We start from the raw sequence: 43647 nt of genomic DNA on the forward strand, positions 1-43647 counted from the left end.
CAAGGTAATGGAAAATATGAGGTTTCTGATTGGTGGACCACCCAGCTGAATGCAAAGTATGCTGCCGACTATACTCATTTTGAAAACTTCGACTATACGCTTTATCCTACCAATAATAAGTTCAGGCAGAAAGAATTCTATATCGCAACCGCCAATCTCTTTCCGCTTACAAGCTGGTGGGATATGTCTTTATCCTACGATTTTCAATGGAATACGCTGGATGCCGACTTTCAACGTATGGATGATTATGATGTTTTTGCGTATCCAACCCGCTATTCGCATTGGCTTGCTTTGGCCACGGCTGTTGAATTCAATCGTTTGCGTATGCAGGCAAGTCTCTTGGGTACGTTTGTTAATGAAACGGTAAAAAAGTATGAGGCTCCGGAAGATAAACAAGTATTTTCTCCCGCTTTTTTTGCTTCCTATAAACTCTTAAGAGAAGCGGATTTTCGGTTGAATGCGTTCTATAAGAAAGTGTTCAGAATGGCTACATTCAATGAAATGTATTATGTAGAGATGATTAGCTCTGATATTAATCCCGAATATGCCACTCAGTATAATCTGGGGCTGACTTATCAGAAAGAGAATAAACATTCTTTTATCCGGAATCTGAACGTACAGGTGGATGCGTATTATAATAAAGTGGAAGATAAGATTATTTCCACGCCTAAAAGTCCCCTGTTTAAATGGACTACGTATAATCTGGGACTTGTCGAGATTAAGGGAATTGATGCGTCAGTGGGTACTATGTTCGATATGCATAAGGTCTTGTTCAATACAAAAATACAATATACGTATCAGAAAGCGCAAAACTTTACGGACCCGACCGATACCTTTTATGGCGACCAGATTCCGTATATTCCCTGGCATAGTGGAACGTTGATCGCCTCTGCAATGTATAAAAACTGGATTCTGAATTATAGTTTTATCTACACAGGCGAACGTTATAGTCAGTCAGACAATATTATCTACAACCATGTACAACCCTGGTACACACACGATATCTCGTTGGTTAAGACATTCAAAATAAATGAACTGAACTTTAAAGCAACCTTAGAAGTGAATAACCTGCTTAGCCAGGATTATGAAGTGATTTTTAATTATCCGATGCCTAAACGTAATTACAGGCTCTCATTCGTGGTGGAATTATGAGGCATTTGAAACTATATATTACTTGTTTTTTTACTCTCTGCCTGCTGTTTTCGTGTAGAGAAGACGAACATATTGTTATTTCAGAATTTCAGCGGATACCCGATACCGTTGATGCGGATACGGAAATTGCCGGTATGTACCTGGTGAACGAGGGGAATATGGGAAGTAATAAATGTACGTTGGATTATCTGGATTTTACTACTTCCGTTTACCTGCGTAATATATATGCCGAACGTAATCCTACTGTTGTTAAAGAGTTGGGAGACGTGGGAAATGACATTCAGATCTATGGCGGCAAACTTTATGTTGTTGTCAACTGCTCGAATAAGGTCGAAGTTTTGGATGCGCGAACCGGCATACGTTTGACACAGATTGAAATACCTAATTGCCGGTATGTACGTTTCTATCGAGGGTATGCGTATGTAAGTTCTTATGTGTCGGGCGTGCTGATAGATCCGAATGCTCCTTTAGGCGCCGTCTTTAAAGTGGACACAACGACATTGAATATTGTAGATAAAGTAACCGTTGGCTATCAGCCTGAAGAAATGGAAGTGCTTGGCGAATACCTCTATGTGGCCAATTCGGGAGGGTATAGAACTCCCTATTATGATAATACGGTGTCTGTTATAGAGTTGGAGCGATTTAAGCAAGTTAAAAAGATTGTTGTAGAAATAAACCTACACCGGATCAGAAAAGATAAGTATAACAGACTCTGGGTGAGTTCGCGTGGAAATTATAATGATGTGGATTCTCCCTACGGTACGGTATCTTCTAATTTGTTCTTATTGGAAAAGAAGGTCGGCTACAATGACATGGTCGTGACTGATACAATCAATATCCCATGTTCAAATATGGCATTGCACGGAGATTCGCTGTATCTCTACAGTCATGATTATGACAACCAGACGCAAAATAGTAGTCTGACCTATGCTATTGTTGATATTCGAACAAAAGAGGTTGTTAGCAAGAACTTTATTACGGATGGGACGGAAGATGAAATTAAGATGCCTTATGGAATAAATATCCATCCCGAAACAGGTGATATCTACGTGACCGATGCAAAAAATTACGTGTCAACAGGAACCTTATCTTGCTATGATAAAACGGGAAAGCGTAAATGGCGTGTACAAACAGGGGATATCCCTGCTCATATGGTGTTTCTAAAGAAATGAGAATGAAAGAACAACATAGTATATTTCTGATCCTGTTAGGATTTATCGCATCGTTTTGGAGTTGCGAACGAGAAACGCCTATTCTCAGTTTGGGATTAGATGATGAATATTATTTATATCGGATGCAGGGCTATCGGTTTTCGCCCGGGTTTACAGGAGATTCTTATCGGTGGAGTCTGTTGTTACCAGATGGCAGGGACTCATTACTCTCAACCGAACACAGTTATACTTTTGTTCAGAAAGAGGAGGGGAGCTATTCTATTCGCTTTGAGATTCTTGATGCGGAAAAACCATACGTTTTTGATTTTGAGGTGGAAGTCTTACATGAGACTGTAGAGTATAGTCCTTATATCTCTCGTGTGCTTGAATACAAACCGGCTCCCGGACAGTTCGTTAATGAAATGCCTTTATATGAGGAAGGTGATACTGAGGAAACAATGCGAAAAAAAGCGGAAGAGAATATTTCCGGCAAAAACGATGTGATGATTTCTTTAGGTGGTTTCGGAGGCTATGTAACTTTTGGCTTTGATCATACAGTAATGAATGTAAAAGGGGGTAAAGATTTTTCGATACTCGGCAATGCTTTTTATTCTTTGGTGGAAGTTGGAAAATCAGGTGGTAGTTGCGAACCGGGTATTGTAATGGTAGCCTTTGATGAAAATCAAAACGGTCAACCGGACGAGGAGGAATGGTTTGAATTAGCCGGTAGTGAATACTATAAACCGGAAACTTTCAAGAATTATAAAATTACTTATTATAAACCTGAAGCAGATAAGCTACCGTTGCCCGATAATAGCGGTAATCTGACAGATACTACTTATGTCAAATGGATCGATAATCTGGGAATGAGCGGTTACATTCCTAAAAATAAATTTCACAAACAAGATTATTATCCCAAGTGGATCAATGAAACAGAGCTCTCTTTTCAGGGGACACGGTTGGCTGATAATGCGGAGGATGTCAGTGGGTTGGGTACGTATTGGGTATTATACTCGTATGATTGGGGATATGTGGACAATCATCCGAATGACTCTACGTCATTGATTAGTTTTGATATAGACTGGGCAATAGATAAAAATGGTCAGCCGGTTGATCTTCCGGGTGTAGATTTCGTACGCGTCTATACAGGAATAAATCAATCTTGCGGTTGGATAGGTGAAACCTCTACAGAAATAATTCGTGCACAGGATTTACACCTTGAAGCAAAATAATAAATGAATAACAAATAAGAATAAAAAATGAACAGGATCTTTACTTTATTAGTTGCATTATCTGTTTCTTTTTCTGTTTTTAGCCAGGAAGAAACAGAATATACTGAAGGAGTCTTCATTGTTAATGAAGATTGGTACGGACATCAGAATAGTACTATTAATTTTCTTTCTGATGACGGAGAATGGACATATCGGGTTTTCCAGAAAAATAATTCCGGAAAAGAATTAGGTTGTACAAGTCAGTTCGGAGCGATCTATGGAGGAAAATTCTATGTCGTGTCAAAACAAGAACGTGATCCCGGAGCTCAGGTAACCGGTAGTCGTTTTGCTGTTTGTGATGCTAAAACAATGAAATGCCTGAAAGAGTTTCAAACGATTGCAACAGACGATTCGGGTAAATCAATCGCTGACGGTCGTTCGTTTCTTGGTGTAAATGAGAAAAAAGGATATATCGGTACAAGCAACGGTATCTGGCTTTATGATATAGAGAAGATGGAGATCGGAAACCAGATCGAAGGAACCGGAAACCCCAATGGCTCGGGTTATGGGCAATTATATTATGCGCAAATAGGAACAATGATCCGTACAGAAGATTATGTGTTTGCGGTACATCAGAAAAACGGTCTGATTGTTATTGACCCTGAAACGGATAAAGTAATACGCACAATTGCTCCACCTGAATATATAGATGAAGAAGAGGTTAAATCCCGTGGGTTTGGTTCAATAGTACAATCTAAGGACGGTTCCTTATGGATCAGTATGGCATATAACACAGCCGGTGGTGGAGGAACACTGCCTTATCTGATTAAAATGAACCCCTATACCTTTGAAGCAGATACAATTCAGATTCCGAATGAACAAGGCATTGAAGAAATTCCTAACTCTTGGTATGCCTGGACTGCCGATGGTTTTTGTGCAAGTACGCAGGAAAATAAGATTTACTGGAATGGAAACAATGGTAATAGCTGGTTTAAAGGCAGAAGAATATTCTGTTATGACATAGACAACAATACTTTTTCAAAGATTTATGATTTTGAAGAAATGCCGGGCAACTGGATATTGTATGGTGCAGGGTTTAGATTGCATCCAGTGACAGACGATATCTATGCCTCTATATTTCACGAGTTTCAGGATCCGACTTATGAGACAGTGCGTATAAATAATAAAGGAGAATTGCTTCACGAATACCCGATGATTTCAAATTACTGGTTTCCGGCCATGCCTGTATTTCCCGATAATCATGTACCGGTGGTTACTGATATTCCAAATGTTTATTGTAACAGGGCGGATACTTATACGCTTCCTCTAAATACTTATGTCAAAGATGAAGATAATACGTCTGTCTCTATCGTAAAAACAGTTTTAAGTAATAGTGCTCCTGATATTTATGAAGCAACCACGCGTAACGGGGAATTACAGATTAATCCTGTTGGTGACAAGACAGGTAGTGGAACTATTATAGTGCAATTCAATTCGAATGGACAGCTCATTAGCCGGAATATTAACGTAACGATTGGCGATCTGCCTACGGCAACCGAAACTGTTTCTACAGATAACGAACGCATTTATATTGCCAATAATACACTGTATGCTGAAAATTGCAACGCATACCAAATCAGCCTGTTTAATATCAATGGTGTAAAATTGAAAGAAATAAGAATTGGCGGAAATGAGTATTCCGAATCGCTCAATCTACCAAGAGGAATCTATATCCTTCACGCCACGAAAGACGGCTCCGTTATAACGAGAAAAATTGTAATAAAGTAAGTTTGTGTTTTTACGGGATTAAAGTTTATAACCTTTGATCCCGTAAAACATAATATAAATAAAGCATACTAATGGTATGATGAAGCCTATAGCCATTGTCTTTTCACCCATATAACCCATTAACATGGGAGCAAAAGCTCCTCCCGATACTCCCATAATGATGTACGAGGAGGCTCTTTTAGTATAAGACCCCATCCCCGATAATCCCAAGGCAAAAATAGTAGGGAACATAATCGACATAAAAAAGAAACTGGCATACAAGGCATATAACGAGATCGTACCAAGTTGTAAAATCACTAATATCATGGCTATGACACATATTAAGGAATAGGCTGTCAATAGTTTATGCGCTTTGAAGCGTCCCATAATGAAACTGCCCGATAGACGTCCGATCATGAATAATAACATACCACCGAACGCAAGAAAATGAGAGGCCTTAAGAGGAGTGATGGTTGTGTCGAGTTCGGTTACATAGTTAATGAAGAAACTGAATATACCCGTCTGAGCTGCACAATAAAGAAACTGTGCTATAACCGCTAATAAAAAATGTTTATGCTTCCACATAGGACGAGATGGTTCCGACGCAACGATCTGTTCATCTTTCTCTTCTATATTAGGTAAGCGCGTGAAAGCAAACAAGATCGCAATTAACAATGTGCAAATACCCAGTATTATATATGGTTTTGTTAATGCCATAGTGTCTCCCGCTTCTGCTCCTAAGATTAATTGTCCGCCAATAAACGGACCTAATACCCAGCCTAAACCGTTAAAAGACTGAGAGAGATTGATGCGTTGAGCTGCACTTTCCTTCGGTCCTAAAACGGTAGAATAAGGATTTGCTGCCGTTTCTAAAACACATAATCCGCAGGCAACAATAAACAAGGCTATCAGAAAAGGATCTGCTGAGTGTAAATAAGCTGCAGGTATAAAACTTAACGCCCCAAGAGCATAGAGTAATAATCCGAGAATGATGCCTTTCTTATAGCCATAACGTTTCATAAACAATCCCGCCGGTATGCCGATTAAACCATAAGCAATATAGGTCGAAAATTGGACAAGTCCCGATTGCGCTTTACTCATTGTGAATGCAACCTGGAAATGTTTATTTAGTACGTCTAATAATCCATGAGCCATGCCCCACATTAAAAACAAACTCGTAACGAGTATAAAAGGTATCAGATAGGATTTTCCGGTCGGTGATTGAAATAAGGATTGTTTCAATGGCTTTTCTTTCATGGTATATTTTTATTCGTTTAACTGACTCTCGTTTCAAAATTAATGTTTTTTTTTGATTGTGAAAGACGATCTGATGAATCAGAAGCTATGTGGATTAATTTAACTATATTTGGCGAATTATATTGTGGATATGTTTAATCCTATATTTTCAGGCATCTGATGAAATTAATATTGCCCAAAAAACTGAATACACCTACTGTCGGTGTATTGGATACACAGAAGACAAATACCGTGGTTATTATTGGAGCGAATGGTTCCGGGAAAAGTTCGTTTGCTAAAGAACTTGCTAAGTTACATCCCGGTGCGTCGGAAAGAATCTCTGGAGTAAGTTCGTTGTATCTAAGCAGACAGGAGAGTGATATTCCTCAAAATAACCTTGCTTTTTTACAAACTATTCTTTCTGGAAATTCGGTATCGGTACTCTCTGAGTATGAAAAACTGATTATACGGTTGCAAAGTGAAGAATTTGCTGCTGCTCTGAAATATAAGGAGGAAAGTAAACAAAATAAGAATTCGTATCCTCCGTTAACGAAGATAGACCGCATACAGGCCGTATGGGAAAAGATGTTCCCGCATAATCGGTTGATTCGTACTACCGGATTTATTGAACTGGCGTCAGCAAGTAATTTGAGTGATCATTATAGTGCGGAACGAATGAGTGACGGTGAACGAATTGTATTCTATCTGATAGGCGCTATCCTTTGTGCCGGAGAAAATTCGTTGCTGATCATTGAAGAGCCAACCTTATTATTACACGAGTCGATAAAGAATATGCTTTGGGACGAGATTGAGAATCTTCGTCCGGATTGTACGTTTGTTTATTTAACGCACGATATTGAATTTGCTTCTTCAAGGACTTTCGCCAAACGACTATGGATTCGTTCGTACGATGCGGTTGACAGACAGTGGGATTATGAATTTCTCGAAAGTAATGGCGCTTTTCCGGAAGAAGTGTACCTGACGTTGTTGGGAAGCCGTAAACCTATTTTGTTTATCGAAGGCATAGAAGCAAAAAGCATAGATAGTCGTCTGTATCCGCTTGTATTCCCGGATTATATGGTTAAACCTATGGGCGGTTGCCAGAAAGTGATTGAAACGACAAAAGCTTTCAGACAATTGAAAGACTTTCACACCCTTGAGTCTATGGGTATTGTTGATCGTGACAGACGTACGAAAGGAGAGGTAGAGTATCTGAAAGAACAACATGTCATGGTGCCGGATGTCGCAGAGGTAGAAAACCTATTGTTGTTAGAACCCATAATAAAAGTAGTGGCAACTAAACTAATGGTGAATCCGGATGTCGTGTTTAATGAAGTAAAGGAAAATATCATTAAATCGTTCAAAAAAGAGTTGGATGAACAGGTACTCCTGCATGCTAAACATCGGGTTCGGAAAAGATTGGAAACTGCTATTGATCGAAAGATCTCGACTATGGAAGAGCTGTCGAACCATGTTTTTAATCTGCAAGAGACAATCGATGTTGAAGAACTTTTCGACAAATTAAAAAGAAAATTTTCAGTTTATATTGAACACAAAGACTATAAATCTGTTTTACGCGTTTATAATCAAAAGGCAATGATCGGGCAAAGTCAATTATGCTATTTGTTGGGTATAAATAATAAAGGGAGTTATCTCAATCTTGTTATTTCTATTTTAAAGGAAAATAAAGAACCGGCTGAAACAATACGAACAGCTATCAAACAATCATTAGGTTTATAATTTAAGACTATGCGTACACCAAATCTTCAATATTTATATTTACAGAAGCCAGTAACTTTAGTTGTTGTTTTATGTATAATCTCTATTATACCCTGGATTATTTTAGGCGATTTCTCGACGAAGGGTGAGCCTCGTGAAGCGGCTGTTGCAATATCAATGTTGGAGTCCGGTAACTGGGTTCTTCCTTATGTTTATGCGAATGAGTTTGCTTATAAACCTCCGTTAGCTCATTGGTTGATGGCCGTCTTTTCTTACCCACAGGGATATGTGTCTGAGTTTACTTCCCGTTTGCCTTCAGCAATTGCTTTCATCACGTTAATTGCATCGACATTGATGTTTTTTGGCAAGCGTTTGCGATTTCAACAGGCTTTCATTTCTGTTTTGTTTTTATTGACCTGTCTTGAGATACATCGGGCAGGAATGACCACCCGGGTCGATATGTTGTTAAGTACCTTTATTGTACTGGCTTTATACAGACTCTATAAATGGGAAGAATATATGCACCTGAAGGGGTTGCCTGTTTTCATACCCTTTTTCCTTAGTTGTGCTATTCTGACTAAAGGGCCGGTCGGAGCTATTCTGCCGTTATTTATATTCGGTGTTTACTTGTTGGTTTTAAATAAATACAGTTTGCTTACCGTCTTTAAATCCTTGCTTTACATTGGGGTAGCGTCGCTGTTTTTACCAATGATATGGTATATTGCAGCCTGGAAGCAAGGAGGGGATGAATTCCTTAATTTGGTTTTAGCAGAGAATTTTGGACGCTTTTTCAGTATAAGCAACCTTGATATTAATTATAATCTTGGACATGAAAATGGGGTCTGGTATAATTTTCAAACCTTGCTCACCGGCTTTATTCCGTGGACTTTATTATTTGTCTTTTCTCTATTTGGCATAAAAATGACAAAGCCGGATAAACCATTTAAAGAAACCGTAAAGAATATCTGGACACGTTTTCGTTCATCTGACAAGGTGGTTATCTTTAGTGTTGTCGCGTTAGTTTGCGTTGTTTTTTTCTATTCAATTCCATCCAGTAAACGAAGTGTTTACCTGATTCCTGCCTATCCTTTTATCGCTTTATTCTTGGCTCAATATGCACTTTATTTAACGGAATACAGGCGTTTGGTTACTCGCTTTTTTGCAGGATTCCTGGCTTCGCTTGTCTCTTTGATATTGGTCATGTTTGTTCTTATTATGGTTGGCGCCATAAATCCGGTGTCAATAACAGAGGGATTTACTTCCCGTGAAAGTACTTTAGATATGGTTCGCCTGTTTACGCAGGTTTTTGCATCGCCTTCCTGGATAACGATTACTATATTGCTATTAACTCTTCTTTCCGTTATTATTGTCTGGTATCAGATGTTTAAGAAGATCAATATTAAAATATTGTACTCAACAATCGCTCTTGCTTTTGCCGTAAATATGATCGTAGATGGTGTGGTAATGTATAATCAACGAGCAGCAACTTCTTCTCGCCCATTTGCCGAACAGATTATGAAAGATTATCCTTTAAACAAAGAAAATGTATTTGTGACGAATAATCTCTTGGAGTTCCCCAATTTGTACGGAATGAATTTCTATATGGGAAATATGTTTCACGATATAGCTTATGAACAACCGCAAGAAGGCTATTTCCTTGTAACAACAAAAAGTGCAGATAAGGTGATAAAAAAATATGGAGATCAATATGAGTTTACCCATTTGACCTCCACACCCAATCGCATTGCAGACGTACGCGATAAGATTGCCCTGTATAGTATCAGGCGCAAATAATTTTTTAGTTCAGCTCTTTGATCTTGATATTGCGGAATGCAACTTCGTCGCCATGATCTTGTAGTAAAATATGCCCTGCTTTTGCTTCTCCGAACGGACCTGCTTCGTTATAGCTCGGAGCGGCATATTTGCTGTTCTTTACTAATTCTTTAAATTCAGCGCTTCCACGTTCGTATTCCAATACTTTTACTCCATTCAGCCAATGTTCTACATGGTTGTTTGGAAAGACTTTAACAACTGCTGTATTCCATTCGCCAATGCCGTTGAAATTTATATTTTCACTTTTCTTCATATCATAAAGGCTGGCAAGCGTTCTGCTGCCCGGATAAGTCGTGTATAGTTTGGCATCCGGATGTTTTTCGTTGTCAAGAATCTGGAATTCAAGTCCATATGCAGAGCCTTTTTGCTTTTCTTTTTCTGTTACGAAATACTTGATTCCACTGTTTGCTCCTTCTGTTATCTTAAAATCAACGCTTAATTCAAATGCCGAATATTGTCCGTTGCTTACAATATCGCCCCCGTTTGTTGATTCTGCTCCACCGGATTTATGTACAATCAGTTGGCCATCTTTTACAGACCATCCGTGTTCAGGGAAAGCATCTTTATGTGCTCCTCTCCATCCGTTTGTTGTTTTTCCGTCAAAAAGTAAAACCCAGCCATCTGCTTTCTCCTGATCAGTCAATTGATTAACTACTTCTGCTACAGGGGCAGCAGCTTCTACCGGTTTTTCTGTTTTTTGTGAGTTTTTTCCGCCGCAACTGCAAAGAACTGCAGTGCTTAATACGGCCATTGTGAATAGTGCTTTCATTGTTTTTATATCCGTTTTTAATGTTGTGTACGCCCACAAAGATAGGAGAATTTCATGATAATAATAATTTTTTATGGAATAATCGTGTTATATTTGACCTGAAATTCTATAAACGAACAAAACAGAAATGATTAACCCTAAAGTAGCTCTTTTTGATTTTGATGGAGTTGTAGTGGATACAGAACCTATCTATGATGAATACTGGAATCAAGCAAGTGTGAGGTATGAAACTGGTATTGAAAACTTTGCCAAGGTGATTAAAGGAACAACTCTTCCTGCCATAATCGAAAATCATTTTGCTGATCGCTCAGATGATTTTAAACAATTAGTGATACAGGAGTCTATGGAGTATGAAAGAAGAATGCCTCTTCCTCCAATGCCCGGATCGATAGAATTCCTGCATTTGTTGAAAGAGAACGGGGTGAGAATGGGATTAGTCACCAGCTCGGACGATGTTAAAGTAAATAGGGCTTTTAATGAATTATCGCTTCACGGTATGTTTGATAGCGTTGTTACGGCAGACAGGATCAATAAAGGGAAACCTGATCCTTCTTGTTATCTGTTGGCTGCAAAAGATTTTGCTGTTGATCCGCAGGACTGCATTGTATTCGAAGATTCTTTTGCCGGAATACAGGCGGGTACGGATGCCGGAATGAGAGTTATCGGCTTGAGTACGACCAATCCGAAGGAAACACTTGAAGATAAAGTATATCAAGTGATTCCGGATTTTTCTAAGGTGTCGTTTGATGACTATATGAATTGGTGTAAAGACTAAAATATTTGTAGTTTAATACCAAATGCCAGACTTAAATAATCTTTTGGTTTCAGATAGCTATTGTTGATCGCATTTATTAGATACAGATCAGAAGTGCTGAGTTCGTAAAAGAATGAAATGGACTTGGCAAACATATCCTGGCGTTTGAACTTATAGGTGAAACGTTCGCTGACAAAGACATGGATGCGGACTTTAGTAGAGAATGAATAATATCCTTTCGGATATTTCTCCGGATTCTTTACCCAAAAGTCGTCATCAAATAATGTGTTGAGAAATAATCCGCAGCTTAATGGCTCAAAATCGAAACGATTACTAAGAGGAACTTTCCAAGGGATATAATTCTGTTTCAATGTGAAAGTAGCCATCGCATGTCTGTCGGTGTTTTTAGGGATATAACCGAGTAGCATATCCGTCTCCCAATGCCCTTTACCATAATTCCATCCGACACCTGCCGATAACATTCCGATTGAACCGGCGAATTGACCTTTTATATAACGAGGTATTAATTTGTTCCAAAACGTAATACAAGGGAGTTCTTCACTTTCTATGGGAGCACGTTCTATTTTTTGCGCATTACTTTGGAAAGGAAACAGGAGTAATGCAATCAGTAGGATCACGGATTTAGTATTCAATTTCTTCATAGGTATAACCGTCTGGTGTTAGCGTGAATAAATAATAACCACGTTTCTGCATAGTTGTACAACCATAATATAGAACCCCATCATTGAAAATATCTCTTACCTTAAAGTTATGTTCGTGTCCATGAAGGCAGAAGAGGAGTGAAGGAAACATCTTTATAACTGCCTGAAAAACCTCCTTTACATTATTATTGAACTGCTCGTTCCCCGGAGGTGCATGCATGGCGACTATTGTTCGTTTGGATGAAATTGAATCAGCGATTTCTTTATAAAGAAAATTAAAGTCAGGAATAGGATTGCTATAATCATATTCCAAAGCGTTCGTGTTGAGGCAAATGAATTTTACGTCGCCGACTATAAAAGAAAAATTCTCTTCGCCGTACATCTTCTTGAATACTTGTTCTCCGTTACCAATAATATCATGATTACCAATTAGTGAGACATACGGGACCTTTAATTTCGACAGGATTCTATGAGCCCATTCAAATTCTTTTTTTAATCCGAAATCAGCAAAATCTCCACCATGCAGAATAAAATCTACATTATTGATACTACTATTAAACAAATTAACAAAATCCTCTGTTTCATCGTAAGCTCGTTGTGTGTCGCTGATCATAATAAAACGAATCGTATCTTTATCATGACAGATAGATTCTATCTTTTCAATATTTGTTTTGTTAATGCCTGTCTCCGTATCTGATGATAATCGTCCATCATAAGGATGATAATCAATCAGATCACAAGAAATAAATAAGAATAAGAACAAAAAGTAGTAAAGAAATCTGACCATTTTGTGTAAGATAAAGTTTAGGAAAAAGAAGCTTAGGATAAAAGCAGCTTCTCTAATTCTTTGAAATCTGAAATAACAGCATCGGCTGTTTCGTGCCCTTTATATGCTTCCCAGCCAATGTTTTTTATCCATATAGTATGACATCCTATACTTGTTGCAGGAACAATATCTTTATCATAAGAATCTCCGATTACAACAATTTGCTGACTGTCCATTTTTAGTTGTTTAACTCCCAGATCGAATATATCTGGATTGGGTTTTCTTACCCCGACAACAGCTGATTCCACAATGCTCCCGAAATAGCTGTCTAATCCAAAATCCTTAAGCACAGCTTCTATATTTCCATAAAAATTGGAAACTAACACCATAGGATATCTTTGAGCAAGAAGTGCAATGATGGGTTTAGCATTAGCCGTTGTTTGTTTTGCAAATTGATAACACCAATCTGCAATTGCTTCGGCAGTATCTTCTCTGAAGCAATTATCAGAAAGTTTTCCATTTTCTTGTAACCATTGTATCTGAATTTCCGTTTTGATGCGCATCATATCCTTAAATGTATGATTCGGACGTATCAGTGGGTTTCGCGCAAGAGTACGTTCTCCATGAACATAAGCTTCACGAAAAACGTCTTTATCTATTGGAATAAGAAAGGTTTCATATGCCTGCCAGATAACTTCAGCCCAATGCAATCCGTTACTGTCTATCGTGCCTCCGTAATCGAAGATAATCCCTTTTATAGTATCTAAACTACCCATTTACTTGTTTTGTTTCAATAATTCAACGCGAAAGTTTTCACAAAAATGCTCATGTGTTGTAATCATATAAACCAACATAATATTTAGTACCGTCAATTCGAATACAAAATATAACCATGGCATGCCGATAAAGATACTTACGAATAAGGCAATGACACGCGTATTAAACGATAGCATATTGGTGTATTTCATTAATGGAAGACTTTTTTTTCGAAATGCTTGTCGAAATTCTTCGGGAACGTTATCTATATAAACCGAATGAAGAGTTTCCATCATCTTTTGAAATTTAGGAGAACTTTGTTCTTGTCCTTTGGTGTAGTTAAGATAAAAGAAACCGAAAAGCTTATAAATAAAATCTTTCTTCCACGAAAGTTTCTTAAAGTCTGCCTCTAATTTGTCCGACCTTGACAATTCACTACCTGATTCACCTTTGAGAAATAGAAGATGTATATTGCGGTAATAATCTGCCATAGATGCCTGTTTGCTATGGAAGAATCCGGTGACTGCTCCAAGTATCCATATCCATATTCCCCATTCAGGAGTAAGGCGTAAACAAATGGCTGCATATATACTGATAAACCATAAGTCACCACAGGCTCCATCCAGAACGCGCCCAAGAGCACTTTTCTGTCCTGTCATTCTGGCTAATTGTCCGTCAGCGCTATCGTAAGAGTTGGCCCAGATAAGTAATAACATGCCAATTACGTTGATTGTCAGGTTGTTGAAGTAAAAGCAAATTCCTGCAGCAATACCAATAAATATGGAAGCGATAGTTACGGTGTTAGGTGAAATCTTTAATTTTTTAAATAATAACGCCCATTGATAGCCAATCGGACGATAAAAATGAATATCAATAAATTCCTCTGTATCTAAAGACTTCAATGTCGATTCAAACCCTTGTTGTTTTCTGTTTTTTTCCATTATTCTGTAGCCATCATATAAATACGTTGAGCAATATATTTTGCCGCTTCTTCACGACAAGGCGCGAAACTTGGCCAGTCGTTAAAGTCAATTAAGCGTATTTCTCCATTTTCATTGATAATGCAATCCCCACCATATATGTTTACATTAAGCACATCTCCTGCCTTAGAACAAATATTTTTCAACTCTTGCTCGTCAAAAGGTATCCCTTTTGCAGTCCCATTGATTTGTTCTAAACCAAATTTGCTATGGTTCGTGCTGGAAGGATAAAACCAAAAGAAAAAATCCGTGTTCTTAACGCCATAGAATTTTACTAAATCGCCATTTAAATGCTCATTTACTACGGCTGTCCTGATTCCTCTGATTGCATATTCTCTCAAAATGCTTTTGGCTTCATCGGGATGCCTTACGTATGTCACATCTTCTCGATGAATAGCATGGAAATCCCCTCGTTTGATCCAGCAATTATGAAACCCACTCTTTACCAATGCTTCTTCCGGGTCTTCGTTCGTATTTAAATATAAACTTTGAGGATGAGGTATCTCATTCTCAATAAGTAATCGTGTCATTTTCTCTCTCGTACAATTCTCAATCCCGTAAGCGGAATTCATCACCCGGCATCCCTTATCCTCCATTTCCTGTAACTTATGGATAGACTGCCATTCGCGTACCATATTAAAGATAATGCTTTCCCGGACATTGCCGAGTATCAAATCTGTTTCTGCGTACTTATGTATTTCACATCCTTTTTTTTCCAGATGTTCTGCGGTAAGATTGAATATTGCAGCATCATTTCCAATATGGTTAGGTGAGAATTTATCTTTTCTACAAATTCCGGCTATAGTTAATTTTGTCATTCCTTTATTTTGTTAGCAAAAAACATTCAGCCTTTTGAATGTCTTCGGCATGATCTACGTCAATAATCTTTTTGAACGGATAAGCTTTAAGCTGCAATCCTTCTTTTATTAATTGTTTTTGATAATTACGCATTCTCGATACCCCGTTTGCAATAGCCTTATCAAGTACTTTTATTGCATTTTGTCTGAGGCAATAGATACCTCCTGAAATGTATTTGCTTCCATATTCATTGGTATCATAAAAATTATGTATAAATAAGTTCTCGTCAACATCCACATAGAGTGGCTTCTCGTCATCAATGTAATCTGTCACAGCCATTAATCCATCAGACTGTTCATCTTTAACAAATGTATCAATATATTGTTCGAATTCTTTTTCAATAAAAATCGTGTCAACGGTTGTTAAACATAGTTTGTCGCTTTTAACATAGCGACTTAACTCATAAAAACTATGCATTGAACTCGGGGTGCTTTTAATTACTAAATTTAGAGGAATGTCTGTTTTCACCCCTTTCAGATGTTCCTGTACTTCTTTCATTTGTTCGTTAACAATGATACTGATAGACGTCGCCTTATTCTTAATAAAAATAGAAATCAGGCGATCTATCAATGTTATACCCTGTAAACGAACCAAAGGTTTCGGACTTTTTATACCTTCCTGTACTAAACGCGACCCTTCTCCGGCCGCTATGATTGCATAATCCATAAATAAAGTATGTCAGTTCTTTAATATGTGTCCCAAAAGCTATGCTTTCAGGACACATGTTTAAATTACCTTTAGTCAAGATAATCTATTGTTTCTTCTCCGATAATCTTGCGTAACGTGTTTTTAAGTATTGTATGTTGGATAAATAAATCATGTTCAGGAACATGATCTGCATCATGCATCGGGCTTTTGAAATAGAATGAGAGCCAGGTCTGTATTCCATAAAATCCACAACGCGATGAAAGATCTGCAAATAGAACTAAGTCCAGACATAACGGTGCAGCTAAAATAGAATCACGACATAAAAAATCTACTTTCAGTTGCATTGGATACCCCAACCAGCCAACGATGTCAATATTATCCCATCCTTCCTTGTTGTCTTTACGAGGAGGGTAGTAGTTGATACGTACTTTATGGTAAATATTTCCATATAGTTCAGGATAAATATCCGTTTGAAGTATGGTGTCGATAACAGAGAGTTTACTAACCTCTTTTGTCTTGAATGATCCGGGATCATCTAATACCTCACCGTCTCTATTACCTAAAATGTTGGTTGAAAACCATCCATCTAATCCCAGCATACGAGTTTTCAACATTGGAGCCAACACTGTTTTCAGCATGGTTTGTCCTGTCTTGTAGTCTTTACCGCAGATAGGTACTTGTTTCTTTTCAGCAAACTCCCACATGGCAGGAATATCGACACATAAATTAGGCGCTCCCATAATGAATGGACAACCCTCTGCCATCGAAGCATAAGCATAACACATACTTGGAGAAATTACTTCCGTATTATTCTCCTTTAATGCATTCTCGAAATCTGCGAGAGTATTATGTTCCTTGCTTTGCGGAATAAAAACTTCTGTACTTGCTGCCCACATAACAACTACGCGGTCGCAATTATTTTCTTTTTTGAAAGAACGAATATCTTCACGTACTTGTTCCATTAAGTCCCAACGTGTCTTACCTTCTTTCACATGAGTACCATGTAATCTTTTTACATAGTTTTGATCGAATACCGCTTTCATTGGGCGGATCACAGTTAATTCGTCTTTTACAACCTCCAGGTCATCTTTGCTGAGCACTTCTGCATGTCGTGCAGCTTCATAAAGATTTTCTTCGAAGATGTCCCATCCACCAAAAACCAAATCCTTTAAATCTGCTAATGGAACAACATCTTTAATTTTAGGAAATCTATTTTCATTACGTTTACCAAGTCTGATTGTTGCTAATTGTGTTAATGAACCAATAGGTGTTCCATGACCTTTTCTTACTGATAATGTTCCTGCTATAAACGTGGTTGATACAGCACCACCCACGCCAATTACCAGAATTCCTAATTTTCCTTCTGCAGCATTGATTTTCATGTTAAATATAATATTGATGTTTATAACAAATAAAAATTACAAAAATACAAGTATTAAACAGTTAAGATTAGGGCGTTTTTCTATTATAGTTAGTCAAAAATACTATATTTTTTTAATCTATAATTCTTTTTTGTGAATAATCGATGACAAGGCTTATCTGTTCGGTGAAAATGGAAGTCTCTGCGTTTTTAGCAGCTACATTGAAGAAGTTGGCAAAAGTATAAGAGTCCATCGGGTCTGGTAAATGTACTGCACTACTAATGCGGAAGTTGTTGTTGTAATTAATGCTGACTTTTCCGCTTTTCCCTTTTTAGAGGTAATCAGAACAACTCCAAAAGGAGCCCGTGAACCGTAAATGGAAGAAGCCGCCGCGTCTTTGAGCACAGAGATATTTTCAATATCCTGAGGATTGACCGTATTGATATCACCTTCCATACCATCAATCATGTCCATACATTTGTTAGTGCATGGAATATAGGGGAGCTTGACTGTTAATATCCTTTTAGCGGAATAAAAAACAGAAGAAAATGATAAAAACAAAATGTCGGCAAATCTCTTTGTTTGACATCCAATTGATAGTGATCTTAACAAAGGCTTTTTAAGGCATTTTATTTTAGAAAACAACGACGCCTGTATCAGAAAAACAAGTATCGTGAAAGTCGATAAAAAACGCATAATACGGAATGTCCGTTTTTTTTAAGCAGTCAAAGTTGAACGAAAAACGAGTAAAAAAAATCTATCCCGATGTCTTTGAAAAAAGATACTTTCGGTTTTTGTTTATAAAGGATATTTTTCAAAAAACGACCTTTATATTTCCGGCAAAAACAGCCGTGTTTTGGTCATTATGTAATATTTATTCGTTCAAAACGATATAAACGCAAATAAATAAAGAAAATTATTGTTTTTGCGCGTAAGCAAAATCTTGAAAAAAACAGCTATTTGTCAAAAATCCAAACAACCGCCTTCACAATAGAGATCCCTATAGATAAAACGGCATTTACTAAAACTGAAATAAACACAGCTACATTAAGAGCCTGTTTAAATTTTTATAGGATATTTCTTGAGGGCTTGTTTCGGTCTTCTTTCGTCTTCTTTTTTGCTTATCTGCATCTCCGAATTTGGAATGACTCCTACTGAATTTCAAAAATTATGAAGTTTCGTGCAGATTTACTTTTTATGTACTCTTGAATGGTCGTATTCTTTCAATAGCCTATGGGAATTAATATATATCTTTGTGCTTTTTAGAAGAGTATTATAAATTATGAGTAATCATAGAGGGTATATATCTATTTCCAGACTGATTTTGAGTTGGGTTGTTTTATTGTTCGTTGGTTGTGTTCCTGACCTACCGCCTACTTCAACAATCACAATAGATATGAGGGTGACCCCAACGCCTGTAAATACTCATTTATATGGACTTTCTCTGGAAGAAATAAATCATGCAATAGAAGGAGGTTTATATGCCGAGTTGATTCAAAACAGGAGTTTTGAAGATGGGGCTTTGCCTGTACATAGTGCTTACGACAGGGGGAGAAGCGTGTTGGTTACTCCAAACCGCTGGACAATTCCGTTTCCCTCACCGGATTCTGTGCCCGGATGGCATAGATTATCGTCTAAGACCTATTTTACTACCGATGTTTCAACTCCTCTGAGCGAAAAAAACAGGAGATCATTGGCCGTGTCTGTTTTTACAGAAGGAGATGAAAGAGGGGGAATGGTGGCTGAAGGATATAAAGGTATCCCGTTGACTAAAGGAGAACAATATGTCTTTTCGTTTTATATCAGATCATCTTCTCTTTCTTCGGGTAAAGTTTCTATTGCGCTGGAAGATTCTTCTTGTTCACGCTCTTTGTCCGCTCCGTTTGACGTGACTCCTGCATATGACTGGAAACAATATCGTCATACCTTTACTGCAGTTGAAGATGCCGATAATGCTGTTCTGACGATTACAACTTCACAGCCAACATTTTTTTATATTGATGAAGTTTCTCTTTTCCCTCAGAAAACATGGAAAGAAAGGGCGAACGGACTTCGTGCAGATCTTGTGAAAGAGATGGAAGCATTAAATCCTAAGTTCATACGTTTTCCGGGAGGCCTTTTTGTGGAAGGTTATACAAATGGAACTTATCCGATATGGAAAGAATCTGTAGGTCCTGTAAGTGAGAGACGGCATTTCTGGAATATATGGGGGTATGGAACTTCAAATGGAATGGGGTATCATGAATACCTGGAACTTTGTGAAGACTTAAAAGCAGAGCCACTGTATGTTATAAATAGTGGAATCACCAATCAGGAGCGTCGTCCGCGTTATGAAGTGATTACGGCAATGGATAAATTAGTTCAGGATGCACTGGACGCTATTGCCTATGCGAATGCTCCGGTCGATTCTTTATTGGGAGAGATGCGGGCAAAGAATGGACATCCTGAACCCTTTAATTTAAAATATATTGAAATCGGCAGCGAAAACTACGGGACGGAATATAGAAAGCGTTTTCAGTTATTTAAAGACGCAATTAATAAAGAATATCCTGAAGTAACGGTTATCAGTAGCTCTCAGGTATCAGAAAAGTTAAGAGGACAATGGATAGACACTCACCTTTATGCCAATCCGGATTTCTTTATCGCTAATTCAACTCGTTACAAACAAGAGAAACCTTCGTTGAACTATTCATCTGTGTTTATCGGTGAGATGGGGGCTGTTTGTGATGAATACGGAGGTACACTGAAAGCAGCGATCGGAGAAGCTTGTTTTTTGATAGGAGCAGAAGCAAACCCATTAATAGTAAAGAATATAGCTTTTTCCCCGATTTTTGGAAATACAGAATACGAAACGCAACGATATCCCTTAATTTCATTTAAGAAGGATAGCATTATCCGTACCCCTTCTTTTTATATGCTAACGATGTTTGCTCAGAATCGTGGATCAGGCATTTATCCTACAGATGTGAATGCGTATGAACGTCCGTATGTAAAAGAAGGAAGAGCTTCTATCGAATTATTCGATAACAGTTATGAAATAAAGAATATAAAAATAAATGGATCCTCCATTAGCAACTATAAGGTGTTAAGTGGAGACTGGAAAATGTATAACGATCAGTTAATACCTGCTGCAAACCGTTGGAACAACATCCTTTTAGGTGATTCGGGACTTTTTAATTATACCTTTTCCGCCACAATAAAACGGACAAAAGGAAGCGATCCCATTCAATTGAGGATCAGGGATAATGGTTGGGAAGGAGATCGGAACGAACATATCGGCTTAACCTTAGGAGAAGAATATGTCTGGTTCTACCATCAGACAGGTAGTATAAAAGACACATTGGCTACTCCGGTAGCATTCCCTTTCGAAAGTCACCGTGAATACCATATCTCACTAACAGCAACGGATGATCTGTTACAATGTCATATAGACGGTACGCTTATTTACGAAGTAAAACAAAAACCGCTTCCTTCTCTTGTCTCTGTTGCCACTATCGACGAAGAAAATCACCAACTATTACTGAAAGTGGTTAACACAACAAACCACGAAGAAATAACCGAACTGGATATACTCGGTGCCAATGTGAAAAATGAGATTGAAATAACCGAACTATCCGGAATCCCCGAAGCCAAAAACACATTTCAATTCCCCAACCAAATAATTCCCCTTTCCAAAACTCATACCTTTAATATCGGTATGCCAATGATCTACCGTTTCCCCCCTCATTCAATAAGTTTGATAAAAATGGATTTGGAGTAATACATAATTAAAAATGAGAAACATATGAAAAAAGCTGTAACGTTGAAACTAATTATTTTGTTTGTCTTATGCTTTACCTGTTTTAATAGAGCGGAAGCAAAAGAGATTGAACCAAAAGAAGCGAATTCTTTGAGGATCATGAGTTATAATGTGAAGAACTGTTCAGGAATGGATAATGTGACAGATTACCAGAGAATTGCAGATGTCATTAATCGCGTTACTCCGGATGTGGTTGCTGTTCAGGAATTGGATAGTGCTACTCAGCGTAGTCAAGGTGTGTTTGTATTAAAAGAATTAGCGGAACGAACTCTTAAGCATTGGACTTATGCGCCGGCAATCGATTATCAGGGAGGTAGGTATGGAGTAGGAGTGTTGTCAAAAGAGAAACCGCTTGGCTATAAGATGGTTCCTCTTCCCGGAAGAGAAGAACAACGTATGTTACTTATTGTTGAATTTGAAAAATATGTATTCTGTTGTACGCATTTTTCGTTAACTAAAGAAGATCAGGAATTGTCTGTACCTATTATTTTCGATGCAATAAAGGGCATTCAAAAACCACTCTTTCTTGCCGGAGACATGAATACGGTGTATGATTCTCCGACTCAGGTTGCACTTCGTGAGAAATTTAAGACATTAAACAACTACAAAGAAAATACGATTCCTGTTGTAAATCCCAATCGATGTATTGATTTTATTTATGGTTATGAAAACGGGAACACCTATTCTGTTTTAAAACGCCGGGTTTTGTTCGAAGAACAAGTTGCCTCTGATCATTTACCATTGTTTGTTGATGTACGTTTGAGTGCAGATAAAGCAGCTATTATGCGTACGAAGCCTTATCTGCAAAATCCTGTTGATGGGGGTATGACGGTTTCCTGGTTAACAAATGTTCCTGTTTACAGTTGGGTCGAATATGGAACGGATAAGAATCTGGAATTAAAAAAAGACTTAATTGTGGATGGACAAATAATATGTAATAATACACGCCATAAAATACGGTTGACTGATTTGAAGCCGGGACAAACGTATTATTATCGTGTCTGCTCTCGTGAGATAACATTGTATGAAGCTTATAAAAAAGAGTTTGGCGATACAGCCTATTCTGAAACCTATTCATTTACTATGCCGGGGAAAGAGGGTGACTTTAAGGCTGTTATTTTTAATGACCTACACAAAAAGAATGATGTTTTAGATTTGTTGGCGAAACAAATAAAAGGAGTGGATTATGATTTTGTAATTTTTAATGGAGATTGTATTGACGATCCTAAGAATGAGAAACAAGCAGTCTATTATTTGTCCTACATGAATGAGACGGTAGGTGCTGAAAGAAAGCCTGTGTTTTATATTCGCGGGAATCATGAGATAAGAAATGCATACTCTATTCAATTAAGGGACTTATTTGATTATGTTGGTGATAAAACATATTCTGCCTTTAACTGGCAAGATACTCGTTTTGTTATTTTAGACTGTGGAGAAGATAAACCGGATTCAACTTGGGTGTACTACAATCTGAATAATTTCGAACAGTTACGTTTGGATCAGGTCGGGTTTTTAAAAAACGAGCTGAATTCAAAAGCATTCAAATCAGCAAAAAAGAAAGTATTGGTGCATCATATCCCGACTTACGGAATGCCTTCTAAAAGTTATCTTCCTTGTGCAGAGCTTTGGAATCCGCTACTCAGTAAAGCTCCATTTAACGTTTGCTTAAATGGACATACTCATCGTTACGCCTATCACCCCAAAGGTTCAGTAGGAAACAACTATCCTGTTGTAATAGGTGGCGGAAACAGAGTGGAAACAGCAACGGTTATGCTCTTAGAACGTCAAGGAAATACTTTATCCTTGAAAGTTATGAATACAAAAGGTGAAAAAATATTGGATATTGTGTTGTAGATAATACAAAATAATATTGAGGGGGATGTGTTAAAAAAATATCCTTTATAGTCATTGCCGATATAATCAGCAATGGCTATCTTTTTTTAGCTAAAATGTCTGATAAACTATAAATGTTTAGTTTTTGCTCAGTAGTTTTCTCTTTTTAATCGTTTTGCTAATAAATAAGAAAAATATGGATTTCGACCACTCATTACTGATAAAATATTTATTTCATGATCTTTCGGAAGAAGAAAAAGAAAAACTTCTGAATTGGAGGAAAGAAGCAGCGTCTAATGAGGCTTTTTTCGAAACTCTGATTAAATTAAAATTGGCACATCAGTATCAATACATAAATGCATCTGGAAAAACATTTGAGGCGTTGAATAAAATAAATAAAGTATTATGGAAAAAGCATCCGCTTTACTTTATCAAACGAGCAATAAATTACGCGGCAATATTAATTGTTCTGTTCTATTCTGCCAATGTAACAAAGAGCTATTTGCATAAAGAAACAGAATATACAACTATTTCAGTTCCAGAAGGAGAATGTATTAAAAAGTTTGATTTATCAGATGGAACAGCAGTGTGGCTAAACGAATCATCTACGTTAAAAATTCCAAAGTCGTTTTCTGAAAATAAACGTTATGTGAAATTAGAAGGTGAAGCCTATTTTGACGTAAAGAAAAATAAACATTCTAATTTTATTGTGGATGCTTCTTCTATAAAAATAAAAGTTCTTGGAACATCTTTTAACCTGAAAAACAGAAAAGAGGATGGAGTTGTGGAGACTATTCTTGTCACTGGTAAAGTATTCTTGATAGATAAACAAGGAAATCCGGTTTATAATATGTTTCCGGGAGAGAAGGTTATTTATTCTCCAGATAAAAATGAATGCATAGTTAAAACAATAGATACGAATGTGAGTACCGCATGGCATTTGAACCAATTAACTTTTGAAAATGCTACCCTACGGGAAATTGTAAATAAGCTTTCCTTAATTTTTGACGTTAATATAAATCTGGAATCAAAAAAGTTGGCCGATCGTAAGTATCGGTGTGTGATCAACCGGGACGAAACATTACAACAAGTCCTGGATATACTCTCGTATTTAGCCCCTATTGATTATCAAATAGAAGGTGATGAGGTCTTTATTCGTGAATAATCTTAAAAAATGCCTATGAGAAACACATGGAAAAATTAATCAGAGACTAATGTTTTAAAGAATCAGTATTTAATAATTTGTTATATAAATCTTTATGGATAAACCAAAAAACTTTCCGCTTAAAAGTGGAATAATTTATTTTAACAACTATCTTCTGAAAGGGAATATTTTGTTTTTGTTGTTGCTTTTTACTTTGACGACCAACGCTATTACTCTTGAATCTCAGAATGTTACTTTCTCGTTAAACTTGAGGAATACAACAGTCGGTACAGTTATTCATCAGCTTAGCAAACAGACAGGATATGAATTTTCTTATGATGAGATTTTACTTAATAGAAAAATAGATGCTGTATCAATTGAAGAAAAGAACGAGCAGATAGAGATTATCTTAAATAAAGTCTTCAAAAATGCAGATATAAGTTATCGAATTAGCAATAATCGAATATTTCTTAAAGATGAAAGACGCGAAATTGAAAATCCATCGAACCCTATTGTGCAACAAAATGGCAAATCGATAAAAGGCCACATTAAAGATGTTACTGATGAACCGATTATTGGTGCTAATGTGATGCTAAAAGGTACTAGTTTAGGTACAATAACGGATATTGATGGAAACTTTATATTAGATAATGTTCCCGAAGACGGTATTCTCGTCATTTCTTATATAGGCTATTTGGAGCAAGAAGTAAGTGTTTCAGGAAAGAATGAGTTTAATATTCTGCTGAAAGATGATACTCAAAAACTTGAAGAAGTAGTTATTGTAGGCTATGGTGTACAGAAAAAAGTGAATATGACAGGTTCTATAACTGCCATAAAAGCAGATGATTTGAGTTCAATTTCGACTTCAAATCTTTCTAATACATTAGCAGGACGCGCACCAGGTGTTAATATTGTTGGTAATTCAGGACTTATGGGGGCTTCCTCTAATATCCGTATTCGTGGAGGCTTTGGAGAGCCTTTGTTTGTTATTGACGGTATTGTTCGCGACAAAGACGCCTTTGATGCATTGGAAGCCAATGAAATAGACCAATTGAGTTTTTTAAAAGATGCAGCTACTGCTTCAATTTATGGATCACAAGCGGGAAATGGCGTTGTTCTCGTAACAACAAAAGGCGGAGAACAGCAGAAACCGATCTTTAACTATCAGGCCTCTTATACCTTTATGACCCCGACTATGGAATTACTTTCCGATAAGACAACAGCTATTGACGAATTAATTTATCAAAACAGAGTGGCCGATTTTCAGGGAATAACTCCGCCGAATGGAGATGTGGAATTTGATTATTTCAAAGATAAAAATTATAATGTACATGATTATATATGGCAAACCCCGTGGAATCAGAAACATTCGTTGAGTGTTTCGGGTGGTGGTGAACGTGTGACTTATTATGCATTGCTTAGTTACATTGGTGAAGAAGGTTCATACAAAAACTTAGAAAATGATAAGTTTAATTTACGTTCAAATGTGACAGCGAAAATCACAGATAAGATAAAGATGAATTTGAATATTGCAGCTAACCAGCAGCATCAGAGACGGTTCTACTGGCCATTTTCAGATGACGATGAACAAACTGTAGGAGACTTGTATCGTTGTACTTTTAACTGGCCTAAAACTTATCCTTTCTATTTATATGAAGATGGCACTCCGGCAAATGAGGTTACTGAATATCCAGTGCAAACGCCTATGGGTAGTTGGCAGGCATGGAGTGTGATAGACCAAGTAATTGGAGATCGATATATCAAGACAAGAAAGAGAGAAATGAATGCAATCCTTTCTTTTGACATTGATTTGAGTAGCATATTAAAAGGATTAAGTACAAAAATTTCGGGGAATTATATTAGTAAGGATTACATGCGTAAAAAATATCTGACTTACCAAAAAAATTACGTATGGTCTCCTGCAAATGCAGATGAGAATCGTTTTGTTCCTGCAGCACCGGATCCTAATAATATCAATATATTCACTTTCTCTCAAAATCAAGAATTCTTGAGCTATAATGTGCATACATTATGGAGTGAACAATTAAACTGGTTCTTGAACTATAACAATACATTTGGTAAACACGGAATTGCAGCGACTGCAGTGTGGGAACAAGCTTCTAATGGTGGAGAAAAGGTACTGTCAAAGGCTGAAGACCCATTAACGAATTTTGATCAGATGTTTGTTTATTCGACAGACAGTGAACGTCGTTGGGCTGAAGCAGAAGAAGTAACCGGCGGAAGGCTTTCATGGATAGGACGCGTAAACTATAATTATGATCAAAAATATATTGCTGAATTTTCGTTCCGTTATGATGGAAACTCTTTATTCCCAAAAGAAAAACGATGGGGATTTTTTCCCTCTTTTTCTGCTGCATGGAGAATGAGTCAGGAGAGCTTTATGAGTGGTACGTCTAATTGGTTAGATGATTTGAAGATAAGAGCTTCTTATGGAACAACAGGTAATGATATTGATTTGAATAAAACAGATGATCAAAAGATTTCTCCATTTTCATATATCAATAAGTATGAAACCGGTAGTTCTTATATCTGGGGTAGCAACCTTGTTCAAGGTATCAAACCAGGAGCTACACCAAATCCTTATCTGACTTGGGCAACTTCTACTACGTGTAATGGTGGATTTGACTTTACAGTTTTGCAGAACAGACTATCAGGTACTTTTGATGCTTTTTACAAGACAGAAAAAGATATTCTTGGAACGCGTGTAATAACCATTCCGGATACTTATGGTCAATCTTTAGCTCCGGAAAATTATGCGGAAAGATCCTGGAGAGGTTTTGAGGTGTCGGCTATGTGGAGAGATAAAGCTTTGAACGGTGCTGTAAATTATTCCATATATGGTAATCTTGGTTTCTCAAAAGACCAATGGGACGTTTACGATGAGACTGCTTTATATAAAGAAGGAGGTAACCTCTATGAATTATCTGCGATAGGTAAACCTTTGAACAGAATTACAGGTCTAAAAACATTAGGTATGATACGTACTCAAGAACAACTTGATGACCTATTGGCAAAAGGATTTAAGCAGTATGGACGTGACCCGTATTTAGGAGGACTTTATTTTGAAGATGTTCGTGGTGATGGCTACTCTCCCGGTCCAGATGGGAAAATTGATGATAATGACATTCAATTATTGACAGATAATGCATCTCCACGTATTAACTATGGTTTTGGAGGTAGTATTTCCTGGAAAGGAATAACATTAGATTTGCATTTTCAAGGAGTCGGCATGTACGATCGTATGATTAGTAACTTAGGAGAAGGTAATGGTGGCATGCGCCAATATGGCGGAACTATTCGACCTTATTATCCTATTTGGGCAGGCGATGTATGGACACCAGAAAATCCAAATGCAAAATACCCTCGTGTAGTAGGTAGTAACTGGTATGAATCAGGAACAGGAAATCAATCATTCTGGATCAGAGATGGCGCATATTTACGATTGAAAAATTTGAATATAGGGTATGATTTACCTAAAGCTTGGTTAGAACCGTTAAGTCTGATCTCTGCTCAATTATTCTTTAATGGAACGAACTTATTTGTGATTTCTGATGTTACTGAGTTTCATGATCCGGAACAAGATTGTTATGACTCATATCCTTTGATGAAATCGTTTACTTTTGGTTTAAATGTTAAATTTTAAAAAACGATAGAAATGAAAAAGATTTCAACAATAATATGCCTTTTTATCTTGTTTGTGACGCACAATGCTTGCGATACATTAGATATTGAGAATATCTATAGTTATGACGCCAACAAGGTATGGAACGATGAAAAGCTGATAAACTCATATATGGCTAATTTGTATGCGAATGTTTTTGAGAATTGGAGTCCAACATTGGACCAGACTTCACAACAATTAACGGCTATTCATTTTTATCTGGATAGAGTTACAATTTCAAACGATCAATATAAGAAATGGGATTACACGACTATTCGTTTGATAAATGAAGCTATTCAGAATACAACAAATGGAGAATTGACACAATCTAAAAAAGATGAATTTATTGCTCAGGCTTTATTCTTGAGGGCATATGTTTATTTTCGGATGGTGAAATATCATGGTGGTATCCCATATATAACTGTTCCTCAAGATAAAGATAAGGATGATTTGTATGTGAAAAGGAATAGTACAAAAGAATGTTTTGACTTTATTGTAAAAGATCTGGATGATGCGATAGCGATGCTCCCGGAAAAGATCTCATCTACTTCAAATGATTATGGTAAGATAGATGGTTGTTTTGCTACAGCTTTTAAGGCGAAAGTTCTTTTGTATAAAGCTTCACCTCAATTTAATCCAGGTAATAAATGGGATAATTCTTATTGGCAGGAAGCTTATAATGCGAATAAATTAGCTTATGAAAAATTGATTGCTAATGGAAGTAAGCTCACAGATGACTATGCTGATATTTTTTTAGTAGAAAAAGGAGCTGAAGTAGTTTTTCCTGTGATTAATACATACCCTAATAAAGTTATAGATTGGGATTATGGAGTACGTCCCGGATCGGAAAGTCGTGGAAATGCTTGGGCTTGTCCAATTTGGGAATTCATACAGGAATATCCTATGTTGGATGGAAAATTATATAATGATCCCTCAAGTAAGTATTTTATGACTGATGGCGATTTTTTACAGAATTATTGGAAAAACAGGGATCCTCGATTCAATAAATCTGTTGTATGGAACGGTAGTGTTTATGAAGTTTCAGGGAAAGCTGGGAAACGCCAATATACCAGTCTGGGTATTGCTCATGAGGCTGATGACTTTGGTGTAAACCCAAATGCAAGTGTGAACTCGACTAATTTGAATAGTTATAGCGGCTTCTTTATTCGTAAAGCTTCTGATCTATCGTTAAAACAATCAGAAGTACAACAATATGATGTTGATTTTATCTTGATGCGTTTTGCTGAAGTTATGCTAAACTATGCGGAAACAGCTAATGAAACAGGGAAATCAGATGTAGCCATAGAAATATTAAAACAAATACGGACACGCGCTGGTCTTGAACCAGGAGCTGATGGCTTATATGGAATGAAAGTTTCATCAAGAGAAGAAATTCGTGAGGCTATTTTATTTGAACGTAATATTGAATTTTGTTTTGAAGGACATCGTTTCTGGGACTTACGTCGTTTGAGAATGTTGGATCGTTTGGATAATAAAACGAAACATGGGGTAGAGGCAATTGCTATTAATGCGGATGGTACGGAGATGTCTATCTCTGAAGCAAAAGAAAAAGCGACAAATATGGAATTGACGGAAGAGAACTTTAAGTATGTTATACTACAGATTCCATTTACCGGAGTTAAAGTGACTTCTGTTCCTGAGTCCTATTATTTCTTTCCGATTAGCCAGACAGTAATTGATAGAAATAAGAATATAGAACAAAATAATAATTGGGGAGGGACGTTCAATCCCACTCTTGAGTGATTTAATATAACTTGTTTTCGAATTATTAAAATAGAAATTATCCGTATTTAACGTAAAGTTGATACGGATAATTCTGTTTTAAAACCAGTTATTCATATATAATTTCTATTTTTGTTTGATTTATCATTATGAAAATCTAAACAATTACATATATATATTTAGTACTATGAAGACAAACAGAAGAGATTTCCTTAAAACGCTGGGGGGAATTGCTGCTTTTTCCGTTGTCCCGAGGCACGTCTTGGGGAATGGGTTTATTGCTCCGAGTGATCAGTTGACAAAGGGTATTATTGGTACCGGAGGAATGGGACGTGGGCATTTGAATTATGCAGGAACACGTTTAGTCGCAGTTTGCGATGTGGATAAAAAACATTTAGAGTTAGGTAAGGCGCTTGTTAGTGATAAGATTGCGGCTTACCATGATTTTCGCGATTTGATTCTGGATAAGAATGTGGATATTGTACATATTGCTACTCCTCCTCATTGGCATGGGATTATGTCGGTTGAGGCGGCTAAAGCTGGTAAAGATATCTGGTGTGAGAAACCAATGACCAGAACAATCGGTGAAGGTAAGCGAGTGATGGAAGCAGTTAAGCAATACGGACGTATGTTTCGTTTGAATACCTGGTTCCGTTTTACGGACCAATTCTATGGTTTAGGTACTCCTGTGAAGCCTTTAAAGAAGCTTGTGCAGAGTGGTATGTTGGGATGGCCTCTGAAGGTGACAATCAGTAAGCATACGGGTTTTGACTGGAAGTTTTTCTGGGTTGGTCGTGAGTATCTTGAACCACAATCTGTTCCTCAGGAATTGGATTATGATATGTGGTTAGGCCCGGCTCCTTATAAACCTTATAATGCGCATCGTGTACACCAGACTTTCCGTGGTTATTGGGATTATGATGGTGGTGGTCTTGGTGATATGGGGCAACATTATATTGATCCTGTTCAGTATTTCTTAGGAAAAGACAACACAAGTCCTGTGAAAGTTGAAGTAGATGCTCCTCAACAACACCCTGATGCTGTAGGCACATGGCGATCTATCACTTATACTTACGAAGATGGTTGTCAGATCGTTCTTTGGGGAGGTGATTATGGAGATCCTAACACACCTTATATTTCCGGACCAAACGGAAATGTTTATAAAAACTTTGTTTGTGATATACCTGATTGGGAAAAGAAATTAGCTGATTATCCGGAACCAGAACCACAGGTTACTGATTTTATAGAATGTGTTAAAACTCGGCAGCCATTTGCTTTAAATGAGCAGAATGGATTCCGTTCGGCAACGATCGTTAATATGGGGGCAGTTGCTCTTCGTTTGAATCGTACGTTGCACTTTGATCCGATGAAACTTGAGTTTGTGAACGATGAAGCGGCTAACCGCTTATTAGATCAACCTATGCGTTCACCTTGGAATATTTAATCTTAAAAAAACGAACGGAATGAAAAAAATATATTTATCAATAGCAACAAGTCTGCTTTGCGGAACTATGTTGATGGCTCAGGCTCCGGCAAATCGTACGATACAAACGGTTATTGCTGATGCGGTGGCACAAATGCCGGCCCAAACGCAAAAGAAATACGATAAACTGATTGCAGACCTTGTCTCTACAGGAGATGCGGGAGTTCAGTCACTTATCGATATGATCCATGCTCCAGGGAAAGGTAGTAATGCACAGGTTGACTATGCTCTTAGCGGCTTAAGTCATTATGTGATGGCAAAAGGACAGGAGAGTGCTCGTCTTGCTGTCGCAAATGCTTATATTAAGGCACTTGAACGCGTGCAAGAGCGCGAAACAAAGGCTTTTATTATCCGTCAATTACAAATTGTCGGTGAGAATGAAGCAGTAAAGGCTTTGTCTCCATATTTAAATACAGAGCAATTGAGCGCTCCTGCAGCCTCTGCGCTTGCTTCAATAAACACACCGGAAGCTGCAGATGCTTTGAAATCATCTTTGATGCGTAGAATGGGAACTTCAGTTACCCTGCGCGATGTAGTTATGGCTATCGGTGAAGCTGAAATGACAGGACTGGAAGATCTGATAAAAGGTTTTCTAACTGCGTCGGATGAGAATCTGAAGCGTACAGCATTTTATGCAATAAGTCGTACCGGTAGTGTCGCCTCTCTAAAAGAAGTTGGTGACGCAGCTAAAGCTGTCGGTTTTCAAATGGAAAATGCCGGAATAAATGAAGCGTATATCCAGTTGATTAAACGTATAGCATTGACTGATGAAAAAACGGCAATAAAGGCTGCTGCTAAATTGTTGAAAGATGCGACGAAAGTTGGTGCTACCCAGACCAGAATCGCTGCACTCGGATTGTTGATATCTATGGATGATGACAATGCGACAAAACTTGTTTTAGCTGCCTTGAAAGATCCGTGTAAGGAATACCGGAATGCTGCACTTACTTTTGCTTCTACATATGCAGGAGAAAAAGACTATATTGACATACTTAAATCTACTCTAAAAGCGAAGTCAGATGTTAAGACCGATGTAATTAATTGGATTGGTCGTGAAAGCAAATCCCAAAATCAGATCCTAAAGAACCTGGATGTTCGCTTTGATTTACCGCTTCGTCAGGTTTTATTAAACCAATTATCGGATAACGATTTTGCCGTAAAACAAGCTGCCGTATGGGCTTTAGTTAAGATTGGAGATGAAAGCGTAATACCTAATCTTTCTAATTTGTTGAAAGATAATGACAAACAAGTAGTTCTCCTTGCTGAGGATGCTTTGTTGGCTTTTAAAGGAGATGTGGCTCCTTCTGTAGCTCAGGCAATACAAGGTGCGACAGATGCCGGTAAAATAGCCGGTGTTGAAATTCTGGCTGTACGGAAAGCAACACCTAATATGAATACTGTTTTAGAGCAGACGAAATCAACAGTGCCGGAAGTGAAAACTGCCGCGTATAAAGCACTCAAAGATGTCGTATCTGATAAGGATCGTGTAATGCTTTGTGGTATGTTGGAATCATCGGATGCTTCGGTTGTTACTCCGTTGCAACAAGCTGTAATTGCTACCTTGTCCGGTAAATCTTCATCAGAACAGCTATCAACGATTAAAACTCGTATGGTGCAAGCCGGAGAGAATAAAAAACATTTGTATTATACCGTCTTAGCTTCTATTGGAGAAAAAGAAGGTCTGAAAACAATCGTTGATGGATTTAAAAACGGAAAAGGCGAAGCAAGAGATGCCGCTTTTGATGCTTTGTTGGCTTGGAAAAGTGCAGATGTGGCCGATGAATTATATGCTATCTGTAAAGATGCATCCGCTTTTGCCTATTTTGATCGTGCATTGACTGCTTATATTGGATTAGTATCGACTCCTACTTTAACCGGTGAAAATCGTTTACTTGGGTTGCGTAAGGCTATGGAGATTGCTAAAACAGATGCTCAAAAGAATGAAATATTGAAACAAGCGGGTCGTACAGGAACTTTCCTTGCAATGCTTTTTGCAGGTGATTATCTGAATGATAAACCTGTACAACAAGCAGCGGCAAATGCTGTTATGACAATTGCTCTTGGGCATAAGGAGTATATCGGAGATAACGTTCGCGCCTTATTAAATAAAGTGACAGAGGTTTTAGATAATCCTGATGCCGGTTATCAGAAAGAAGCAATCCGTAAACATTTAGCTGAAATGCCGGCAGGTGAAGGATTTATTTCATTGTTTAATGGGAAAGATCTGACCGGATGGAAAGGACTTGTAGAGAATCCGATAAAACGGGCTAAAATGTCTTCGGCACAATTGGCAAAAGCTCAGGTGAAAGCTGACGAACAAATGCGTAAAGATTGGAAAGTTGAGGATGGATTGTTGTTGTTTGACGGAACGGGTTATGATAATCTTTGTACAGAAAAACAATACGGTGATTTCGAAATGTATGTGGACTGGATGCTTGATCCGGCAGGTCCCGAAGCCGATGCAGGTATTTATTTACGTGGAACTCCTCAGGTTCAAATGTGGGATACGGCACGTGTGAATGTAGGTGCTCAGGTTGGTTCAGGCGGACTGTACAATAATCAGGTTAATTCAAGTAAGCCGCTGAAAGTTGCCGATAACAAATTAGGCGAATGGAATACCATGTATATTAAGATGGTTGGTGACCGTGTAACGGTTGTGTTGAATGGAGAACTGGTAACCGACGATGTGATTCTTGAAAACTACTGGGATCGTAAACAACCGATTCCTCCTGTAGAACAAATCGAACTTCAGGCTCACGGAAGCAAGGTTTATTATCGTAATATCTATGTGAAAGAATTGGAACGTGCAGAACCTTTCCAGCTTTCAGCAGAAGAAAAGAAAGAAGGTTATAAGATCTTGTTTGATGGAACGAATATGCATGAGTGGACAGGTAACACAGTGGATTATACGTTGGAAGACGGAACAATTTCCATGATTCCAAGTAGAAGTTTCGGTGGTAATCTATACACTAAAGATGAATACGGAAACTTTATCTTCCGTTTCGAATTCCAATTAACTCCAGCTGCAAATAACGGTTTAGGCATCCGTACTCCATTAGAAGGTGATGCTGCTTATGTCGGAATGGAACTTCAGATATTGGATAATGAACATCCTGTATATGCTACTTTAGCTCCTTATCAATACCATGGGTCTGTGTATGGAATTATCCCTGCTGAACGTGGTTATTTAAAACCGACAGGCGAGTGGAATTATCAGGAAGTAGTAGCCAACGGAGATAATATTAAAGTGACTCTCAACGGACACGTAATCGTAGATGGAAATATTCGTGACGCTGTAAAGAACGGAACACCCGATAAAAAAGAACATCCGGGATTATTTAATAAGAAAGGCCATATTGGATTTCTTGGACACGGTTCACCCGTTAAATTCCGCAACATTCGTATCAAAGAATTGAAATAATTCAGATAAGAAATCATAACAAAAGAAATGGCTGTCGGGAATCCTGACAGCCATTTCTTTATTTTACGTATATGCCTTATTTCTCCTTGCAATCACAAGTAGAATAAGCGACCAACATCCATACCAATTTTTCCTGTTCTTTCAGGTAATCACTCATTAATGCTACTGTTGCTTCATCATCAACTTCTCCGGCAAGAGCCAGTACTTTTCTTTCTTCTCCTATCAGGTAACCGTACGTGTCAAGAATATTCTTTAGTGCGTCATTGCCGCAAGAGGTAACATCTGCTTCTTTAATTTTTGAGACTTTAAGATATTCGCTGAATTTGCTTTCAGGAGTACCACCTAACATCAGGATACGTTCTGCTAATTCATCTACCTTTTCGGCTGTGTCATCATACATTTCTTCGAATTTGCTGTGAAGAACAAAGAACCCGTGTCCTTTAATATTCCAGTGGAAGTTACGAAGATTCGTGTAAAAAACCTGATAGTCAGCTAATAATTGTTGTAGTGCCGTTGAAACTTTGCTTACTGCTGAAGCATCTAAATGAAGATAATCTAATGTTTTCATAATGTTCTGTTGTTTTAATAATTTACTTTTTTGTTGTAGTACAAAGATACCAATCAAATCATTCTTTGTCAAACAGATACTGTCTATGTAAAGATAAAGGAAAACTATGTAGGAAACAACTCTTAAATAATACATTCACAAGGTTTTTTTTACCTTTGTAGATAATTATTTTAACAACCAGTTAATTTGGCTTATATGAAGAGTCTTTTTATAGGTATAATGTCTATTATTAATTGTATATATATGACACACGCAGAAAATAACCCTTTCTTTCATCCTTATAATACACCGTTTGATACCCCTCCTTTTGATAGAATCAAGACAGAACACTATGAACCCGCTTTCGATAAGGCTATTGCTGAATTGTCCGGAGAAATTTCTCAGATAGCGAACAATACACAACCGGCTACTTTTGAGAATACGGTTGTTGCTTTGGAAAGAAGCGGCGTTTTGTTAAACAAAGTTACTTCGGTGTTCTTTAATATGTTAAATTCGGCCTCTACCGATGAGATGATGGAAATATCCGAACGTGTATCACCTAAATTGACCGATAGTTCGAATAATATTTATCTGAATGAGGCTTTGTTTGACCGGGTGAAAAAGGTGTATGAGCAGAAGAATCTTTTGAACTTATCTGTGGAAGACAAAAGGCTTTTGGAAAAGACATATGAAGCTTTCCAAAGGAGAGGGGCTACGCTTAATGCTGAAAGTAAGGAAAGATACCGTGCATTAAGTACGGAATTGAGTCTTCTGAATCTGAAGTTTAATCAAAATGCATTAAAAGATAAGAATCGTTTCGAATATGTAACGACGAATGAGGCTGATTTGTCCGGTTTACCGGAGAGTGTGCGTGAAGCCGCCGCTGCTTTAGCCGGTGAGAAGGGTAAGGATGGCTGGTTGTTTAATCTTTCTTCCCCCAGTTATGTTCCGTTTATGCGTTATGCAGATAATCGTTCATTGCGCGAGATGATTTACCGGGAATACATGAGTATTGGAAATAAAGGCGATGAATTTGATAATCAGGAAATCGTCCGTCAGATTGTAACTATACGTTTGGAGATAGCACGATTGATGGGATATTCAAATTTTGCAGAATATCGCCTTACACAAACAATGGCTAAGAATCAGGAGAATGTTTATCGGCTGTTAAATGATTTGTTGGATGCTTATAAACCGGTAGCCGAAACCGAATATAAAGCCGTTGCAGATTTTGCTCAACAGGATTTTGTTATCATGCCTTGGGATTGGAGCTATTACGCTGAAAAATTAAAAGACAGCCGGTTTAATGTAAACGACGAGATGACACGTCCTTATTTTGAACTGAAGAATGTTACCAATGCTGTTTTTGGTTTGGCTACTCGGCTGTACGGTATTACTTTCAAGGAAAATAAACAGATTCCGGTCTATCATCCTGAAGTGAAGGCTTACGAAGTGTATGACGAAGATGGAAAATTCCTGTCTGTCCTCTATACTGATTTTCATCCGCGCGACAGCAAACAATCAGGAGCTTGGATGAGTAGTCTGAAGTCGCAGTACAAAGATTGCAACGGGAATGATAGTCGTCCGCATGTTGTTATCGTGATGAATTTTACCCGACCGACCGAAACGAAACCTTCATTACTTTCCTACGATGAGGTAAATACATTTTTGCATGAATTCGGACACGCCTTACATGGAATGTTTGCTGCAAGTACTTATGAAAGTCTGTCGGGCACAAATGTCTATCGTGATTTCGTCGAACTTCCTTCTCAAATCATGGAAAACTGGCTGGAAGAAAAAGAATTCTTGGATATTATCGCCGTACACTATGAAACAGGCGAGAAGATTCCCGTTCAGTTGATCGATAATCTACAAGCCGCAGCAAATTTTAATGCCGGTTACCTCTGTTGCCGTCAGTTAAGCTTTGGCTTCTTGGATATGGCATGGCATACACTCTCAGAACCATTCGACGGAGATGTCGTTGCTTTCGAAAAACAAGCATGGGCTAAAACAATGATTTTGCCGGAAGTGGAAGGAACTTTAATGAGTACGAACTTCTCTCATTTATTTTCCGGTGGATATGCTGCCGGATATTATGGGTATAAATGGGCTGAAGTATTAGATGCTGATGCTTTTTCCCTTTTTCAGGAGTCCGGAATATTTAATAAAGAGGTGGCACGCTCGTTCAAAGAGAACATCTTAATGAAAGGAGATACAGAAGATCCTGCCGTGTTATACAAGCGTTTTAGAGGACAAGAACCGACCATTGATGCCTTATTGAAAAGAAACGGTATAAAAAAGTGAGACTGCTTCTGTATCAGTCCACTAATAATCATTACATTTGTATCTTATATTAAATCGTGATTTCTAATTATTCTATGAATAAAAAAACAGAAAGCAGACAGCTCGAAATAGATAAAAGATATTTGAGAATGGCTTCAGTCTGGGCAGAAAACTCTTATTGTAAACGTCGTCAGGTAGGAGCTCTTATTGTAAAAGACAAAATGATTATCTCGGATGGTTATAACGGGACGCCGGCAGGGTTTGAAAATGTTTGTGAAGACGAGAACAATGTCACTAAACCCTATGTTTTACATGCGGAGGCAAATGCAATAACAAAGGTTGCGGCATCATCTAATAGTAGTAAAGGCGCAACAATTTACGTAACGGCAGCACCGTGTATTGAATGTGCAAAGTTAATTATTCAATCAGGTATTGAGCGTGTGGTTTATTCTGAAAAATATAGGATAGAAGACGGATGTAATCTCTTAATCAGAGCAGGAATTCAGGTCGATTTTATCGAACTGAAAAAAACAAAAACAGATGAATAAAAACAAAAAAGTAGCAGTTTGGCTTCCTGTAATTATAGCAGCCAGTATTGCATTAGGTATCTTTATAGGTAATTATTATCTGGTGATAAGCCAGGGGAAAAGACAGACTTATTCGAGAGGAAATAAGATAAACGCTATACTGGATATTATTGATCAACAATATGTTGATACGGTAAATATGGTGGATTTAGTAGAAGGAGCGATCCCGAAAATATTCAGTGAATTAGATCCTCATTCGGTGTATATATCCGCCGCTGATGCTAAAGTAGCAAACGAAGAACTGGAAGGTTCTTTCAGTGGAATCGGGGTGTCATTCAACATGCAGACAGATACAATTCTGGTTATTAGTGTAATTCCGGGTGGTCCTGCGGAGAAAGCCGGACTTCTACCCTTTGATCGTATTATTACCATTAATGATTCAACTTATGCAGGAAACCAATCCAGTCAGGCGCTGATTATGAAAACGCTGCGAGGGGAGAAGAATAGTACAGTTAAATTAGGCGTAAAACGAGGTAATGAAGACAAATTAGTCTATTTTGATGTAACGCGGGGAGAAGTGCCTGTTCATTCAGTGGATGTAGCTTATGCGCTGACCAAAGATATTGGGTATATAAAAGTAAGTAAGTTTGGCCGTACTACCTATAATGAATTCCTTACCGCAATTGCTCAATTGAAAGAAACAGGAGTAAGCTCTTTTGTGATTGACCTGCGCGGTAATACTGGCGGATATATGGATGCCGCTATTAATATGATCAATGAATTTATGCCGGATGGACGGTTGATTGTTTATACCGAAGGAAAAGCCTTCCCCAGAAGAGATGTATATGCTAATGGTACGGGAACATGCAAAGATGCACCGATTGTTGTTTTGACGGATGAAATATCGGCCTCCGCAAGTGAAATCTTTGCCGGAGCCATACAGGATAACGATCGTGGATTGATAATCGGGCGAAGAACTTATGGAAAAGGACTGGTTCAGGCTCCTATACCTCTTAGTGATGGCTCTGAACTTCGTCTGACAATCGCACGCTACTATATTCCATCGGGGCGAAGTATCCAGAAAACGTATGAATTAGGAAAAACAGAGGAATACGATCTGGAAATCTACAACCGTTTTAAGCATGGCGAATTTGACTCGGCCGACAGCATAAAAATGGACGATTCATTATTATATAAGACCATGGAAGGTCGTCCCGTTTATGGAGGTGGAGGAATCATGCCCGATATCTTTATTCCTCGTGACACAAGCGGCGTTACATCTTATTTCTCTAATATTGTTAATACGGGAATACTATATCAATATGCTTTGGAGTATTCAGATAAGAATAGAAAACGTTTCTCCGAGTTCAAAACTTATCAGGAATTATATAAATACCTTCAACAACAGCCGTTGCTCGAAGATTTTACCAACTTTGCAGCAACTAAAGGGGTGAAAAAAAGACCTACCCTGATTAATATATCCGGCAAACTGATTGAAAATCATTTACAGGCTTATATTATACGTAACTTCTTTGATGAACAAGGCTTTTATCCGGTCTTCCTGAAAGATGATGCTAATTTGTTGCGGGCTATCAAGGAGCTGAGTGAAGGGGGACATTTATCCTTTATTGAATTTATTCAAAATGCGACACATGGAGGACATCTTCGAGGCCAAGCGGGCATTACGAAAGGCTATGGCCTTGCTAAAGAAAGAGTATTTGCCGACTATATTGTCTGATCTTTCTCAGTCTGCCTTAGGCTGTCTTGAAAGATCTGAGATATTTCGGAAGGCGGATAGTTTTGCGATTTATCACGCAATGCGTGACGAGGTTCAGACAGCCGCTTTTATAGATAAATGGGCTTCGAGCAAAACCATTTACCTTCCTGTTATCTGTGGAGAGAACCTTGAATTACACGAATATTCAAAAAATACAGCGTTGAAGCCCGGTGTCTTTGGCATTTTAGAACCTGTACCCGGAGCTAATGTAGAAAAGCCCAGACCCGATCTGATCGTTGTTCCCGGCGTTGCTTTTGATAAACAAATGAATAGATTAGGGAGAGGTAAGGGATATTATGACCGACTCTTAATAGAACCGGAATTACAGGATGTGACGCGGGTTGGATTATGCTTTAATTTCCAGCTTGTTCCTCAGATTCCCGTTTCTCCGGGTGATATCCGGATGCATTACATTATAACAGATCAACATTTTTTTGCGGGTTCGAATCAACGAATAACGATATCCTGAACAACGTTTGCACGAGCGTATTCGTTCAGGCTTTTCACTAATTTCTCTCGACATAGTGTCAGCTCATTTCGCAATACGGAAGAAGTGAGCGATACGTATAATACCTTATCTTTTATATACATATTTCGCGTATATTGTAATACCATATCACCGAGTACTTCCCCCCATGCTCTTTTTATACGAATCTCCAGTATCTTTTCATACATCTCCGTGTTTTCTTCGAAGATGTCGCGCAATACCTCACCGATCATTTGTGAATTTTTTCTTTTCATCTTTTTAAATAGTCAACGGCTGCACATTCCCATTATCTACTTTAAATAACGAATAATCATTACCCGTTAAAGAAAGAATCTCATCCAGATATTTTCGATTGGTATCAGTTATAAAAATCTGACCAAACTGATCGCTGTTCACTAATTGAATTATCTGTTCCACACGATTTGCATCTAACTTGTCAAACAAATCATCCAATAATAGAATAGGAATCGTATTCCCTTTTTCTTTCAGAAATGCAAACTGTGCTAACTTTAATGCAATCAGATAGGTTTTGTTTTGCCCTTGTGAACCGACTCGTCTGATAAGTGATGCATTCAATAACATTTCCAGTTCATCTTTATGAATTCCCGATGAGGTATAAGACAAGACACGATCACGCTCTCTGTTTTCGGCCAACAGATCCTTTAATTCTCCCTTGTCAATCTGCGAAACATAACGTAAGTCCACATTCTCTGAAAAATTACATATCTGATGATAATAATCATTGAAAACAGGTACAAAATCTTCAACTAACTGTTTACGCGTATCATATACAAGGCGCCCATACATATCCATTTGCATTTCCAATACTTCAAAAAGAGAATTATCACGGGATTGGTTTTTTAAAAGGATATTTCGTTGATGTAAAGCCTTATTATATTGAATCAATGCATTCAGATACTGTTTATCTTGCTGAGAAATAATCATATCTAAAAAACGACGACGTTCATCGCTCCCTCCACGAATGAGTTCTACGTCTGCCGGAGAAATCATAACTAATGGAAGCAGACCGATATGTTCCGACAGTTTGTCATATTCTTTTTTGTTTCGCTTAAACTGTTTTCTTTGCCCACTTCGTATCGCGCAGAAAATATTTTCCTCACGTCCCGAATAATCATACACTCCCTGAATCACACAGATTCCCTGTCCATCTTTTATGATTTGACTGTCAGGCGTGTTAATATGACTTTTTGTAAAAGACAAATAATACAATGCATCCAGCAAATTGGTCTTTCCCATGCCATTGTTACCAAAAAAACAATTTATCTTAGGAGAGAAAGCGACTTCTGTCTGTTCAATATTTTTGTAATTAAGGATAGAGAGTTTTCTTAGTATCATTTTGTATAGACTCACATTATATTGATAATACAAATGTAGCAATGTCTTTTCAATATACATCCTACCTGTTTCTCTTATTCTCTCCTTTTTACTACATCCATCAAAAAGTTTTATCACAACTGTGGTAAAACTTTTCTACAGTTGTGGTAAAGTTTTTCCACATATATGGAAAAAGACAATGAAAGATTTAACATAGCTGTTGATTATTACATTTGATGGATAACATCAAAAAATATATCGAATAATATCGCTATATCAGTAAAAAAAGCTACTTTTGCGCTTTAAATCACCTAACGTGGTTAGTTAATGAAAAATTAAACAAATAACTATAGTATAATTATGGCTACTAAAGGTAAAAATACCGACGCAGAATTAGAAGTTGGCGAAATCGTTTCGAAAACTGAACATTTTATTGAAAAAAACCAGAAACAGATCATTATTGGAATAATTGCAGTTGCAGCTGTTGTAGGTCTATATCTTGGATTCCATTATGGTTATGCTATACCACGTGAGAAAAAAGCAGCCGTAGCGTTGTTCAAGGGTGAGCAATATTTTGCAAAAGATTCTTTTGCATTAGCATTGAACGGTAACGGTGCCGATTTTGAAGGATTTGAATCTGTAATAAAAGAATACGGTAGTACTGCTTCCGGTAATTTGGCTAAAGCCTATGCGGGTATCTGTTATTTTAAACAAGGAGATAACGAAAAGGCTCTTGACCTCCTGAAATCTTTCAGTACGAAAGATAATATAATATCACCGGCAATAATTGGTCTGATAGGTGATTGCTATGTCAATTCAGGTAATGTAAAAGAAGGTATTAGTTATTTTGAAAAAGCAGCTTCAAAAGCGAATAATAGTCTTATCAGCCCTCTCTATCTGAAGAAAGCCGGAATAGCATACGAAAGTCTTAAGCAATATAAAGATGCTGTGAAAGCTTATACATCAATTAAAGAAAACTATTTTTCATCACAAGAAGCGAGAGATATAGATAAATATATTGTACGCGCGACTGAGCTTGGTAAGTAAGATAAACTATGGCAACAGCGTATCAAAATTTATCTGAGTACGATTTTAAAAGCGTACCTGATGCTTCCGATATGAACTTCGGAATAGTAGTCTCAGAATGGAACAAACATATTACGGAAAAACTATTGGAAGGAGCTTGTAATACTTTAGAAAAGCATGGCGTAAAGGCTGAAAATATTGTAGTAAAGCGAGTTCCCGGAAGTTTTGAGCTTACCTACGGCGCAAAGCATTTAGCAGAAACAAAAGAATTAAATGCTATAATAGTATTAGGATGTGTAGTGAGAGGAGATACCCCTCATTTTGATTATGTTTGTTCCGGAGTAACGCAAGGAATCACCGAACTCAATCTGATGTATGATATCCCTTTCATATTCGGATTGTTAACTACCGACAATATGCAACAGGCAGAAGACCGTGCAGGCGGGAGGTTAGGAAACAAGGGCGATGAGGCTGCAATTACTGCAATAAAAATGGTGGATTTTTCTTGTTAGTTTAAAAATAATTCCTACCTTTGCATCGCAAAAGAAAATAATGGGGCAGTTACCAGAGTGGCCAAATGGGGCTGACTGTAACTCAGCTGGCTTACGCCTTCGGTGGTTCGAATCCATCACTGCCCACTTAAAATTGCGGAAGTAGCTCAGTTGATAGAGCATTAGCCTTCCAAGCTGAGGGTCGCGGGTTTGAGCCCCGTCTTCCGCTCTTATCGAGAGGATAACCTGAAAAGGTTGTCCTCTCTTTTTGTTGTGCGCCCGAATGTCATTTTAGAATGAAATATAGATGGTGTTTTTTTGGATCAGCGGATTTTCTCGGTGGATATCCTTCCTTTCATAGGTTAAGAATATAACATAGCCAGCCTGTACATAAAAAACTTAATATCTCCCACGCCTCTAAATTGTGATCTGAATGCCTTGATCTT

The 43647-nt window shown here is 37.7% G+C and carries 32 protein-coding genes, 2 tRNA genes and 2 pseudogenes (1 of these 36 cut by a window edge); 22 read left to right on the forward strand and 14 right to left on the reverse strand.

Annotated features, from left to right (window positions below):
• The 4 genes in view from PHT93_RS02240 to PHT93_RS02255 are tightly spaced (at most 27 nt apart) and all read left to right on the forward strand, a layout consistent with a single transcriptional unit that may run on beyond the window.
• Positions 1 to 1152: the 3' portion of a TonB-dependent receptor plug domain-containing protein gene (locus tag PHT93_RS02240; RefSeq protein ID WP_363318612.1), read on the forward strand. Its footprint begins 843 nt before the window's first position; 1152 of the gene's 1995 nt are visible here — the last part of the coding sequence; its start codon lies off the left edge, out of view; it ends in the stop codon at positions 1150 to 1152.
• Entirely contained in the window at positions 1149 to 2324 is a 1176-nt protein-coding gene (locus PHT93_RS02245; protein ID WP_300238957.1) for a DUF5074 domain-containing protein, read from the forward strand. The genes PHT93_RS02240 and PHT93_RS02245 overlap by 4 nt, the downstream gene beginning before the upstream one ends.
• Before the next feature lie 2 nt (positions 2325 to 2326).
• Positions 2327 to 3535, forward strand: a complete 1209-nt coding sequence (locus tag PHT93_RS02250; protein ID WP_300238959.1) for a cell surface protein — start codon at positions 2327 to 2329, stop codon at positions 3533 to 3535.
• 27 nt (positions 3536 to 3562) lie between these two features.
• Positions 3563 to 5302 carry a DUF5074 domain-containing protein gene (locus tag PHT93_RS02255; RefSeq protein WP_300238961.1) on the forward strand — a complete coding sequence of 580 codons (1740 nt, stop codon included), beginning with the start codon at positions 3563 to 3565 and terminating at the stop codon, positions 5300 to 5302.
• Positions 5303 to 5320: 18 nt separating this feature from the next.
• On the opposite strand, the gene PHT93_RS02260 is transcribed toward PHT93_RS02255, so the two are convergent.
• Positions 5321 to 6538, reverse strand: a complete 1218-nt coding sequence (locus PHT93_RS02260; protein WP_300238964.1) for a sugar MFS transporter — start codon at positions 6536 to 6538, stop codon at positions 5321 to 5323.
• Between the two features lie 159 nt (positions 6539 to 6697).
• Here PHT93_RS02260 and PHT93_RS02265 point away from each other — a divergent pair, with 159 nt between their 5' ends.
• On the forward strand, positions 6698 to 8257 hold the full coding sequence (locus PHT93_RS02265) for a DUF4435 domain-containing protein (protein ID WP_300238966.1): 1560 nt from the start codon (positions 6698 to 6700) through the stop codon (positions 8255 to 8257).
• A 9-nt stretch (positions 8258 to 8266) separates the two neighbouring features.
• A complete protein-coding gene (locus PHT93_RS02270; RefSeq protein ID WP_300238969.1) occupies positions 8267 to 10030 on the forward strand; it encodes a glycosyltransferase family 39 protein in 1764 nt (587 codons plus the stop codon).
• A 4-nt stretch (positions 10031 to 10034) separates the two neighbouring features.
• On the opposite strand, the gene PHT93_RS02275 is transcribed toward PHT93_RS02270, so the two are convergent.
• Complete coding sequence (locus tag PHT93_RS02275) at positions 10035 to 10838, reverse strand: DUF1080 domain-containing protein (RefSeq protein ID WP_300238971.1); 804 nt, start codon at positions 10836 to 10838, stop codon at positions 10035 to 10037.
• 127 nt (positions 10839 to 10965) lie between these two features.
• Between PHT93_RS02275 and PHT93_RS02280 the strand changes: the two genes are divergently transcribed.
• A complete protein-coding gene (locus PHT93_RS02280) occupies positions 10966 to 11613 on the forward strand; it encodes an HAD family phosphatase (RefSeq protein ID WP_300238973.1) in 648 nt (215 codons plus the stop codon).
• Here the strand turns inward: PHT93_RS02280 and PHT93_RS02285 are convergent.
• The 8 genes and pseudogenes from PHT93_RS02285 to PHT93_RS02320 form a co-directional block, all read right to left on the reverse strand.
• Positions 11610 to 12254 (reverse strand): hypothetical protein, encoded by a 645-nt coding sequence (locus tag PHT93_RS02285; protein ID WP_300238975.1) that lies wholly within the window; start codon positions 12252 to 12254, stop codon positions 11610 to 11612. The genes PHT93_RS02280 and PHT93_RS02285 overlap by 4 nt on opposite strands.
• On the reverse strand, positions 12235 to 13041 hold the full coding sequence (locus PHT93_RS02290; RefSeq protein ID WP_300238977.1) for a metallophosphoesterase: 807 nt from the start codon (positions 13039 to 13041) through the stop codon (positions 12235 to 12237). Before PHT93_RS02290 ends, PHT93_RS02285 begins: the two co-directional genes overlap by 20 nt.
• Positions 13042 to 13073: 32 nt before the next feature.
• Complete coding sequence (locus PHT93_RS02295; protein ID WP_300238980.1) at positions 13074 to 13796, reverse strand: HAD family hydrolase; 723 nt, start codon at positions 13794 to 13796, stop codon at positions 13074 to 13076.
• A complete protein-coding gene (locus tag PHT93_RS02300; RefSeq protein ID WP_300238982.1) occupies positions 13797 to 14717 on the reverse strand; it encodes a CDP-alcohol phosphatidyltransferase family protein in 921 nt (306 codons plus the stop codon). It abuts the gene before it with no gap.
• Positions 14717 to 15574, reverse strand: a complete 858-nt coding sequence (locus PHT93_RS02305) for a hypothetical protein (RefSeq protein WP_300238985.1) — start codon at positions 15572 to 15574, stop codon at positions 14717 to 14719. The genes PHT93_RS02300 and PHT93_RS02305 overlap by 1 nt, the downstream gene beginning before the upstream one ends.
• A 4-nt stretch (positions 15575 to 15578) precedes the next feature.
• The gene (locus tag PHT93_RS02310) at positions 15579 to 16280 is read right to left on the reverse strand and encodes an NDP-sugar synthase (RefSeq protein ID WP_300238987.1); all 702 of its coding nucleotides are present in this window, start codon (positions 16278 to 16280) and stop codon (positions 15579 to 15581) included.
• A gap of 71 nt (positions 16281 to 16351) precedes the next feature.
• On the reverse strand, positions 16352 to 17644 hold the full coding sequence (locus tag PHT93_RS02315; RefSeq protein ID WP_300238989.1) for an inositol-3-phosphate synthase: 1293 nt from the start codon (positions 17642 to 17644) through the stop codon (positions 16352 to 16354).
• A gap of 172 nt (positions 17645 to 17816) precedes the next feature.
• Positions 17817 to 18091: pseudogene (locus PHT93_RS02320) on the reverse strand (TonB-dependent receptor plug domain-containing protein); the annotation flags it as partial.
• 814 nt (positions 18092 to 18905) lie between these two features.
• Between PHT93_RS02320 and PHT93_RS02325 the strand changes: the two are divergent.
• From PHT93_RS02325 to PHT93_RS02355, 7 genes are all read left to right on the forward strand, one after another.
• Positions 18906 to 21383, forward strand: a complete 2478-nt coding sequence (locus PHT93_RS02325) for an alpha-L-arabinofuranosidase C-terminal domain-containing protein (RefSeq protein WP_300238991.1) — start codon at positions 18906 to 18908, stop codon at positions 21381 to 21383.
• 24 nt (positions 21384 to 21407) lie between these two features.
• Positions 21408 to 23276 (forward strand): endonuclease/exonuclease/phosphatase family protein, encoded by a 1869-nt coding sequence (locus PHT93_RS02330; RefSeq protein WP_300238994.1) that lies wholly within the window; start codon positions 21408 to 21410, stop codon positions 23274 to 23276.
• 175 nt (positions 23277 to 23451) lie between these two features.
• Positions 23452 to 24420: a FecR family protein gene (locus PHT93_RS02335; protein WP_300238996.1), complete on the forward strand. Its 969-nt coding sequence runs from the start codon at positions 23452 to 23454 to the stop codon at positions 24418 to 24420.
• A gap of 94 nt (positions 24421 to 24514) precedes the next feature.
• A complete protein-coding gene (locus PHT93_RS02340; RefSeq protein WP_300238998.1) occupies positions 24515 to 28063 on the forward strand; it encodes a SusC/RagA family TonB-linked outer membrane protein in 3549 nt (1182 codons plus the stop codon).
• Between the two features lie 12 nt (positions 28064 to 28075).
• Complete coding sequence (locus PHT93_RS02345) at positions 28076 to 29845, forward strand: RagB/SusD family nutrient uptake outer membrane protein (RefSeq protein WP_300239000.1); 1770 nt, start codon at positions 28076 to 28078, stop codon at positions 29843 to 29845.
• Positions 29846 to 30011: 166 nt separating this feature from the next.
• Positions 30012 to 31268, forward strand: coding sequence for a Gfo/Idh/MocA family oxidoreductase (locus PHT93_RS02350; protein ID WP_300239002.1), 1257 nt, complete (start codon positions 30012 to 30014; stop codon positions 31266 to 31268).
• A gap of 19 nt (positions 31269 to 31287) precedes the next feature.
• Positions 31288 to 34728: a family 16 glycoside hydrolase gene (locus PHT93_RS02355; RefSeq protein ID WP_300239004.1), complete on the forward strand. Its 3441-nt coding sequence runs from the start codon at positions 31288 to 31290 to the stop codon at positions 34726 to 34728.
• Positions 34729 to 34804: 76 nt separating this feature from the next.
• Here PHT93_RS02355 and PHT93_RS02360 read toward each other — a convergent pair whose 3' ends face one another.
• The gene (locus PHT93_RS02360; protein ID WP_300239006.1) at positions 34805 to 35296 is read right to left on the reverse strand and encodes a Dps family protein; all 492 of its coding nucleotides are present in this window, start codon (positions 35294 to 35296) and stop codon (positions 34805 to 34807) included.
• A 243-nt stretch (positions 35297 to 35539) separates the two neighbouring features.
• On the opposite strand from PHT93_RS02360, the gene PHT93_RS02365 reads away from it, so the two are divergent.
• From PHT93_RS02365 to PHT93_RS02380, 4 genes are all read left to right on the forward strand, one after another.
• Positions 35540 to 37579, forward strand: coding sequence for a M3 family metallopeptidase (locus PHT93_RS02365; RefSeq protein WP_300239008.1), 2040 nt, complete (start codon positions 35540 to 35542; stop codon positions 37577 to 37579).
• Between the two features lie 74 nt (positions 37580 to 37653).
• Positions 37654 to 38106 carry a dCMP deaminase family protein gene (locus PHT93_RS02370; protein ID WP_300239010.1) on the forward strand — a complete coding sequence of 151 codons (453 nt, stop codon included), beginning with the start codon at positions 37654 to 37656 and terminating at the stop codon, positions 38104 to 38106.
• The gene (locus PHT93_RS02375; RefSeq protein WP_300239013.1) at positions 38099 to 39823 is read left to right on the forward strand and encodes a S41 family peptidase; all 1725 of its coding nucleotides are present in this window, start codon (positions 38099 to 38101) and stop codon (positions 39821 to 39823) included. The genes PHT93_RS02370 and PHT93_RS02375 overlap by 8 nt, the downstream gene beginning before the upstream one ends.
• On the forward strand, positions 39738 to 40331 hold the full coding sequence (locus PHT93_RS02380) for a 5-formyltetrahydrofolate cyclo-ligase (protein WP_300239016.1): 594 nt from the start codon (positions 39738 to 39740) through the stop codon (positions 40329 to 40331). Before PHT93_RS02375 ends, PHT93_RS02380 begins: the two co-directional genes overlap by 86 nt.
• Here the strand turns inward: PHT93_RS02380 and PHT93_RS02385 are convergent.
• Both PHT93_RS02385 and recF read right to left on the reverse strand, forming a co-directional pair.
• Positions 40310 to 40603, reverse strand: a complete 294-nt coding sequence (locus PHT93_RS02385) for a DUF721 domain-containing protein (protein WP_300239019.1) — start codon at positions 40601 to 40603, stop codon at positions 40310 to 40312. The two genes, PHT93_RS02380 and PHT93_RS02385, sit on opposite strands and share 22 nt — an antisense overlap.
• A 4-nt stretch (positions 40604 to 40607) precedes the next feature.
• Positions 40608 to 41705, reverse strand: coding sequence for a DNA replication and repair protein RecF (gene recF / locus PHT93_RS02390; protein WP_300239021.1), 1098 nt, complete (start codon positions 41703 to 41705; stop codon positions 40608 to 40610).
• Between the two features lie 339 nt (positions 41706 to 42044).
• On the opposite strand from recF, the gene PHT93_RS02395 reads away from it, so the two are divergent.
• The 4 genes from PHT93_RS02395 to PHT93_RS02410 all read left to right on the forward strand — a co-directional run bounded on the left by PHT93_RS02395 (position 42045) and on the right by PHT93_RS02410 (position 43430).
• Positions 42045 to 42731, forward strand: coding sequence for a tetratricopeptide repeat protein (locus PHT93_RS02395; protein ID WP_300239024.1), 687 nt, complete (start codon positions 42045 to 42047; stop codon positions 42729 to 42731).
• 8 nt (positions 42732 to 42739) lie between these two features.
• The gene (gene ribH, locus PHT93_RS02400; protein WP_300239027.1) at positions 42740 to 43222 is read left to right on the forward strand and encodes a 6,7-dimethyl-8-ribityllumazine synthase; all 483 of its coding nucleotides are present in this window, start codon (positions 42740 to 42742) and stop codon (positions 43220 to 43222) included.
• Between the two features lie 43 nt (positions 43223 to 43265).
• A tRNA-Tyr gene (locus PHT93_RS02405) sits at positions 43266 to 43348 on the forward strand.
• Between the two features lie 9 nt (positions 43349 to 43357).
• Positions 43358 to 43430 (forward strand) — tRNA-Gly (locus tag PHT93_RS02410).
• 133 nt (positions 43431 to 43563) lie between these two features.
• Here PHT93_RS02410 and PHT93_RS02415 read toward each other — a convergent pair.
• Positions 43564 to 43647, reverse strand: a pseudogene (locus PHT93_RS02415) (transposase); the annotation flags it as partial.

Source organism: Massilibacteroides sp. (genome assembly GCF_028705895.1).
In the GTDB taxonomy this organism is placed as follows: domain Bacteria; phylum Bacteroidota; class Bacteroidia; order Bacteroidales; family Tannerellaceae; genus Massilibacteroides.

Coding starts and splice junctions, on each gene's coding strand:
- PHT93_RS02245 (WP_300238957.1), top strand. CDS start 1,149: ATGAGGCATTTGAAACTATATATTACTTGTTTTTTTACTCTCTGCCTG.
- PHT93_RS02250 (WP_300238959.1), top strand. CDS start 2,327: ATGAAAGAACAACATAGTATATTTCTGATCCTGTTAGGATTTATCGCA.
- PHT93_RS02255 (WP_300238961.1), top strand. CDS start 3,563: ATGAACAGGATCTTTACTTTATTAGTTGCATTATCTGTTTCTTTTTCT.
- PHT93_RS02260 (WP_300238964.1), bottom strand. CDS start 6,538: ATGAAAGAAAAGCCATTGAAACAATCCTTATTTCAATCACCGACCGGA.
- PHT93_RS02265 (WP_300238966.1), top strand. CDS start 6,698: ATGAAATTAATATTGCCCAAAAAACTGAATACACCTACTGTCGGTGTA.
- PHT93_RS02270 (WP_300238969.1), top strand. CDS start 8,267: ATGCGTACACCAAATCTTCAATATTTATATTTACAGAAGCCAGTAACT.
- PHT93_RS02275 (WP_300238971.1), bottom strand. CDS start 10,838: ATGAAAGCACTATTCACAATGGCCGTATTAAGCACTGCAGTTCTTTGC.
- PHT93_RS02280 (WP_300238973.1), top strand. CDS start 10,966: ATGATTAACCCTAAAGTAGCTCTTTTTGATTTTGATGGAGTTGTAGTG.
- PHT93_RS02285 (WP_300238975.1), bottom strand. CDS start 12,254: ATGAAGAAATTGAATACTAAATCCGTGATCCTACTGATTGCATTACTC.
- PHT93_RS02290 (WP_300238977.1), bottom strand. CDS start 13,041: ATGGTCAGATTTCTTTACTACTTTTTGTTCTTATTCTTATTTATTTCT.
- PHT93_RS02295 (WP_300238980.1), bottom strand. CDS start 13,796: ATGGGTAGTTTAGATACTATAAAAGGGATTATCTTCGATTACGGAGGC.
- PHT93_RS02300 (WP_300238982.1), bottom strand. CDS start 14,717: ATGGAAAAAAACAGAAAACAACAAGGGTTTGAATCGACATTGAAGTCT.
- PHT93_RS02305 (WP_300238985.1), bottom strand. CDS start 15,574: ATGACAAAATTAACTATAGCCGGAATTTGTAGAAAAGATAAATTCTCA.
- PHT93_RS02310 (WP_300238987.1), bottom strand. CDS start 16,280: ATGGATTATGCAATCATAGCGGCCGGAGAAGGGTCGCGTTTAGTACAG.
- PHT93_RS02315 (WP_300238989.1), bottom strand. CDS start 17,644: ATGAAAATCAATGCTGCAGAAGGAAAATTAGGAATTCTGGTAATTGGC.
- PHT93_RS02325 (WP_300238991.1), top strand. CDS start 18,906: ATGAGTAATCATAGAGGGTATATATCTATTTCCAGACTGATTTTGAGT.
- PHT93_RS02330 (WP_300238994.1), top strand. CDS start 21,408: ATGAAAAAAGCTGTAACGTTGAAACTAATTATTTTGTTTGTCTTATGC.
- PHT93_RS02335 (WP_300238996.1), top strand. CDS start 23,452: ATGGATTTCGACCACTCATTACTGATAAAATATTTATTTCATGATCTT.
- PHT93_RS02340 (WP_300238998.1), top strand. CDS start 24,515: ATGGATAAACCAAAAAACTTTCCGCTTAAAAGTGGAATAATTTATTTT.
- PHT93_RS02345 (WP_300239000.1), top strand. CDS start 28,076: ATGAAAAAGATTTCAACAATAATATGCCTTTTTATCTTGTTTGTGACG.
- PHT93_RS02350 (WP_300239002.1), top strand. CDS start 30,012: ATGAAGACAAACAGAAGAGATTTCCTTAAAACGCTGGGGGGAATTGCT.
- PHT93_RS02355 (WP_300239004.1), top strand. CDS start 31,288: ATGAAAAAAATATATTTATCAATAGCAACAAGTCTGCTTTGCGGAACT.
- PHT93_RS02360 (WP_300239006.1), bottom strand. CDS start 35,296: ATGAAAACATTAGATTATCTTCATTTAGATGCTTCAGCAGTAAGCAAA.
- PHT93_RS02365 (WP_300239008.1), top strand. CDS start 35,540: ATGACACACGCAGAAAATAACCCTTTCTTTCATCCTTATAATACACCG.
- PHT93_RS02370 (WP_300239010.1), top strand. CDS start 37,654: ATGAATAAAAAAACAGAAAGCAGACAGCTCGAAATAGATAAAAGATAT.
- PHT93_RS02375 (WP_300239013.1), top strand. CDS start 38,099: ATGAATAAAAACAAAAAAGTAGCAGTTTGGCTTCCTGTAATTATAGCA.
- PHT93_RS02380 (WP_300239016.1), top strand. CDS start 39,738: ATGGAGGACATCTTCGAGGCCAAGCGGGCATTACGAAAGGCTATGGCC.
- PHT93_RS02385 (WP_300239019.1), bottom strand. CDS start 40,603: ATGAAAAGAAAAAATTCACAAATGATCGGTGAGGTATTGCGCGACATC.
- recF (WP_300239021.1), bottom strand. CDS start 41,705: ATGATACTAAGAAAACTCTCTATCCTTAATTACAAAAATATTGAACAG.
- PHT93_RS02395 (WP_300239024.1), top strand. CDS start 42,045: ATGGCTACTAAAGGTAAAAATACCGACGCAGAATTAGAAGTTGGCGAA.
- ribH (WP_300239027.1), top strand. CDS start 42,740: ATGGCAACAGCGTATCAAAATTTATCTGAGTACGATTTTAAAAGCGTA.